This window comes from Myxococcus qinghaiensis (assembly GCF_024198215.1).
In the GTDB taxonomy this organism is placed as follows: Bacteria; Myxococcota; Myxococcia; order Myxococcales; family Myxococcaceae; genus Myxococcus; species Myxococcus qinghaiensis.
This window is the reverse complement of sequence record NZ_JAKCFA010000020.1, coordinates 57,672-112,313: the sequence shown is the minus strand read 5'-3', so window position 1 is coordinate 112,313 and position 54,642 is coordinate 57,672. Positions and strand designations below refer to the sequence as shown.

Annotated in this window: 56 protein-coding genes and 6 tRNA genes (2 of these 62 running past the window's edge); 21 read left to right on the top strand and 41 right to left on the bottom strand. The window is 69.2% G+C overall.

Features of this window, described 5'->3' with window-relative positions; all coding sequences use genetic code 11:
- The 7 genes from lon to LZ199_RS32420 form a co-directional block, all read right to left on the bottom strand.
- Positions 1-207: the 5' end (the start) of an endopeptidase La gene (lon, locus tag LZ199_RS32450; RefSeq protein ID WP_163866821.1), read on the bottom strand. 2,244 nt of this gene lie to the left of the window's left edge; only the first 207 of its 2,451 coding nucleotides appear in the window; the start codon lies at positions 205-207; its stop codon lies off the left edge, out of view.
- Positions 208-405: 198 nt separating this feature from the next.
- The gene (locus LZ199_RS32445) at positions 406-2,475 is read right to left on the bottom strand and encodes a prolyl oligopeptidase family serine peptidase (RefSeq protein WP_253997620.1); all 2,070 of its coding nucleotides are present in this window, start codon (positions 2,473-2,475) and stop codon (positions 406-408) included.
- Between the two features lie 292 nt (positions 2,476-2,767).
- On the bottom strand, positions 2,768-4,051 hold the full coding sequence (gene clpX, locus LZ199_RS32440; protein WP_253997619.1) for an ATP-dependent Clp protease ATP-binding subunit ClpX: 1,284 nt from the start codon (positions 4,049-4,051) through the stop codon (positions 2,768-2,770).
- Positions 4,052-4,266: 215 nt separating this feature from the next.
- Positions 4,267-4,887, bottom strand: a complete 621-nt coding sequence (gene clpP / locus LZ199_RS32435) for an ATP-dependent Clp endopeptidase proteolytic subunit ClpP (RefSeq protein WP_253997618.1) — start codon at positions 4,885-4,887, stop codon at positions 4,267-4,269.
- A gap of 58 nt (positions 4,888-4,945) precedes the next feature.
- Positions 4,946-6,223, bottom strand: a complete 1,278-nt coding sequence (gene tig, locus LZ199_RS32430) for a trigger factor (protein ID WP_253997617.1) — start codon at positions 6,221-6,223, stop codon at positions 4,946-4,948.
- Positions 6,224-6,324: 101 nt separating this feature from the next.
- Positions 6,325-6,406 (bottom strand) — tRNA-Leu (locus LZ199_RS32425).
- 117 nt (positions 6,407-6,523) lie between these two features.
- Positions 6,524-6,596, bottom strand: a tRNA-Lys gene (locus LZ199_RS32420).
- Between the two features lie 396 nt (positions 6,597-6,992).
- On the opposite strand from LZ199_RS32420, the gene bet reads away from it, so the two are divergent.
- Positions 6,993-8,078 carry a phage recombination protein Bet gene (gene bet / locus LZ199_RS32415; protein ID WP_253997710.1) on the top strand — a complete coding sequence of 362 codons (1,086 nt, stop codon included), beginning with the start codon at positions 6,993-6,995 and terminating at the stop codon, positions 8,076-8,078.
- 144 nt (positions 8,079-8,222) lie between these two features.
- Here the strand turns inward: bet and LZ199_RS32410 are convergent.
- The 13 genes from LZ199_RS32410 to LZ199_RS32350 form a co-directional block, all read right to left on the bottom strand.
- Positions 8,223-8,296, bottom strand: a tRNA-Arg gene (locus LZ199_RS32410).
- A 22-nt stretch (positions 8,297-8,318) separates the two neighbouring features.
- Positions 8,319-8,392, bottom strand: a tRNA-His gene (locus LZ199_RS32405).
- A gap of 84 nt (positions 8,393-8,476) precedes the next feature.
- Positions 8,477-8,553, bottom strand: a tRNA-Arg gene (locus LZ199_RS32400).
- A 36-nt stretch (positions 8,554-8,589) separates the two neighbouring features.
- A tRNA-Pro gene (locus LZ199_RS32395) sits at positions 8,590-8,663 on the bottom strand.
- 70 nt (positions 8,664-8,733) lie between these two features.
- Positions 8,734-9,339, bottom strand: coding sequence for an XTP/dITP diphosphatase (locus tag LZ199_RS32390; RefSeq protein ID WP_253997616.1), 606 nt, complete (start codon positions 9,337-9,339; stop codon positions 8,734-8,736).
- Positions 9,336-10,049, bottom strand: coding sequence for a ribonuclease PH (rph, locus tag LZ199_RS32385; protein WP_253997615.1), 714 nt, complete (start codon positions 10,047-10,049; stop codon positions 9,336-9,338). The genes LZ199_RS32390 and rph overlap by 4 nt, the downstream gene beginning before the upstream one ends.
- Before the next feature lie 99 nt (positions 10,050-10,148).
- A complete protein-coding gene (locus tag LZ199_RS32380) occupies positions 10,149-10,958 on the bottom strand; it encodes an N-acetylmuramoyl-L-alanine amidase family protein (protein ID WP_253997614.1) in 810 nt (269 codons plus the stop codon).
- A 68-nt stretch (positions 10,959-11,026) separates the two neighbouring features.
- Positions 11,027-12,067, bottom strand: coding sequence for a selenide, water dikinase SelD (selD, locus tag LZ199_RS32375; RefSeq protein WP_253997709.1), 1,041 nt, complete (start codon positions 12,065-12,067; stop codon positions 11,027-11,029).
- 72 nt (positions 12,068-12,139) lie between these two features.
- A complete protein-coding gene (locus LZ199_RS32370) occupies positions 12,140-13,075 on the bottom strand; it encodes an FHA domain-containing protein (RefSeq protein ID WP_253997708.1) in 936 nt (311 codons plus the stop codon).
- A 5-nt stretch (positions 13,076-13,080) separates the two neighbouring features.
- Positions 13,081-13,803: a tetratricopeptide repeat protein gene (locus LZ199_RS32365; RefSeq protein WP_253997613.1), complete on the bottom strand. Its 723-nt coding sequence runs from the start codon at positions 13,801-13,803 to the stop codon at positions 13,081-13,083.
- 41 nt (positions 13,804-13,844) lie between these two features.
- Positions 13,845-14,549 carry a hypothetical protein gene (locus LZ199_RS32360; RefSeq protein WP_253997612.1) on the bottom strand — a complete coding sequence of 235 codons (705 nt, stop codon included), beginning with the start codon at positions 14,547-14,549 and terminating at the stop codon, positions 13,845-13,847.
- Positions 14,546-15,322, bottom strand: coding sequence for an outer membrane protein assembly factor BamD (locus LZ199_RS32355; protein WP_253997611.1), 777 nt, complete (start codon positions 15,320-15,322; stop codon positions 14,546-14,548). The genes LZ199_RS32360 and LZ199_RS32355 overlap by 4 nt, the downstream gene beginning before the upstream one ends.
- Before the next feature lie 10 nt (positions 15,323-15,332).
- Positions 15,333-15,836, bottom strand: coding sequence for a regulatory protein RecX (locus LZ199_RS32350; protein ID WP_253997610.1), 504 nt, complete (start codon positions 15,834-15,836; stop codon positions 15,333-15,335).
- A gap of 35 nt (positions 15,837-15,871) precedes the next feature.
- Here LZ199_RS32350 and LZ199_RS32345 point away from each other — a divergent pair, with 35 nt between their 5' ends.
- On the top strand, positions 15,872-16,609 hold the full coding sequence (locus tag LZ199_RS32345) for a hypothetical protein (protein ID WP_253997609.1): 738 nt from the start codon (positions 15,872-15,874) through the stop codon (positions 16,607-16,609).
- A gap of 311 nt (positions 16,610-16,920) precedes the next feature.
- Here the strand turns inward: LZ199_RS32345 and LZ199_RS32340 are convergent, their stop codons facing one another.
- The 4 genes from LZ199_RS32340 to LZ199_RS32325 all read right to left on the bottom strand — a co-directional run bounded on the left by LZ199_RS32340 (position 16,921) and on the right by LZ199_RS32325 (position 21,564).
- The gene (locus LZ199_RS32340) at positions 16,921-18,306 is read right to left on the bottom strand and encodes a type IV pilus twitching motility protein PilT (protein ID WP_253997608.1); all 1,386 of its coding nucleotides are present in this window, start codon (positions 18,304-18,306) and stop codon (positions 16,921-16,923) included.
- Positions 18,307-18,442: 136 nt separating this feature from the next.
- The gene (gene rpsI / locus LZ199_RS32335; RefSeq protein ID WP_163866807.1) at positions 18,443-18,844 is read right to left on the bottom strand and encodes a 30S ribosomal protein S9; all 402 of its coding nucleotides are present in this window, start codon (positions 18,842-18,844) and stop codon (positions 18,443-18,445) included.
- A gap of 14 nt (positions 18,845-18,858) precedes the next feature.
- Positions 18,859-19,305 carry a 50S ribosomal protein L13 gene (rplM, locus tag LZ199_RS32330; RefSeq protein ID WP_253997607.1) on the bottom strand — a complete coding sequence of 149 codons (447 nt, stop codon included), beginning with the start codon at positions 19,303-19,305 and terminating at the stop codon, positions 18,859-18,861.
- A 195-nt stretch (positions 19,306-19,500) separates the two neighbouring features.
- The gene (locus tag LZ199_RS32325; protein WP_253997606.1) at positions 19,501-21,564 is read right to left on the bottom strand and encodes an ATP-dependent helicase; all 2,064 of its coding nucleotides are present in this window, start codon (positions 21,562-21,564) and stop codon (positions 19,501-19,503) included.
- 34 nt (positions 21,565-21,598) lie between these two features.
- Between LZ199_RS32325 and LZ199_RS32320 the strand changes: the two genes are divergently transcribed.
- Both LZ199_RS32320 and LZ199_RS32315 read left to right on the top strand, forming a co-directional pair.
- Positions 21,599-22,162, top strand: coding sequence for a hypothetical protein (locus LZ199_RS32320; protein ID WP_253997605.1), 564 nt, complete (start codon positions 21,599-21,601; stop codon positions 22,160-22,162).
- Positions 22,163-22,215: 53 nt separating this feature from the next.
- On the top strand, positions 22,216-22,713 hold the full coding sequence (locus LZ199_RS32315; RefSeq protein WP_253997604.1) for a caib/baif family protein: 498 nt from the start codon (positions 22,216-22,218) through the stop codon (positions 22,711-22,713).
- Between the two features lie 27 nt (positions 22,714-22,740).
- Here the strand turns inward: LZ199_RS32315 and LZ199_RS32310 are convergent, their stop codons facing one another.
- Positions 22,741-23,928, bottom strand: coding sequence for a class I SAM-dependent rRNA methyltransferase (locus LZ199_RS32310; protein ID WP_163866803.1), 1,188 nt, complete (start codon positions 23,926-23,928; stop codon positions 22,741-22,743).
- Between the two features lie 5 nt (positions 23,929-23,933).
- Positions 23,934-25,151, bottom strand: coding sequence for a metallopeptidase family protein (locus LZ199_RS32305; protein WP_253997603.1), 1,218 nt, complete (start codon positions 25,149-25,151; stop codon positions 23,934-23,936).
- Between the two features lie 342 nt (positions 25,152-25,493).
- Here LZ199_RS32305 and LZ199_RS32300 point away from each other — a divergent pair, with 342 nt between their 5' ends.
- Complete coding sequence (locus LZ199_RS32300) at positions 25,494-26,075, top strand: Maf family protein (protein ID WP_253997602.1); 582 nt, start codon at positions 25,494-25,496, stop codon at positions 26,073-26,075.
- A 13-nt stretch (positions 26,076-26,088) separates the two neighbouring features.
- Here LZ199_RS32300 and LZ199_RS32295 read toward each other — a convergent pair whose 3' ends face one another.
- Both LZ199_RS32295 and LZ199_RS32290 read right to left on the bottom strand, forming a co-directional pair.
- Positions 26,089-27,051, bottom strand: a complete 963-nt coding sequence (locus LZ199_RS32295; protein ID WP_253997601.1) for a DHH family phosphoesterase — start codon at positions 27,049-27,051, stop codon at positions 26,089-26,091.
- A 13-nt stretch (positions 27,052-27,064) separates the two neighbouring features.
- Positions 27,065-28,147 (bottom strand): zinc ribbon domain-containing protein, encoded by a 1,083-nt coding sequence (locus LZ199_RS32290; protein ID WP_253997600.1) that lies wholly within the window; start codon positions 28,145-28,147, stop codon positions 27,065-27,067.
- 407 nt (positions 28,148-28,554) lie between these two features.
- Here LZ199_RS32290 and LZ199_RS32285 point away from each other — a divergent pair, with 407 nt between their 5' ends.
- Positions 28,555-28,797 carry a hypothetical protein gene (locus tag LZ199_RS32285; RefSeq protein ID WP_253997599.1) on the top strand — a complete coding sequence of 81 codons (243 nt, stop codon included), beginning with the start codon at positions 28,555-28,557 and terminating at the stop codon, positions 28,795-28,797.
- A gap of 69 nt (positions 28,798-28,866) precedes the next feature.
- On the opposite strand, the gene LZ199_RS32280 is transcribed toward LZ199_RS32285, so the two are convergent.
- Positions 28,867-29,118 (bottom strand): hypothetical protein, encoded by a 252-nt coding sequence (locus LZ199_RS32280; RefSeq protein WP_253997598.1) that lies wholly within the window; start codon positions 29,116-29,118, stop codon positions 28,867-28,869.
- A 276-nt stretch (positions 29,119-29,394) separates the two neighbouring features.
- Complete coding sequence (locus LZ199_RS32275) at positions 29,395-30,912, bottom strand: TolB family protein (protein WP_253997597.1); 1,518 nt, start codon at positions 30,910-30,912, stop codon at positions 29,395-29,397.
- Positions 30,913-31,031: 119 nt separating this feature from the next.
- On the opposite strand from LZ199_RS32275, the gene LZ199_RS32270 reads away from it, so the two are divergent.
- Positions 31,032-31,829: a TatD family hydrolase gene (locus tag LZ199_RS32270; protein WP_253997596.1), complete on the top strand. Its 798-nt coding sequence runs from the start codon at positions 31,032-31,034 to the stop codon at positions 31,827-31,829.
- A 28-nt stretch (positions 31,830-31,857) separates the two neighbouring features.
- Complete coding sequence (locus tag LZ199_RS32265; protein WP_253997595.1) at positions 31,858-32,745, top strand: tRNA threonylcarbamoyladenosine dehydratase; 888 nt, start codon at positions 31,858-31,860, stop codon at positions 32,743-32,745.
- Positions 32,746-32,749: 4 nt separating this feature from the next.
- Here the strand turns inward: LZ199_RS32265 and LZ199_RS32260 are convergent, their stop codons facing one another.
- Entirely contained in the window at positions 32,750-33,724 is a 975-nt protein-coding gene (locus LZ199_RS32260; RefSeq protein WP_253997594.1) for a PD-(D/E)XK nuclease family protein, read from the bottom strand.
- 109 nt (positions 33,725-33,833) lie between these two features.
- Here LZ199_RS32260 and LZ199_RS32255 point away from each other — a divergent pair, with 109 nt between their 5' ends.
- From LZ199_RS32255 to LZ199_RS32245, 3 genes are all read left to right on the top strand, one after another.
- On the top strand, positions 33,834-34,658 hold the full coding sequence (locus LZ199_RS32255) for an SDR family oxidoreductase (protein ID WP_323390014.1): 825 nt from the start codon (positions 33,834-33,836) through the stop codon (positions 34,656-34,658).
- Positions 34,659-34,942: 284 nt separating this feature from the next.
- A complete protein-coding gene (mutY, locus tag LZ199_RS32250; protein WP_407667275.1) occupies positions 34,943-36,025 on the top strand; it encodes an A/G-specific adenine glycosylase in 1,083 nt (360 codons plus the stop codon).
- 182 nt (positions 36,026-36,207) lie between these two features.
- Complete coding sequence (locus LZ199_RS32245) at positions 36,208-36,420, top strand: DUF2934 domain-containing protein (RefSeq protein WP_253997591.1); 213 nt, start codon at positions 36,208-36,210, stop codon at positions 36,418-36,420.
- 11 nt (positions 36,421-36,431) lie between these two features.
- Here LZ199_RS32245 and LZ199_RS32240 read toward each other — a convergent pair whose 3' ends face one another.
- A complete protein-coding gene (locus LZ199_RS32240) occupies positions 36,432-37,523 on the bottom strand; it encodes a uroporphyrinogen decarboxylase/cobalamine-independent methonine synthase family protein (protein WP_253997590.1) in 1,092 nt (363 codons plus the stop codon).
- Positions 37,524-37,656: 133 nt separating this feature from the next.
- On the opposite strand from LZ199_RS32240, the gene LZ199_RS32235 reads away from it, so the two are divergent.
- Positions 37,657-38,259, top strand: coding sequence for an outer membrane beta-barrel protein (locus LZ199_RS32235; protein WP_253997589.1), 603 nt, complete (start codon positions 37,657-37,659; stop codon positions 38,257-38,259).
- A 31-nt stretch (positions 38,260-38,290) separates the two neighbouring features.
- On the opposite strand, the gene metH is transcribed toward LZ199_RS32235, so the two are convergent.
- Complete coding sequence (metH, locus tag LZ199_RS32230) at positions 38,291-41,800, bottom strand: methionine synthase (protein WP_253997588.1); 3,510 nt, start codon at positions 41,798-41,800, stop codon at positions 38,291-38,293.
- The gene (locus LZ199_RS32225; RefSeq protein ID WP_253997587.1) at positions 41,797-42,693 is read right to left on the bottom strand and encodes an ArsR/SmtB family transcription factor; all 897 of its coding nucleotides are present in this window, start codon (positions 42,691-42,693) and stop codon (positions 41,797-41,799) included. The genes metH and LZ199_RS32225 overlap by 4 nt, the downstream gene beginning before the upstream one ends.
- 84 nt (positions 42,694-42,777) lie before the next feature.
- On the opposite strand from LZ199_RS32225, the gene LZ199_RS32220 reads away from it, so the two are divergent.
- Complete coding sequence (locus tag LZ199_RS32220) at positions 42,778-43,665, top strand: patatin-like phospholipase family protein (RefSeq protein WP_407667272.1); 888 nt, start codon at positions 42,778-42,780, stop codon at positions 43,663-43,665.
- 27 nt (positions 43,666-43,692) lie between these two features.
- Here the strand turns inward: LZ199_RS32220 and LZ199_RS32215 are convergent, their stop codons facing one another.
- The 3 genes from LZ199_RS32215 to LZ199_RS32205 all read right to left on the bottom strand — a co-directional run bounded on the left by LZ199_RS32215 (position 43,693) and on the right by LZ199_RS32205 (position 45,417).
- Positions 43,693-44,136, bottom strand: coding sequence for a CoA-binding protein (locus LZ199_RS32215; RefSeq protein WP_253997585.1), 444 nt, complete (start codon positions 44,134-44,136; stop codon positions 43,693-43,695).
- Entirely contained in the window at positions 44,133-45,032 is a 900-nt protein-coding gene (locus LZ199_RS32210) for a hypothetical protein (RefSeq protein ID WP_253997584.1), read from the bottom strand. Before LZ199_RS32210 ends, LZ199_RS32215 begins: the two co-directional genes overlap by 4 nt.
- 67 nt (positions 45,033-45,099) lie before the next feature.
- Positions 45,100-45,417, bottom strand: coding sequence for a DUF2795 domain-containing protein (locus LZ199_RS32205; protein ID WP_253997583.1), 318 nt, complete (start codon positions 45,415-45,417; stop codon positions 45,100-45,102).
- A 194-nt stretch (positions 45,418-45,611) separates the two neighbouring features.
- Here LZ199_RS32205 and LZ199_RS32200 point away from each other — a divergent pair, with 194 nt between their 5' ends.
- The 4 genes from LZ199_RS32200 (at position 45,612) to LZ199_RS32185 (ending at position 48,992) form a co-directional block, all read left to right on the top strand.
- Positions 45,612-47,186: a YiiX/YebB-like N1pC/P60 family cysteine hydrolase gene (locus LZ199_RS32200; protein ID WP_253997582.1), complete on the top strand. Its 1,575-nt coding sequence runs from the start codon at positions 45,612-45,614 to the stop codon at positions 47,184-47,186.
- 8 nt (positions 47,187-47,194) lie between these two features.
- Positions 47,195-47,470 (top strand): hypothetical protein, encoded by a 276-nt coding sequence (locus LZ199_RS32195; RefSeq protein ID WP_141649139.1) that lies wholly within the window; start codon positions 47,195-47,197, stop codon positions 47,468-47,470.
- Between the two features lie 84 nt (positions 47,471-47,554).
- A complete protein-coding gene (locus LZ199_RS32190) occupies positions 47,555-48,379 on the top strand; it encodes a SirB1 family protein (RefSeq protein ID WP_253997707.1) in 825 nt (274 codons plus the stop codon).
- A 49-nt stretch (positions 48,380-48,428) separates the two neighbouring features.
- A complete protein-coding gene (locus tag LZ199_RS32185; RefSeq protein WP_253997581.1) occupies positions 48,429-48,992 on the top strand; it encodes an NUDIX hydrolase in 564 nt (187 codons plus the stop codon).
- 7 nt (positions 48,993-48,999) lie between these two features.
- Here LZ199_RS32185 and LZ199_RS32180 read toward each other — a convergent pair whose 3' ends face one another.
- From LZ199_RS32180 to trxB, 4 genes are all read right to left on the bottom strand, one after another.
- The gene (locus LZ199_RS32180) at positions 49,000-49,266 is read right to left on the bottom strand and encodes a hypothetical protein (protein ID WP_253997580.1); all 267 of its coding nucleotides are present in this window, start codon (positions 49,264-49,266) and stop codon (positions 49,000-49,002) included.
- 329 nt (positions 49,267-49,595) lie between these two features.
- Entirely contained in the window at positions 49,596-50,084 is a 489-nt protein-coding gene (gene moaC / locus LZ199_RS32175; RefSeq protein WP_253997579.1) for a cyclic pyranopterin monophosphate synthase MoaC, read from the bottom strand.
- Positions 50,081-51,265 (bottom strand): trans-sulfuration enzyme family protein, encoded by a 1,185-nt coding sequence (locus tag LZ199_RS32170; protein ID WP_253997578.1) that lies wholly within the window; start codon positions 51,263-51,265, stop codon positions 50,081-50,083. Before LZ199_RS32170 ends, moaC begins: the two co-directional genes overlap by 4 nt.
- A gap of 109 nt (positions 51,266-51,374) precedes the next feature.
- Complete coding sequence (gene trxB / locus LZ199_RS32165) at positions 51,375-52,340, bottom strand: thioredoxin-disulfide reductase (RefSeq protein WP_253997577.1); 966 nt, start codon at positions 52,338-52,340, stop codon at positions 51,375-51,377.
- Positions 52,341-52,417: 77 nt separating this feature from the next.
- Here trxB and LZ199_RS32160 point away from each other — a divergent pair, with 77 nt between their 5' ends.
- The 4 genes from LZ199_RS32160 to LZ199_RS32145 form a co-directional block, all read left to right on the top strand.
- On the top strand, positions 52,418-52,876 hold the full coding sequence (locus tag LZ199_RS32160) for a cyclic nucleotide-binding domain-containing protein (protein WP_253997576.1): 459 nt from the start codon (positions 52,418-52,420) through the stop codon (positions 52,874-52,876).
- Positions 52,877-53,061: 185 nt separating this feature from the next.
- Entirely contained in the window at positions 53,062-53,832 is a 771-nt protein-coding gene (radC, locus tag LZ199_RS32155; RefSeq protein ID WP_407667270.1) for a RadC family protein, read from the top strand.
- Positions 53,832-54,077, top strand: coding sequence for a DUF3006 domain-containing protein (locus LZ199_RS32150; RefSeq protein WP_253997574.1), 246 nt, complete (start codon positions 53,832-53,834; stop codon positions 54,075-54,077). Before radC ends, LZ199_RS32150 begins: the two co-directional genes overlap by 1 nt.
- 40 nt (positions 54,078-54,117) lie before the next feature.
- Positions 54,118-54,642 carry the 5' portion of a RecQ family ATP-dependent DNA helicase gene (locus LZ199_RS32145; RefSeq protein ID WP_253997573.1) on the top strand. 1,563 nt of this gene lie beyond the right edge of the window, so 525 of the gene's 2,088 nt are visible here — the first part of the coding sequence; its start codon is at positions 54,118-54,120; the stop codon falls past the right edge of the window.

Genomic DNA, 54,642 nt, shown 5'->3' with positions numbered 1-54,642 from the left:
CTTCTTCTGGGCGGCCAGCAGGATGACGGCCTTGTCGTCCGGCCCCTTGTGAGCCATCGCGTCCTTCAACGCGGCGATGGACTTCTCCCGGCCGACGAACAGCGGAACCACCATGTGCGGGAACACGATGATGTCCCGAAGGGGCAAGAGCGGGACGGTGAGTCCCCGCTTCTGGGCTTCCTTCTTGTCGTCACGTCCGAAGAACATGTATCCGCCACCTGCTGGCCTACCGGGAGGGTAGGCCCCTGAAGAGTTGCCCGGTTGCTCTCCCGACGAGCGCTTACCCGGGGTGAAGCATGTCTATAACACGTCGGTTTCAGGCGCCGTTCCCCGCCTCAAGATTGGGGAACCACTTGCTGCCTTCAAGGGAACACCCGGAGCCGACTCGGATGTCCGCCTGGGGTGTCAGCGGCCCTGCGCTGCCTGCCCACCCTGGAGCCCTCCCACCTCCAACGCCTGGAACAAGAACGCGTACTGGTCCGCGCTGGATTCAATGCTCTTGGCCACCTGGTCGGCGCCACCATGTCCCGCATTCATTTCGATGCGCAGCAGGGCGGGTGACAGGCCGCCAGGTGCGTTCTGCACCGCCGCCACGAACTTGCGAGCGTGCATGGGGTCCACCCGGTCATCGTGGTCCGCGGACATCATCAAAAGCGCGGGGTAGCGCACGTCCGGACGGACATGGTGGTAGGGCGAGTAGGCGTGCAGCGTCCGGAACTCCTCGGCCTTCTCCGCCGTCCCGTACTCCGGAATCCACGTCCGCCCGCTTCCGAAGAGGTGGTAGCGCACCATGTCCAGCAGGGGCACCTGGCACACCACCGCGCCGTACAGTTCCGGGCGCTGAGTCATGGCCGCCCCCACCAGCAGGCCGCCGTTGCTGCCGCCCTGGATGGCCAGCTTCCGGGGCTGGGTGTACTGCTCGCGGATGAGGTACTCGGCGGCGGCGTGGAAGTCGTCGAAGACGTTCTGCTTGTTCGCCTGGCGGCCAGCCTCGTGCCAGGCCGTCCCGTACTCGCCGCCCCCACGCAGGTTGGCCACCGCATACACCCCTCCCGCGTCCAGCCAGGGCAGGATGCTGGCTCGGAAGTTGGCCTCCATGTTGACGTTGAAACCGCCATACCCGTACAGCAGCGTGGGGGCGTTCCCGTCCCGCTTCAGGCCTTTTCGGTACACCAGGAACATGGGCACGCGGGTGCCATCCTTGGAGGGGTAGAAGACCTGGTCCACGGTGTAGGCCGACGGGTCCATGGGCAGCTCCACCTGGGCCCACAGCTCAGACTTCCCGCTCTGGACGGACGTCTTGTAGACGCGCCGGGGCGTGGTGAAGGACGTGAAGACGAAGTACGCCTCGTCCTCGTCCTCCAGGCCGGACAGGTTGGAGGCCGCGCCCACCCCGGGCAGCTCCACCTCGCGCACCCGCTTGCCCCGCAGCGTCGCCACGCGGATGACGGTGGTGGCGTCCTTCATGTACTCCAGCGCCAGGTGCTCCCCGACGACGTTCATGTTCTGGAGCGAGGCCACCGGGTCCTCGGGGACGATCTCCTTCCACGCCGAGCGCTCGGAGTGCGCCGGGTCCACCTCGAACACGCGCTGGCGCGGGGCGCCCTCGTCGGTGTTGACGTAGAAGCGGCCCTTCCAGGCCACGACGTTGTAGCGGGCGCCCTGCCCCTTCACGAGCAGACGGAAGTCCTTCTCCCCGGGCCGCTTCCAGTAGACGTCGTTCTCGTTCCAGCCGCGGAGGATGTAGACGAAGAGGAACTGGCCGTCGCGGCTCAAGTCACCTTGAAGGAAGGTGGACGGGTCACCCGTGTGCGGGTGAACCAGCGCGTCCTTCTTCGGGTCCTCGCCCAGCGCGTGGAAGCGCAGCGTGGTGTAGCCCGGCCGCGCGTCCACGGGGATGGAGGCGTCCGAGGGCAGCCACTCGTAATAGAAGCCCTTGCCGTCCGGCGTCCACCGGGGCTGCGCGTACTTGGCACCCTCGATGACATCCCCCTTCGACCACTGGCCCGAGTCCACGTCCACCACGTGCAGCACGGCCTCGTCGGCCGCGTTGGGCTTCTGCGCGAAGACGAGCTTCTTGCCGTCCCACGAGGGCGCCCACGTGCCCAGCGACACGGAGCCGTCCTGGCTCCAGCCGTTGGGGTCCAGGAGGACTTTCTCCGCGCCCTTCTCGCCGTCACGCCAGTAGAGGACCGCCTTCTCCTTGTCCTTGTGGGTGCGGATGTAGAAGTAGCGGCCCGCGCGCCGGGCGGGGATGGAGATGGAGTCCACGTAGAACAGCTCGCGGAAGCGACGCACCAGCGCGTCCCGGCCAGGCATCTTCGCCAGGGCCTCGCGCGCGACGGCGTCCTGCGCCTTCATCCACGCCTGGACTTCGGGAGCCTTCTCGTCTTCCAGCCAGCGGTAGGCGTCCGGCACCGTCACGCCGTGCACCGTGTCCACCACCGCGTCCACCCGTGTCGCCGGGTATGCCATGCGCGAGTGTTCCTCCTGGGCCCGCGTCCCCTCCGGGGGCGCCTCCCGTTCCGCTGGCTTCGAGCCAGCGCAGGCAGAGAGCATCAACAACAAGGCGGGCAAGGGCAGCCGTGTCATGGAGCCAGCACATACAGAAAGCCCCAGGCCCGTCCCACAAAAACCGTGGGCCGCCTGGCAGGCCGGCCCTCCCGACAGAATGCGTGGGGCGCGTCGGGCCTGCTTCCTGGCCCTTGACGCGCCCCGTCACATCTCAAGGGACCGCCCCTGGAAGAGGCGGCCCCGTCGTCCCGCGCTAGGCGGATTCCTTCTTCGGCTCCGCGGGCTCTTTCTCCGCCGCGGAATGGAGGATGACGGGCTCGCTCTTCTTGAGGATGACCTCCTCGGAGATGAGCACCTCGCGCACCGTCTTGCGGGACGGGATTTCGTACATCACGTCCAGCATGGCCGACTCCAGGATGGAGCGCAGGCCACGGGCACCGGCCTTGCGGCGGATGGCCTCGCTGGCGATGGCCTTGAGCGCGCCGTCGGTGAACTTCAGCGCCACGCCGTCCAGCTCGAAGAGCTTCTTGTACTGCTTGGTGAGCGCGTTCTTCGGCTGGTTGAGGATGTTGATGAGCGCGGGCTCATCCAGCTCCTCCAGCGCGGTGATGATGGGCAGACGGCCGATGAACTCCGGAATCATGCCGAACTTGAGCAGGTCCTCCGGCTCCACGTGCTTGAGCAGCTCCGTGAGGTTGCGCTGCTTCTTCGACTGGATGTCCGCGCCGAAGCCCAGGTTGCGGCCACCCAGGCGCCGCTCAATCACCTGGTCCAACCCGCCGAAGGCGCCGCCGCAGATGAAGAGGATGTTGGTGGTGTCCACCTGCAGGAACTCCTGCTGGGGGTGCTTGCGGCCACCCTTGGGCGGAACGTTGGCCACCGTACCTTCGATGATCTTCAGCAGCGCCTGCTGCACGCCCTCGCCGCTGACGTCGCGAGTGATGGAGGGGTTCTCCGACTTGCGGGCAATCTTGTCGATTTCGTCGATGTAGACGATGCCGCGCTGCGCCCGCTCGATGTCGTGGTCGGCCGCCTGGAGCAGGTTGACGATGATGTTCTCCACGTCCTCGCCCACGTAGCCGGCCTCGGTGAGGCACGTGGCGTCCGCAATCGTGAAGGGGACGTTGAGGATGCGCGCCAGCGTCTGCGCCAGGAGCGTCTTGCCGCTGCCCGTGGGGCCCAAGAGGAGGATGTTGCTCTTCTGGAGCTCCACGTCCTCGAGCGCGACCTTGGACTCGATGCGCTTGTAGTGGTTGTGCACCGCCACCGACAGCGTCTTCTTCGCCCGCTCCTGACCGATGACGTACTCATCCAGCACGGCCTTGATTTCAGAGGGCCGGGGGATGCGCAGCTTGGTGTCCTTGGTCTCCTCGCGGTCAATCTCCTCCGCGATGATGTCGTTGCACAGCCCGATGCACTCGTCGCAGATGTAGACCGTTGGCCCCGCGATGAGCTTCTTCACTTCCTTCTGCGACTTGCCGCAGAAAGAGCAGCAGAGGGTCTGGTTGTCTCGCTTCTCCACGTTCTTGCCCGCCATGAAATCCCTCGCTGCGCCTGTAAAGCCGCCACCCTGCCTCGCGCCACCCGACCCGGCCTCAAAGCAATCTAGTCAGCCCCCATCAGGGACGTCCACGCGCCTTCCCGGTACTTAACAGGGAGAGTGGGTCGGCGCAGAAAGCAGAAAGCCGGAGGCGCGGGGACGAATTCCCGCGGCTCCGGCCACCGGCCGAGGCGTCAAGCCCCGGCGAACCGTTACTTCTTCTCGTCCTTGCCCAGCCCGACGACCTTCCTCGGGTTCTGGATTTCATCCACGATTCCGTAGGCTTTCGCCTCCGTGGCGCCCATGAAGTAGTCGCGATCCGTGTCCTTCTCGACTCGCTCGATGGTCTGCCCGGTGTGCTTGACGATGATCTCGTTGAGCTTCGCCTTCATCCGGAGGATTTCCCGGGCCTGGATTTCGATATCCGTGGCCTGGCCCCGCACCCCGCCCAGGGGCTGGTGGATCATGATGCGGCTGGAGGGCAGCGTGTAGCGCTTGCCCTTCGTCCCGGCGAGCAGGAGCACGGCCCCCATCGACGCCGCCTGGCCCACGCAGATGGTGGACACCGGCGGCTTGACGTACTGCATCGTGTCGTAGATGGCCATGCCCGCCGTCACGGAGCCGCCCGGCGAGTTGATGTAGATGTTGATGTCCTTGTCCGGGTCTTCGGACTCGAGGAACAGCAGCTGGGCGACGATGACGTTGGCCACGTCATCGTCGATTTCGGTGCCCAGCATGATGATGCGGTCCTTCAGGAGCCGACTGTAGATGTCGTACGAGCGCTCACCGCGGTGCGTCTGCTCGATGACGTAGGGAACGGGCATGAAGGGCATGTCGACCTCGAGTAGCGGGCTCTGAAGCTCTTAAGACGGGACGGCTCGGAAGAGAACCTCAGGAATACTTCGCCCGGCCCTTCAGGAATTCAATCGTCTTTTCCTCGCGCAGTCGCAGAGACAACCCGAGGCGCTCGTCCGGACCCTTGAAGTACTTCTTCACGGCGGCCACGGGCTGGCCCGCCTCCACGGCGAGCTGCTCGATGCGCGCGTCCACGTCCGCGTCAGACGCCTGCACGCCCTCCTTGAGGGCGATGGACTCCAAGAGCAGCGTGCCCTTCACTTCCTGGAGGGCCTTCTCGCGCATCTCCTCGCGCAGCCGGTTGAAGTCCAGGTTCAGGCGGCTGGGGTCCACGCCCGAGCGCTGCAGCTGCTGCAGGGCACCCCGCAGCATGGAGTCCATGGCGCGCTCCACCATGGCGCGGGGGACCTCGAACGGGTTGCGCTCCACGAGCACCTTCACCAGGGCCTCGCGCTCGTCGTTGTCCGCTTGCGAACGGCGCGCCTTCTCCATGTCGGTGCGCAGCTTGCCGCGCAGGTCCTCCATGGTCTGGGCGATTCCCGTCTCCTTGGCGAAGTCGTCGTTCAGCTCGGGGCTGATCTCCTTCTTCAGCGCCTTGAGGGTGACGTGGAAGCGGCCCGTCTTCCCCTTCACCTCTTCCACGCGGTAGTCGGCGGGGAAGGCGTAGTCGATGTCCTTGGACTCGCCCACCTTCAGGCCTTCCAGGGCGGCGATCTTCGACTCGACCAGCTCACCGGGCTGCACCTGGACGGTGATGCCCTCGGCCTTGCTGCCGGTGAACGGCTGGCCGTCCACGGTGGCGTCGTAGTCCACGGTGGCGTAGTCGCCGGAGGCCGCCGAGTCGCGGTCCGTCACGGGCTCCAGCCGGCTCAGCGACTGGCGCATGCGGTCCAGCTGCTCGTTGACCTGCTCGTCGGTGACGGACACCTCCGCCTTGGTCAGGGGCAGCTCCGCGTACTCCTTCGCCTCGACCTTGGGCTTGACCTCCACCCGGGCCTCGAAGCTGAAGGGGGCGTCCGCCTTCAGGCCCTGGTTGGTCACCTGCGGGCTGGCGACGACCTCCACGTTGTGCTCGCGCACGGCATCCAGGTAGGCGCTCTGCACCACGCGCTGGATGACCTCGTCCTCGATTTGATCCTTGAAGCGCTGCTCCAGGATGCGGCGGGGAACCTTGCCCTGACGGAAGCCGGGCAGCTTCACCTGCTTGCTCAGCGCGGAATAAGCGCGGTTCAGCTCTTCCGCCACGCGGGCGGACTCGACCTCGATGGAGAGCTTCTTCTCGACGGGAGAGAGCTCTTCGACCTGGACCTTCATACGGGCCTCGCTCGCCGCCGCCTCGGACAGTCGTCCCGAGCGGCGCCGGAAAAGTGGGACGTGCGCGTTTAGGGGATAGGCACGAACGGGTCAACGCGAAATGGGCGAGGAGGGACTCGAACCCTCACACCTTGCGGTACCAGATCCTAAGTCTGGCGCGTCTACCAGTTTCGCCACCCGCCCGGATGCGCCGCGTGCCGTGTTCCGTACATACCGCGAAACGTCCGGTGGACGTCAGCATGCGGCGGCGCCGTGCGGAAAAAGAAACGGGGTCTCTCCATTTCTGGAGAGACCCCGTGATGAGAGCGGAGGGAATCGAACCCACAACCTATGGATTAAGAGTCCATTGCTCTGCCAATTGAGCTACGCTCCCGGCACTGCGCTTGGCCCGTCGGCTGCGTGACGTCCAAGTGGCGGCGGTAACTACAGAAGGCCGCCCGCGCTGTCAAAAAGTATTTTCGTCCCCCCTGCATTCCCGCGCTGAGCGATCACCTCTCGGAGACGCCGAGTCCGGGTGACGCCGCGCCGCCCGCCCCACGGGCTGGCGCCACCGCGGGGTCGCGCGCGGATGAAACAGGCTCCCAGCATCGCTGTTGAACGAGGCCACGTCGGGCCTTTTCGCGACCCGGTCCACCGGAGCGAACAGGCACGCACGGCCCCTTATTCGGGCTTCGCACAGGTGCACCGCCGCGGCACAGGCGGGCGGACGGAGGTCGTCCGCCCTTTTCGCGCAGGACGTATGCAGGAGACGACAGTGAGTGAAGCCAACATGTCCCCCAAGGTGGAAGAAGCGGGTTCGGCGCTCGGCAACTGGAGCCGGGAGCGGATGGAACTCATCCGACGCACCATCTGCCCGCGGGGAATCAGCGAGGACGAGTTCGCCCTCTTCATCGAGCAGTGCAAGCGCAGCGGGTTGGACCCCCTCCTCAAGGAGGCCTTCTGCGTGGCCCGGCGGCAGAACATCGGCAACCGCGAGCGGCCCAACTGGGTGAACAAGTACGAGTTCCAGCCCTCCGAGGCCGGCATGCTCGCCCGGGCCGAGCGCTTCCCGGACTTCAAGGGCATCCAGGCGAGCGCGGTGTTCGCCGAGGACGACATCGTCGTGGACCAGGGGAAGGGCGAAGTCGTTCATCGCTTCAACCCGGCCAAGCGCAAGGGCGCGCTGGTGGGCGCCTGGTCCCGCGTGGTGCGCGACGGGAAGCTGCCCGTGGTGGTGTGGCTGGACTTCAGCGGCTACGTCCAGCAGACGCCGCTGTGGGCCAAGATTCCCACGACGATGATTGAGAAGTGCGCCCGCGTGGCGGTGCTGCGCAAGGCGTATCCGGAGTCCTTCGGCGGCCTGTACGTCCGCGAGGAGATGCCGGCGGACGACTTCGAGCCGGCGGCCGCGAGCCACGTGGAGCCCACGGGCGCCTACGAGGTGTTGGGCGCGCGTCCCGGCCCCGTGAAGGCGTCCTTCCCCACCCTGCCCGCCGCGCCCGCCAAGGAGGAGAAGCAGGCGAGGCTCGACGTCGACGTGCCGCTGGCGCCCCTTCCTCCGAAAGAGTCGGCGAAGGCCGTGGAGGTGGAGGCGAGCGAAGCGCCCCGCCCTGCCCCGTCGCAACCCGCGCCAGGACTGAAGGCCAGCGCGGTGGTGGTCGCCTTCGGCCCGTACAAGGGGAAGACGGCCTCCGAGCTCTCCGACGAGGAGCTGAGCGAGAGCATCGAGCTGGCGAACGAGAAGCTGATGGAGCAGCCCCGCGCGCGCTGGGCCAAGGCGATGCGGGAGAACCTGCTCGCGCTGGAGGCGGAGACGGAGCTGCGCTGCCGCGTGCCCACCGCGGACAAGGGAAACGGCGCCGCGCACGGCGTCTGAATCACGCCCGCACGACGACGTGAAGTCCTCCTCCGCCGGAAGGGCCTCGGCGGAGGACGGGCGACACACGGTGAGGAGTATCGGGAGTCGCTTCGGAGGCGCCGTTGCTCGGGCGCGGCTCATCGGAGTGACGGGGTACTGGAGCGCGCTCGGAGGGACTTGAACCCCCAACCCCTGGGTTCGAAGCCCAGTGCTCTATCCAGTTGAGCTACGAGCGCAGAGTACGGAGGGAAAAACGTGGGCGGCCAACCGGGGTCGAACCGGCAACCTCTGGAGTCACAGTCCAGCGCTCTAACCAGTTGAGCTATGGCCGCCGTTCCGCAACGGCGTTTGAAGCGTGGCTTCCCTACCGTGGAAAGCCGGGCCAGTACAAGGCCCAAATGTCACGGCAGCCAGGTTGGCGCCCCAAGCAGGACTCGAACCTGCGACCCCCGACTTAGAAGGTCGGTGCTCTATCCAGCTGAGCTATTGGAGCTGGCCGGGCCGCCTGCTTCCACTGCGCTACTTAAAATCGGGGCGAGAGGATTCGAACCTCCGACCCCCTGCGCCCAAGGCAGGTGCGCTACCAGGCTGCGCTACGCCCCGAAAAGTAGAGTGCGGCATTGTTGAACCATCGCGGACGGACGCGCAAGGGCAACGTGCCTGACCAGCGCGCTCAAGTGCTGGTGGCGAGCAGCAGCAGCTTCGACTTCATCTTCCGGAAGGCCGCGCCCCGGTGTGACACGGCGGACTTCTCCTCCGGGGTCAGCTCCGCCATCGTCCGGCCACTGTCCGGAAACATGAAGATGGGGTCATAACCGAAGCCACGCGTCCCGCTCGGCGCGTGGCCGATGCGGCCCTCGCACCGCCCCTCCTCCACGTGCGTCCGGCCATCCGGCCACGCCAGGGCCAGCGCGCAGCGGAACGACGCCGTGCGCTTCGCGTCGGGCACCCCGGTCAGCTCCGCGAGCAGCTTCTGGTACCGGGCCTTGTCGTCCCCCGGCGCATACCGGGCGGACAGCACGCCGGGCCGTCCCTCCAGCGCGTCCACGCACAGCCCGGAGTCGTCCGCCAGCGCGGGCAGTCCGGTGGCCCGGGCGTACTCCAGCGCCTTCTTCACGGCGTTGGCCTCGAAGGTGTCGCCGTCCTCCTCGGGCTCGGGGATGGGCGCCAGGTCCGCCAGCGACACCACCTCCACCGAGTCCCCCACCAGCTCGCGCAACTCGCGCAGCTTGCCCTTGTTGGTGGTGGCGAAGAGGAGCCTGGCCGTGCCCGTCGTCATTCGAGCGCCTTGGCCTGCGCGGCGACGAGCTGCTGGATGGCGGCCAGGCCCCCGTCGAGCATCGCGTCCATCGCCTTGCGGTCGAAGAGCTGGTGCTCGGCGGTGCCCTGCACCTCCACCATGCGCCCGTCCCCCGTGGCCACGATGTTCAGGTCCACGTCCGCCTTCGAGTCCTCCTCGTAGTCCAGGTCCACGCGCACCTCGCCGCCCACCACGCCCACGGACACCGCGGCCATGGGCGTCAGCTTGGGCGTCTTGGTGAGCGTGCCCGCCTTCTGCAGCGAGCGCAGCGCGAGCACCAGCGCCACATAGGCCCCGGTAATCGAAGCGGTGCGCGTGCCGCCGTCCGCCTGAATCACGTCGCAGTCCAGCGTGAGGGTGCGCACGCCCAGCGTGGACAGGTCCACCGCGGCGCGCAGGGAGCGGCCGATGAGCCGCTGAATCTCCATGGTGCGGCCGGTCTGCTTTCCCTTGGCCGCCTCGCGGTGGCTGCGCGTGTGCGTGGCCCGGGGCAGCATGCCGTACTCGGCCGTCACCCAACCGGTGCCCTTGCCCATGAGGTGCGGGGGAACGCGCTCCTCGGTGGAGCACGTGACGAGCACCTTGGTGTGGCCGAACTCCACCTGCACGGAGCCCTCCGCATAGCGGGACACTCCGGGGGTGATGATGACGGGGCGAAGGTCCAGCGCACCACGTTGGAAGGAACGCACGGCGAGCTCCTGGGGAAGTGAGGCGAGCGTCCCTTCTCTACCAGAGCCACGACACGCGCGTGGCGTCCGCGTCGCCCGCCTGTCCAATCGCCTGTCCGCTCAGGGGGAGACGGGGCCCGCCACCTGGGCGGGCCTGGCGGCGTCCCGCCGACGCGTCTCTCGCAGGAAGGCGAGCACGCCCTCGCTGATGGCCTCGGCCAGCTTCTCCTGGTAGTCGTCCCGCCCCAGCCGCACGCCCTCCTCTGGATGGGAGATGTAGCCCACCTCGACGAGCACGGCGGGGCACTCCACGCCGGACAACACGAAGAAGGGCGCCTGTTGCACGCCCCGGTCCGCCGCGCGAGTGCGCGCCACCAGCCGGGGGTGGATGGCATAGGCCAGCCGCGAGGAGTCCGAGTGCGCCTCCGTGCGGACCAGGTCGTGGAGGATGAGCGCCAGCGTCGAGTCTCCGCGCGATACGCGGGACATGGGCGCCTCCGCGTTCTCCCGGTCCGCCACCGCCAGGGCCGCCTCGCCCGAGGCACTCGCGGACAGGAAGTAGGTCTCCACGCCCTCGGTGCGCGCGCGCATGCGGGGCGTGGGCATGGAGTTGGCGTGGATGGAGATGAAGAGGTCCGCGCCGTGGTCGTTGGTCATCTCCACGCGCTCGGTGAGCGTCACCAGCGCGTCGCGCTCCCGCGTCAGGTAGACCTCGCCCCCCGCGGCCTCCAGCTTCGAGCGCAGCCGGTGGGCAATCTGCAGCGCCACTTCCTTCTCGCGCAGCGCGCCCGGCCCCTTCGCGCCCTCCTTGATTCCGCCGTGCCCCGGGTCGATGACGATGCGCGCGGGGCGCTCGCCGGCACCCGAGGTGACGGGAACGAGGCAGAGAAAGGCAACGAGGGCCAGGAGGGGGCGGGGGGACAGCGGCATGCCGGGGTGGAATGCTAGCGGAGCCCCACCCCGGGAGCGAAATCCCAGCCCATTCCGGGGTGGGCCGTTCAGCCGATGACTTCGATGGCGGGCCGCCCTGCCCGCACTTCACCGATGAGGGCCGCGTCCACGCCCGCCTTGTCCAGGGCCTTGAGGGCCTTGAGCGCGTCGCTCGCGGGCACGCTGGCCAACAGGCCTCCGTTGGTCTGCGCGTCGGCGAGCACCCACTGAATCGCCTCCGGCAGTCCCTTGGGGAAGCGGACCTTCTTCTGGACGTGGGCCAGGTTGGAGCGGGTGCCACCCGGAACCACCCCCGCCTCGGCCAGCGAGGGCACCTCCGCGATGAGGGGGATGCGCTCCAGGTCGATGGCCGCGCGCGTCTTCGCGCCCGTCATCATCTCCAGCAGGTGGCCCAACAGCCCGTAGCCCGTCACGTCCGTGAGCGCGTTCACCTTGAACTTGCCCGACGCGAAGACCTCGCCCGCGGCGCGGTTGAGCGTCGTCATGACGGCGATGACGCGCTTCTGGAGCTGCTTCGAGGCGAGCCCCCGCTTGATGGCCGTGGTGGCGATGCCCGTGCCCAGCGGCTTGGTGAGCAGCAGCACGTCACCCGGCTTCGCGCCCGCGTTGGTGAGCACCTTCTTCGGGTGCACCACGCCAGTGACGGCCAGGCCGTACTTGGGCTCCGGGTCCCTGATGCTGTGGCCGCCGAGGATGGGGATGCCCGCCTCCTCCGCCTTGGACTGCCCCCCCGCCAGAATCTTGGAGAGCACGGACAGCGGCAGGCCGTCGGGGAAGCCCACGAGGTTGAGCGCGAACAGCGGCTTCGCCCCCATCGCGTAGATGTCCGACAGCGCGTTCGCCGCGGCGATGGCGCCGAACTGGAACGGGTCGTCGACCACGGGCGGAAAGAAGTCCACCGTCTCCACCACGGCGAGACCGGGCGCGAGGCGGTACACCGCCGCGTCGTCATTCGTGTTGAAGCCCACCAGGGCCTGGGGGCCACGGGTGGACTTCAGTCCCCCCAGGATTTTCGACAGGTCCCCGGCCTTGAGCTTCGCCGCGCAACCCGCGCAGTGACTCAGCTCGGTGAGGCGCAGGCGCTTCACCGACTTCGCGTCCGCCACGGCGTGTTCCCCTTTTCGGACCCGCCCGGATGAGGGGCGGGCCCTGTGTACGACTCAGATGATGCGCACGTACTCGCGCTTGAGGAGCTGGACCAGCCCTTCGGCCGTGACGACGTCGTCCGCGTCCGCGCGGTCCAACACACCCACCAGGGTCCCCTGGTTGATGACGAGCTGGAGCACGTCCAACAGCTCCGGCGTCAGCTCCTTGAGCGGCGACGCCAGCGGGACGACCAGCTGGAGCATCGCCTCCGGAGGCGGCAGGCTCGGCTGGAGGCGCTTGAGCTCGTCGAGCTGACGGAGCGCGTCCATCAGCAGCGCCTCCGTGGACGAGTCCAGCTCCACCATGAACTCCTGGCTGTCCGCCGGACGCAGCTCGAAGTCGCCCTGCTCCCAGGTGATGATGCGGTTGAAGCTCTTCTGCGGCCCCAGGTTGTGGTTGTCGCCGATGACCGCGTAGTAGACGCGACCCTGGCGCAGGTAGATCTTCCCCTCCTGGGCGCTGTTGACCACCAGCACGCCGTTCTTCTTGGAGGTGTGGAAGAGCTGGAGCAGGTCCGGCAGGGGGATTTCCTCAATCTTCCCTGTCATGGAGCTGCCCTTGGTGGTGGTCCGCGCGGCCTGGGCGGCGGCGGCCTCCTCCAACTTCAGCTTGGCCATGCCCTCGTCCACGTTGGCGCCGTCAACGCCCTGGTGCACGAGCTTGAGGATGGAGGTCCCGATGAGGATGCGGTCCCCCTCCTTGAGCCCGGCCTGCTTCACCTTCTCGCCGTTGACGAAGGTGCCGTTGGTGGAGCCGAGGTCCTCGATGGTGATCTTCCCACCCGAGAAGCTGATCTTCGCGTGCTTGCGCGAGACCATGTCCTCGACGAGCACCATGTCCAGCTCGCTGGAGCGGCCGATGACGATCTGCTTCTCCGCCTTCAGCGGGAACTCTCCGCCCTGGTACTTCCCGGAGATGAACTTCAGGGCATAGGTCTTCGCGATATCCATGGTCATCAACCCGCCTGCTCCACCTTGCCGGGGTCCTTCACCAGGTTGAGATACATCTGCGCGCTCTTGTTGTCGGGGCTGCGCGCCAGCACGTCTTCCCACACCTGCACCGCCTCCGCCCTGCGTCCAGCGGAGTACAGCGCCACGCCGTACTGGATACGGCCCGGGATGAAGGCCGGGTTCTGCGCGATGACCTGCTCGTACTCGGAGATGGCCGCCACGTTGTCACCCGCGTCGCGCAGGGCGTTGCCCAGCTTGAGGCGGATGTCCACGAACTGGGGACACAGGCCCAGCGCGCGGCGGTACTCCTCAATCGCCTTCTGCCACGCGCCACTGGACGCGTACACGTCGCCAATCTCGCCGTACATGTTGGCGATCTTCTTCTCGACGTAGGGGTCCAGCTCGCCGGGGCCGGTCTTCTGTCGGGACAAGGCGGCCTGGTAGACCTCCTTCGCCTCGGCGTACTTCCCCATGTCGTTGTAGATGACCGCCAGGTTCAGCGCCGCTTCGGTGTACGCCGGATTCAGGTTCAGCGCGGACTCGAACGCCCGCTGCGCCCGGGCGAACTGGCCCTGGTCGTGGTAGATGATGCCGAGCATGTTGAATACGTCCGCGAACGTCGGATTCTGCTCGACGATTTTCGCGAGGTACTGCTCGGCCTGGGCGTACTGCTTCTTCTCGAAGTAGCCGCGCCCGAGGGTCAGTAGCTGCTTGAGGGGCTCTTCCATGACTCGGCCCGTCCTCGGGCCCTGCCTCCGACGCAGGTAGCCTACATGAGCCCGGGCGAAAACAAGAATTCATCACCGTGAAGTGTGAGCGACAGAGACCGTTGGCCCCGGGTGTCCACCGGCCTCGACGGGAGAGAGCCCTGCAGCCGCCAGTGCTCCGTGACGACCGCTTCTTCCCGCTCCAGGCGGATGTACCACGCCTCCGCCCGATAGACGCGTCCTCGCAGCATCTTCAGCTCGTCCCATTCGGGTCCCGCCACTCCGGGATTTCCAGGCGCCAACAGTCGGGACAAGGCCTCCGCGTCCGCCGTCTCGAGCGCGCGGCGCCGGGCCTCCAGCGCGGCGACGACGGCCACCAGCCGAGGCGCGGCGGAGGGCTCCGGCGTCCAGTCACCGTCCTTCAAGACGAAGGGCACCCGCTCCACCCCGGCGGTGCCCACCTGGGTAGCGCCCAGGCTTCCCTCGAAGTCGAGGGTGGCGAAGGCCTCCGCCCGCTTCGCTCCGGGCTCCACCGTCACCGTGATTCGGGCGAAGTGGAGCTCCTGGGAGGTGAGCGGAACGGCCGAGTGGGGGATGGGCAGGGAAAGCCCGTAGGCCTCGGTGCGCTTCAGGGCGGTGATGACCTCCGCCTCGGGCCCGGCGGCGAAACCCAGGAGCCGGGGGATGAGCACCGCGCAGGCGGCGAGCACCGCCAGTCCGGCGATGACCAGGCCGCCCAGGCGGCTCCACTCCTCCGTCGTCCTCACGTGCCCAGCATGCGCTGGGCCTTCTCCGCGGCGGGAGTCCCGGGCAGGCGGCGCAGCACCTGGCGCAGCGTCTCCTCCGCGCGCTTCGGGTCATTCAGCTTCACGTAGGCCGCGTGGAGGTCGAAGAGGGCCTCCTCCTCGACGGGCGTGCCCGGGTACTTGACGAGCAGCCCCTCCAGGCGCTGGGCGACGGCCTTCCAGCGCTCGCGCTTCGTGTAGAAGCGGGCCACGTACAGCTCGTGCTCGGCCAGCCGCTTGCGCGCCTCGTCCGCGTGCTTCTTGGCCTCCGGGGCGTACTGCGAATCCGGATACTGGCGGAGGAACTCCTCCATGGTGGACAGCCCCGCGCGAATCTCGGCCTGGTCCTTCTCCTCCGAGGGCGGGAGGGCGAAGAAGTCGGAGGGGTAGTCCTCCACGTGGGTGAGGGCGGAGCGGAAGGCCGCGTAGTCCACCTTGGGGTGGGTGGGGTGGAGCTTGATGAAGGACTGGTACTGGTCCCGGGCCTCCGGGAAGGCCTCGCGGGCGAAGTCCAGGTCCGCCAGCCGCAGCTCCGCCTCGCGCGCGGCTTCCTGGTAGGGGAACTTGGCGCGGACGTACTCGAAGTACTTCTGGGCCTTGAGGAAGTCCTTGTTCTCCAGGGCATCGCTGCCGAGCAGGAGGTTCTCCTCGGCGGTGACGGCGTAGTCGGGGTCTCCGCCCTGGCTGCCGGAGAGGGCGGCGCAGCCGGAGGTGAACAGCAGGACGGTGGTCAGGAAGGCGACGGCGGAACGCATCGACGCCACGCTATTCGTCCGGCCCCGAGGGGTCCAGCGAAGGTTCGCCCAGGAGCTGATGGATGACGTCCTGGGAGAATCCACGACCCGACAGGAACCGGGCCGCGCGGGCCCACGCCTTCCCGTCGGGCGGGCGAGCCGACAGCCCGCGCTTCTCCAGGGCGGTGCGCGCCGCGGCGACGGCGTCGAACGCCACCGTGGCGCGGGCGGCGTCGAGCGCGCTTCGGGCCTCGTCCTCCGAAAGCCCATGCGCGTGGAGGCGCTGGAGGACGGCGGCGGGGCCCTTGCCACCGCTCAGGAGGGAGGCGGCGCGCTCACGGCCGAAGCGAACGTCGTCGAGATAACCCCAGCCCTGGAGCCGGGCGAGCGCGGCATCGCACACGGAGGCGGGGAAGCCCTTGCGCTCCAGGGCCTGGAGCAGCTCGTGGCGGGTGCGGGCACGGGCGGCCAGCAGCTTGAGGCCCGCATCCGTGGCGCGCTGGACGGCCTCCGGTCCTTCATCCTCCGAGAGCATGGCGGGATACGTAGCATGTGGTAACAGGCGCGGGCATGCACCCTGTCCTCGCCCGCTTCCTCACCGCCGATGTCGCGAAGGAGACGCTCCGCAAGCAGCAGGCTGGAGAAGCCCTCTCCCCGGAGGAGCAGTCCTTCACCGAGACCGCCAAGGCACACCCGCACGAGGCCTCCATCCTGATGGATGTGGGAGGCCGCATCCTGTCCTCGGATGCCCAGGCCGCGCTCGTGCTGCTGGCGGCCCATGCGTCCGCGCGCGCGCTGCTGGACGACGCGGAGCTGGGGGAGCCGGCCCGCAAGGCCCGCGAGGCGCTGGCCGAGGAAGGCGCCAGCGAGGAGGAGACGGATGCGTTCATCGCCTCCATCCTCCTGGAGGAGGCCTTCGGCTACGCGCAGGACGTGGACTCGTTCGACCGTGACTACGTGAAGGAGTCCCTGAGCGAGGTACCCGCGCTGGCGGCGCTCACCAAGGAGGCGGTGGATGCCCTCCGCCTCGGGTTCGTGAAGAGCGCGACGGACGAGGGTGAGCGCAAGGTGCGGGAGACCATGGCGCGCGCGCTGTTCGACATCGCCTGGGAGGAAGGGCCCGCGCCCATCAACCCCGAGCACATCGAGGCGGTCATCGACGCGGAGATCGCCAACAAGCCCGAGGAGGAGCAGGAGGCCAAGGTGCACGCCACCGCGCAGTTGCTCCAGGTGCTCGCTCGCGAGGGCCTCATGGGACCGCTGCGCCTGTCACGCCTGCGCGCCATGCTGGGCGAGGAAGACGCGTAGGCGCTTGCGTCGAGGCCAGGCCCGTTCGCGGGCCCGGAGCGACTCGAAGTGGCGGGTACCCTGCCCTGCCTCCGCGGATCCGCCAGGCCGGAGTGCTCGAACGGCCCGCTCGTCCGCTGATACGGGCGACTCGGGCTCTCGATGCGCCTACTCAGGCGTGCCGGCCCATCTGGTGAAACGGAGCAGTTCCTGCTCAGAGCGACTCACCCAGGCGCACCGTCCAATCAGGCAGTGCGGAATGGCGCCCACGCAAAGCGATTCGCTCAGGCCAAGGCGGCCCATCCGTTGAAGCAGATGGGCCCGGCCATCCCTCAGAAACGTTCGATCTGGAAGTCGTCGTCCCCACCCGCCGCTGGCGCGGGAGCCGGGGCTGGCGCGGGCGCCGGACGCGGGGGCACGGGCGCCGGAGGCCTCGCGGCCTGAGCGGGCGCGGGCGGACGCGCGGCGGCGGGCGCCATGGGCGGCCCCGGACGCTGGGCCTGGGCGGGCACCGGCGTGGGCGGAGCAGCCGGCGGCGGAGCGGCGGCCCCCGTGGGCGCGCCCTTCTGCGCGAAGGCGGCCGAGCCGGGAATCGGGCGGGCATCGCCGGGCTTCGCGTCGAAGTTGTCCCACTTCGAGTCGGACGTGCCGCTGATGCCGGAGAAGCGCAGCGCGAAGTCGTCCGGGTTGGACGCCTGGCGGTGGGCCTCCTCGTACGTCACCAGTCCCTGTCGCACCAGGCTCATCAACGACTGGTCGAAGGTCTGCATGCCGTAGGAGTCGGTGCCCTGGGCGATGGCGTCGTGAATCTCCTTCGTCCGGTCCTTGTCCTCGATGAGCTCGCGCACGCGCGCGGTGACTCGCAGCACTTCGACGGCGGCCACGCGGCCCTTGCCATCCGCGCGCGGCACCAGTCGCTGGCTGACCACGCCCTTGAGCACGCTCGCGAGCTGGATGCGCACCTGCTTCTGCTGGTGCGGAGGGAAGGCGGAGACGATGCGGTTGACCGTCTCCGTCGCGTCCAGCGTGTGCAGCGTCGACATGACGAGGTGGCCCGTCTCCGCCGCGTGCAGCGCCGTTTCGATGGTCTCGTGGTCTCGCATTTCGCCCACGAGGATGACGTCCGGGTCCTGGCGCAGCGCGCTCTTGAGCGCCTGCGCGAAGCTCATCGTGTCCACGCCCACTTCGCGCTGGTTCACGATGGAGCGCTTGTCCCGGATGAGGAACTCGATGGGGTCCTCAATCGTCATGATGTGGCTGGTCTCGTTGGCGTTGATGTGGTCGATCATCGCCGCCAGCGTCGTGGACTTGCCCGAGCCCGTCGTCCCCGTCACCAGCACGAGGCCGCGCTCCTCTCCGCAAATCTTCGCCAGCACCTGCGGCAGCAGCAGGTCCTGCATGGTCATCACCTTGAACGGGATGACTCGCAGCACCGCGCCCACCGTGCCACGCTGCTGGAAGACGTTCACGCGGAAGCGGCCCAGGCCCGGAACGCCGTACGCCAGGTCCACCTCGTTGCTCGACTTGAACTTCTCCTTCTGGAACTCGTTCATGATGCCGAAGGCCATGCGCGCCACCTCCTCCGGAGGGAGGCGACGGCCGTCCTTCAACGGCACCAGCGAGCCATCCACCCGGAACATGGGCGGCAGACCTGCCTTGAGATGAATGTCGGAGGCACCGCCGCGCAGGGCGATCTGGAGAATCTCATTCAGTTCCATGGGCGCCTGGAATCGTAGCAGACGCCCCCGCGCCGAAGCGACCGAGGGAAACAGTGAGTCCCGGAAAACACCACGGCGGAGACCCTCGTGAGAGAGCCCCCGCCGCGGGAGACAACCGAGCAACCAACCTGAGCGGTTAGCGCTTGGAGAACTGGAACCGGCGACGCGCGCCCGGCTGACCGTACTTCTTGCGCTCGACCGCGCGAGCATCGCGGGTGAGGAAGCCGGCCTTCTTCAGCGCCGGACGGAACTCCGGGTTGAAGGCGCACAGGGCGCGGGCGATGCCGTGACGGATGGCACCGGCCTGACCGGAGAGACCGCCGCCGCGAACGTTCACGGTGACGTCGAGCTTCCCCTTCTGCTCGAGGATCTCGAGGGGCTGATTGAGCACCATCTTCGAGGTCTCACGACCGAAGTAGTCGTTGATCTCCCGACCGTTGACGGTGACCTGACCCGTGCCGGGACGGAGCCACACGCGGGCGGTGGCCTCCTTGCGGCGGCCGGTGGCGTAGAAACCGAGCTCTTGGTGAATGGGCATGGACGTTGTCTCCCTTACGCCTCGACCGCGAACGCGGCCGGCTTCTGGGCGGCGTGCGGGTGGGTGTCACCTGCGTAGACCTTCAGCTTCGTCATCATCTGCCGACCGAGCGCGTTGCGGGGCAACATGCGACGCACGGCGTTGAGGATGACGTCCTCGGGGTGACGCTGACGGAGCTTCTCCAGGTTGGTGATCTTCAAGCCACCCGGGAAACCCGCACGAGAGTGCCGGTAGTAGAGCTTGTCCTGCTCCTTGGTCCCCGTCACCTTCACCTTTTCGGCGTTGATGACGATGACGTGGTCGCCCGTGTCGATGGACGGCGTGTAGATGGCCTTGTGCTTGCCCTTGAGGAGGGTGGCAATCTGGCTCGCCGCGCGGCCCAGCACCTTGTCGGACACGTCAACGACGTGCCACTGGCGCTTGATGTCCCCAGCCTTCGCGCTGTAGGTCTTCTGCGACATTTCTTGCACTCCAAACTTCTCGCGGCCGCCAGGTGCATGCCGGGGGACCGCTGAACGTGCCTAACCAACCGCAGGTCCGCCGTCGAAACTCCACGGAGGCCTGGAAAGGCCGACCCTCCTAGTCGGCATGGAGGATCAAGTCAAGGTTGGCGGGGCCTCGGCCCTGGAATGCTCGCCTGCCGCCCCCACCCCACCCTACCGCCCGGGCACCCCACCGCCCCCCGGGGCCCCGGGCGCCGGCTTCTTGAAGCGCTCCTTCAGGTTCGCGAAGAAGTTCTTCTCCTCCGGCGTGGGGTCGCCCTGACGCGGCGCGTCCATGGAGACGTGCTCGGCGACCTCGGGGGGCAGGTCCTCCAGGAAGCGGGAGGGCGTCCGAGGCACCTCCTTGCCGCGCTTCACCCGGGTGACGGCGCGGGTGAGGTACAGCAGCTCCTTGGCGCGGGTGATGCCCACGTAGCAGAGGCGGCGCTCCTCCTCGAGGTTCTGCGCCTCGCCCTGCATGCCTCCGTGGGGCATCAGGTCCTCCTCCATGCCGATGAAGAAGACGAGCCGGTACTCCAGGCCCTTGGAGGCGTGCACCGTCATCAGCGTGACGCGGCGGTTGGCGCCGGGCACGTCGTCTTCCTCCTCCTGCTTGGTGTCCAGGCTGAGGCGGTTGAGGTACGTCAGGAGGCTGGCCTTGGGGCCCTCGCGCTTCTCGAAGCGCTCCAGCGAGCCGAGCACCCCGTCCACGCCCTTGAGCTTCTTGTCCGCGCTGGTGGCGCTGGGAGCGTGGGCGCGCGTGGCCTCGCGGAAGCCAATCTCCTCCAGGAGCTTGCGCGTCACCGTGGCCAGCTGGCCGTGCTCGTACGCGGCACGGTAGCGCTCCACCAGCTCCACGAACTCGCGGACCTTCTCGCCGGCGCCGGGGGGCAGGTCTTCGTATTCGGTGGCCTTGCGCATCACCGTCCACAGGGTGACGCCCTCGGAGCGCGAGTGCCCGTGCAGCCGCTCCATCGTCACGTCGCCAATGCCCCGGGACGGGACGTTGACGATGCGCATGAGGGAGATTTCGTCCAGCCGGTTCACGATGACCTTGAAGTACGCGATGACGTCCTTCACCTCGCGCCGGTCGAAGAACTCGCTGCCTCCGACGACTTCGTAGGGGATGCCCTTCTCGCGCAGCATCTCCTCCACCGGGTGGGACTGGCCGTTGGTCCGGTAGAGCACCGCGATGTCGTCCTCGGGGACGCCCAGCGACACGTGCTTCTGGATTTCGTGCGCGACGAAGCGGGCCTCCTCCTCGTCATTGGGGCACGCCACGATTTTCACCTTGGGGCCGCCCTTGCGGTCGGTCCACATCTGCTTGGCCTTGCGCTCGGGGTTCTTCGCGATGACGGCGTTGGCCGCGTCCAGCACCATCTGCACGGAGCGATAGTTCTGCTCCAGCCGCACTTCCTTGCCGCCCGGGAAGAAGTGGTCGAAGTGGAGGATGTTGCGCACCTCCGCGCCGCGCCACGAGTAGATGCACTGGTCGTCGTCACCCACCGCGCACACGTTGCGCGACTCGCCAGCCATCAGCTTGAGCACGTCCAACTGGGCCAGGTTGGTGTCCTGGAATTCGTCCACCAACAGGTAGCGGAAGCGGCGCGTGTACTTGACGTAGAGGTCCGAGTGCTCGCGCAACAGGCGCGCGGGCAAGAGGAGCAAGTCGTCGAAGTCCACCGAGCCCTGCGCCTTCAGCGCGAGCTGGTAGTCCGGGTACACCATGTGGGTGATGAGGTCGTAGTCATCACCGATGCCCTCCGGCTTGGGCTCCGGGGACTTGCCGGAGTTCTTCGCCTTGGAGATGAGGTTGAGGACCTTGCGTGCGTCGAAGGCGCGGTCGTCGATGCGGTGCTCGCGCATGGCGCGGCGGATGATGGCCAGCTGGTCGCCCATGTCCGCGATGGCGAACTTCTTGGGCCACCCCAGGCGGTGGATGTCCTCGCGGAGCATCTCCGCGCCAAAGGCGTGGAAGGTGCACACCAGCACGCCCTGCGCACGCGGCCCGGCCATGTGGACCAGGCGCTCCTTCATCTCCGTGGCCGCCTTGTTGGTGAAGGTGACGGCGAGGATGTTGCGAGCCAGGATGTGGTCTGGTCGCTCGTTGAGCAGGTGGACGATGCGGTGGGTGATGACGCGGGTCTTCCCGCTGCCAGCGCCCGCGAGGACCAGCAAGGGCCCCTGGAGGGTAACCACGGCCTCGCGCTGAGGAGGGTTGAGCTTCGAGAGGTCCATTGCGCGCGGGCCGGGGATACCCTTTGATTCGCCCGTGCGCGACAACTTTCTCCTCCGCCTCTCCGCCGCCCTGCTCGCGCTCGCTCCGGGTGTCGGATGCCTGGAGCGTGACGCCGCCTTGAGCGAGGTGGAAATCTCCGTGCCGGCCGCGAGCGCGCCCTGCGTGTACTTCAAGTCGCTGGCCCCCTTCCTCCCAGAGGCGCTGGAGGGCTTCACCGTCGCGCGGACGCAGGGCTCCACCGGCAAGTACGGGGAAGTGTCCGTGTCCGAGGCCGAGCGCCTGTTCACCCGAGGTGAGGGGCGAGAGGTGAAGGTGCGCATCGTGGACACGACGATGGGCGAGAAGATTGGACAGGCCATCCGCGACGCGGCGGACCGGGCCAAGGGCCGGGCGCCCAGCGACCCGGCGGCGCCCATCCACTGGAAGGACGCGGTGGGCTTCGTGAGATACGACGCGGAGGAGGCGCTGGCGGAAGCCAATCTCCTGGTGGGGGACCGCTTCGTGGTGGCCGTCACCAGCCGAGGCTTCCCGGGGACGGTGGAGGTGCGGCGGGTGGCGCGAGGAATCGACCTGGCCGGGCTGGCCCGGCTTCAGTGAGCCCTGCAGAGAGCCCCAAAGAGAGCCCTGACGACGGGCAAGGAGTGTCCCGGGTGGTGAAGGAGAAAGGTACGCGGCCAGACACAGTGGATCCGCTCGCCGCGGAGAAGGCGGCGCGGGCGCTGGTGTCGACGCTGGGCAAGCGGGAGTTCCTGGAGCAGCTGCAGAAGCTCACCAAGAGCTACGCGTCGGACCCCGGCAACCCCGGCTCCTACGCGTGCGAGGGCTGTCAACGCTGCGCCAACTGCATGTTCTGCAAGGACTGCGACAGCTGCTTCCAGTGCACCCACTGCACGCGGTGCGAGCTGTGCAACAACTGCTCGCACTGCGTGGAGTGCAAGAGCTGTCACGCGTGCGCCTACTGTCTGCAGAGCGAGAACTGCACCACCAGCGCGTACCTGGTGCTCTGCCGCAACCTGCAGGACTGCAACTACTGCTTCGGCTGCGTGGGGCTGGCCAAGAAGGACTTCCACATCCTCAACGTCCCCTTCCCCCGGACCGAGTACTTCAAGGTCGTGGGCAAGCTGCGCAAGGAGCTGGGGCTGTCGTGAGCAGCCCCGTCGTCCCCGTGCGCGCTGCTAGAGGGCGCGCACGTAGAGGGCCTTGAGGTACTCCGTCTCCCCCAACCCACCGAGCACCGGGTGGTCCAGGCCCGCGCCCCGGCGCTCCAGAATCTGGATCGGGCGCTTGGCGTCCGCCGCGGCGCCGAGCAGCATCTCCTCGAAGCCCGCGCGGTCCAGCTTGCCGGAGCACGAGCAGGTGACGAGCAGGCCGTCCGGCTTCAGGCACCGCAGCGCGCGCAGGTTCAGCTCGTGGTAGGCGCGCAGCGCGGTCTCCAGGCCCTCGCGGCGCTTGGCGAGCCCCGGCGGGTCCAACACGATGGTGTCGAAGCGCCGGCTCTGTGAGTCGAAGCGCTTGAGCACATCGAAGGCGTTGGCGTTCTCCACGCTGACGTTCGTCCGGTTGTTGGCGCGGGCGTTGTCGCCGATGCGCGCCGCGGCCTTCTCGTCCTGCTCCACCGCGAGCACCGACTCGCTGTTACGGGCCAGGGCCAGCGCGAAGCCGCCGTGGTAGCTGAAGAGGTCCAGCGCCTCGCCCCGCGCGAGCTCTCCGGCGCGCAGGTGGTTGTCCACCTGGTCCAGGAAGGCGCCCGTCTTCATATCGCCGAGCAGGTCCACTTCGAAGCGGTTGTCGCCCTCGTGGTACGTGAAGCGCGACTCGCCCTCGCCGTGCAGGAAGCGCGACTCGCGCGGGAGGCCCTCGAAGTCGCGGCCGGAGGCGTCGTCGCGGCACACCACGTGGGTGGCGCCGGTGAGCTCCACCAGCATCTTCGCCAGGGACTCCTTGCGGGCGTCCATGCCCTCGGAGAGCGTCTGGAGCGTCAGGCCCTTGCCGTAGCGGTCCACGAAGAGGCCGGGCAGCTGGTCCGACTCACCGTGCACCAGCCGCAGGCCGTCACGCCCGGACAGCGAGGCCCTGCGCGCGAGCGCGGCCTCCAGGCGACGGCGGAAGAAGAGGTCGTTCACCGGCTGCTCGCGCGGAGGCTTGCGCGTCAGGAGCCGCAGCGCCAGCGGGGAGCGCCGCGCATAGAGGGCCTGGCCAATGGGGTTGCCCTGCGAGTCCACCACCAGCACCACCGCGCCAGGGCCCGTCACGTCGGGCGGGGCGGCGAGCTCGGTGCGGTACAGCCAGGGGTTTCCGGTGCGCAGGGACTTCGCGCCCTTGGGAGTCGTACGTGCCACAGGAAGCGTTACGGGGATGGCCATTCGCGTCACTCCAGGCCGCGCGCGGCCAGTTCTTCATCGTCTTCCCCTCGCAGATGCCCGATTTCGTGCAGCAATGTCACGCGAATCTGCTCACGCAGCTCCGCCGGTGTGCGCACCGCCCTCGCCAGGTTGCGCCGGTAGAGCACCACGGAGCGGCACGGCGTCTCCGTTCCGTCGCACGGCGCGCCCAGCGGCGGCCCCCTGAACAATCCAAGGATGGTGGGAGACAGCGGCGGCTGGTTGGCCAGCAGGTCACTCTCGGCCGGCAGCTCCTCCGCGGTGACGGGCACGCCCTCCAGGTCGCTCCGCATGTCCACGGGCAGCTCGGACACGGCGCGCGCCACGTCCACACGGAAGGCGTCCTCACCAGGCAGGGGCGGCGTCGGGAAGTCCTCGGGCGCCAGGCTCCGGGCCTTTTCGAAGTGCACCTGCGCCTGCTTCCACTTGCCCTCGCGCTCCAGCAGGAGGCCCAGGTGCTGGTGCGCGTGCGCGGCGCGCTCCGTGTCGGAGACGAGCGACAGGAAGGCCGCCTTCGCCTCGGAGAAGCGACACAGCTCGAAGAGGGCCAGGGCCCGCTCGTACAGCGCTTCCCGGCTTCCCGGCTCCCGGGCCAGGACGATGGCGGCGCGCGCCAGGGCCTCTTCCGCCTGGCCCAAATCGTTGAAGGCCATGGCCGCCACCAGCGCCAGGTGGGGAATCAACTCCGGAGGCGTGCCGGGTTGGGACAGGCCTCGCTCGGCGTAGAGCGTGCCCAGTTCGTCCCGCTCGCGCGTGGAGGGCAGCTGCACCGCATACAGGTGCGCCGCGCCCAGGAGCGCGTCCGCGTCTCCAGGGTCGATGGCGAGCGCCCGCGAGAAGGCGAGCTGGGCCTCCGGCTCCCGGCCCAGCGCGGCCAGCGCCACGCCGCGCTCGGCATGGGCCGCCGCCAGGTCCGGCTCCAGCGCCGCCGCCTGCGCCGCGCAGGACAGCGCCTCCTCGAAGCGGCCTCCGTCGTAGTACCCGCGCGCCGCATCCAAGGGAGAGCTGCCTTGCGCGCGACACACCGCGAGCGGCTGCACCGGACGCGAGCCACCTTCGGCGCCGTCCACCGGAGCGGCATTGGCTGCCGGGGCCTTCACCGCGGACACCTCTGGCGGACCGGCGTCTCCCGTGTCCGGGGCCGAGGCGTTCCGCTTACACGCGGTGAGGAGGAGGCAGAGGGCGAGCAGACCGCGCCGCGACATGGGGCGTGAGGCTACGGCATCACCTCGTGGCCGGGAAGCGGGGACGTGCATGCTCGCTCGGCGGGCGGGGCCCCTCCCGCACGCGGGTGGACCACGCATCACCTCGTGGCCGGGAAGCGGGGACGTGCATGCCCTCTCGGCGGGCGGAGCCCCTCCCGCACGGGGGTCGACCACGCATCGCCTCGTGGCCGGGAAGCGGAAACGTGCGTGCTCACCCGGCGGGCGGAGCCCTCCCACACGCGGGTAGACCACGCATCGCCTCGTGGCCGGGAAGCGGAGATGTGCATGCTCACCCGGCGGGCGGCTCCCTTCCGCGCACGTGTGAACTAGGGTGGGAGCCCCATGAAAGATTTGATTCTGGCCTCCACGTCCAGCGCCCGCCGCGCGTTGATGGATGGCCTGGGCCTTCCCTATCGCACTCAGTCACCAGGCGTGGACGAGACGGTGGCCCCCCACCTGTCCGCCAAGGAAGCCGTGCGCGAGCTGGCGGCCCGCAAGGCCCGCGCGGTCCACGCGCGCCACGCGGATGCCTGGGTGCTGGGCGCCGACCAGCTCGTCGAAGTCGCGGGCGAGACGCTCACCAAGCCCGTGGACCGCGATGCCGCGCGCGTGCAGCTCGGCAAGCTGTTGGGCCACACCCACGACATCCACACCGGCGTCTGCCTCGTCGGCCCCGGAGGGCACATGGAGGAAGCCGTGGAGACGGCCCGCCTCACCTTCCACGCGGTGACGCCCGACGAGCTGGAGCGCTACCTGGACTTGAACGAGTGGGAGGGCTGCTGCGGCAGCTACCGCGTGGAAGGCGCGGGTCAGGCGCTGCTTGCGCGCCTGGAGGGAGATCGCACCAACGTGCAGGGCCTGCCCATGGTGACGGTGGTGCGACTGCTGCGGCACGCCAGCTTCTCGTTCTTCGAGCGCCGGTAGCGCCGCGCCTCCGTCAGCCCGCGGTGGACAGCTCCGCGAGAATCTCCTGGTACGCGGCGCGGGCCTTGTCGGCCTGGTCCGCCTTGAAGCTGGCCGCAGCCACCACCGGATGGCCTCCGCCGCCGAACCGGCCCGCAATCGCGGACAGGTCGTGCTTGCGCAGCTCCGGCCTCCACGGGTTCGAGCCGATGGACACCTTGGCACGCGACGCGCCCTTGCCCACCCACAGCGTGTAGCGCGCGTCCGGATAGAGCGCGTACGCGATGAACTTGTTGAGGCTGTCCACGCCCTCGTCCACCAGGTCGAAGAAGACGACGCCACGCTCGTAGCGGGCCTTGGCTCGCACCAGCTCGATGTTCCCCTGGTGTCGCGAGAGCAGCGGGGCCAGCGGCGCGGCGATGAGCGGCGAAGCGGCGAGCTCCGCGAGCGACTCCGTCTGCATGCGCCGGATGACCTCGGGGATGAGCGCCGGGTCCTTGTTCGCCTCCAGCACCGTCATGATGCGCAGCGCCGGCTCCTCCAGCGCCACCGCCATCTGCGGCGAGGGGAACTGGGCGCCGTCGATGATTTCGGCCCAGTGGATGAGGTCCGCGAGCGACGAAGCGTCCCAGCCGAAGCGCTCATGGGCCACGTCCGCCAGGTACTTCGTGCAGCTCTTGCGGTGCCCGTCGTGGAACTTGCGCCCGCTGGTGTCCGCGCGGAAGTGCGCCTCGTCTCCCGGCTGCTGGAAGGCGGAGGCATGGTGGTCGAACCACCACGTCAGCCGCGCGTCCTGGCTGTAGCGGAAGTCGACGATGACGTTCTCCTCGCCGGTGAACACCGCCGGGTCGATTCCCTCCGCGCCAGGCTTGTGATTCAGCCCCTGGTAGCCAAAGGCCGCGTCCGCGCGGACGCGCTCCCGGTAGAAGCGGGAGAACACCGCGGCGCTCGCGGCACCGTCGAAACAGTTGTCGTGGAAGAGGACCTGAACGTTCATGGCGGGCCGCCCTTTACTGCAATGCGAGTCCCTCGCCCACCGCCGCGAAGGCCGCAGCCCCCTGCGCCTCGCCCGTCTGTGCATCACCGGACCCGGCGGCGACGACGGCGAGCCCCACCAGTCGACCATCCGCCAGCAGCCCACAGCCCAGCGTGCCTCGCGCTCCCGCCGACGTGGTCAACGCGTAGAGCTGCGTGCGTCCGCCCAGCGCCGTCGGAGCAGGCCGCGTCAATGGCGCATCCGACGCTCCCCCCAGCGAGCGCAGCAGGCCCTGACACCCCGTCGCCAATGACACGCCCGGCGTGCGCTCCACCCACAGCAGGCCATAGCGCCCTCGCGCCGCGTCGCCGAAGCCCACGCCACTGCCGTGCAGCGTCGCAGTGGGCAGCCGCAGGTGCGTGGAGAGCTGCTCGCGCGTCAGCCGCTCCCAGCCCACGGGCAGCTCCAGCCGGTACCCCAGCTCACTGCCCACCAGCAGCTGCCGGACGCCACCGCCACCACCCGGCGTCAGCGTCCCCGGCATCGCGAGCAGCGCCGCCGACACCAGCGCCACGGCGAGCCCCAGGCCCAGGCCCGCGTACCGCCGCGCCACGCCCGGCTCGCCCACCACCAGCGTCAGCGCCACCACGCCCAGCACGAAGTAGGCCACGTGCACCGGAGCCGTCGGCGCCGCGCGAGCGAGCCACGCCGTGGCCAGCAGTTGAAGCACCAGCCCCGTCTGCGCGAGCCCCTTCGCGGGGCCCCGGTTGAGCACCAGCACCAGCGCGAGCACCAGGTCCAACGCCACCAGCCCGTACGTCCAGGACGGATCCTGGAGCGAGCCCACCACCCCACCCGCGCGCAGGAACCACGCCGCCGCGCTCGCGCCCAGCACACCCGCCGCGGGGCCCGGATGCGCGGACACCGCGCTCGTCACCAGGTCGCCACCGAACACCGTGGCGTCGTCGTCCACCGCGTCCCCCAGCCTGGCCAGCGGCGTGCGACCGGCCTTCTTGTACGACTGCAGATGGTCGAAGGGCTCGCCGCAGGAAGGACAGGCAGTGGCACCCCGGGGGATGGGGCTATGACCGCAGCTCGGGCAGAGGGTCTGAGGCATGCGCCGGCGTATACCGCACTGAACACTCCGCCCACGAGAGCGCGACTCGCGTGTCATCCCCTACCCCGCACTGCCAATTTTTCGACAAAAAGGGCGGGGTTCCGATGACACCTGAGTCATTCAAGACTGAGCACACTCACAGTCCTTGCGGCTTCTGGCCGACTCTCAACTCTTGAACGAAACGTCGAGATTACGGGGCTGGCTGAACGAAAAATCTCGACAGAACGAGGAATCGGTTTCGAACCCCGCAGTTTACCGTGGGGTCGTGAACCTGGAACCCTGCTTCAGCACAGGGAAAACCCGTAGTGCATGTTACCCACCAGGTGACCGGCCGACTGGCACCTCGTCTGCATATGTCAGACCCCAGGTGTACTCACCCGCGCTGAACCGCGTGGTGGGAGGAGCACATGGCCAAGAGGACGACACGCAAGAGCGTCACGGTCCGCAGGCAGGGTCGCCGGGTAATGCCGGCGCTCCGGCGGACGGCTCAACGGGCCCGGGTGGCCGCTGAGAAGGCCCAGCTCACCGTGGGGGAAGTCATCGCCGCCGCCTTCGACACGGCCGGTGGTGAGCTCGGTGAGGCGCTGGAGGTGATGACGTCGCCCCAGATGGCGCGAGCCCTGGGGCGCCGCATCGTCGTCGTGGGCTGAAGCACGACGGCCACGGGACTCGCCCGGGCCGCGCCCTCGACTTGGGGACGCGGCCGGGAGCCCTGGGCGTCAGTCCGCCGCCAGCAACTCGCTGGTGTAGTGCTGCTGGGTGGGTTCGCCCGCGAGCGCCCGCGAGAAGTCCTCGGCGTTGTTCGGATGCACCAGGAAGGTGCCCGCCCGCGTCTCCAGGCGCACAGGCTCCGCGTCCGGGTGCGGGTCAACGGCCACGCTGCCACCGCCGCCATCGTCCAGCCGCGCGGTCCGCACGGAAGCGCAGCCGGCGAACAGCAGGACACCGAGAATCACCAAGCCAGTCTTCATCCGAGTCCTCCGGGGCACGGCCCCCACGGGCGGCGGGCCATGGGCCCCTCCCTATTCCGGTGACACTCCGAGCCGCAAGGCCCGGCGCGTCGCACGCGGAGGACGCCAAGGCCCGCGCTCCGGACTCTTCACCGGAACGCGGGCCGAGCAGGACGTCGGACGACCGGGGCCGCCATCGCGCCCGGGCAAGCCCCGACACGTCGCACGCGGAAGACGCCAAGGCCCGCGCTCCGGACTCTTCACCGGAACGCGGGCCGAGGACCTCGAGGGACTGGACTACCGGGGCTGCCAGCGCGGACGGTGGTCGTCGCTGTCACTCGTCTGGAGGGTGTAGCCCCCCTTCGGGTGGACGATGGCCGCGTTCACCGGGGCGCCCGTGGCCGGGTCTATCTGCTGGACGTGGAGCTGGCCCGCCTTGATGAAGGCGATGAAGCGGCCGTCCGGGGAGAACGACGGGAGCGTGCCGTCATCCGCGAGCCGCACCTCGGCGCCGGTGGCGGTGCCATCCGCCGGGTTGATGGCGCGCAGGAAGATGACGTTGCCCGGGCGCGTCTCGCACGGCGAGGGGGCTCCGCCACACAGCACCGCGTCTCCCGTGGTGGGCTTGAAGTAGTACGCGCGCACGTACGCGGACCAGGTGCCGTCCGGGGACCAGATGGGGCTGGCGATGAACGTGTTGACGGTGCCGTCCGTGGCCGCCTCCGAGGACACGTCCGCGATGAGCTGGGGCTGGGCGCCGCCCGTCACGTTGACCGAGTGCAGCTTGAACAGCGGCACGGGGATGGGGTCTCCGGAGAAGACCACCGTCTCGTTGTTCGGGTTGGCGAGGAACAGGAGCTGCGCGTTGGTGTGGTTGTAGTGCGCCTGCTCCGCGGAGGTCCCCGCGCTCGTCAGCGGCGTCGGCGCGGCCCCCAGGGTGGAGGTCAACAGGCCCTCGCCCGAGATGTTGTAGACGAAGGTCGTGCCGTCGGGAGCCCAGTCGGGGAACGCGCCCGTCGTCGTGGCCTGCGTCACCACGCCACCGGCCGCATCCGTGCTCACCACGGAGATGCCGGAGCGGCTGCTGCCGTTCTGGCGCACCCAGGCGATGTAGCTGCTCGGCGCCCACTCCATGGAGCGGAAGCTCTCCGTGTTGCCCGAGCCCCCATCGGCGAGGACCTGGGCCTGCCCCGCGACGAGCGGGATGTCGCGCACCGTCAGGTCGCCCGCGACCTTCTCCGTGGCGGTGTCCACGGCGCCCTGCGCGAAGGAGACGCGCGTGCCGCCCGGCCCCCAGCGCGGGTAGCGGCTGTCGACGTCCCCGTCCGACAGCGCCGTCATGCCCGGCGTGTCGTAGCGCATGACCAGCGCCTTGGAGACGCCCGCGTCGTCACGCCCCGTCACCGCGACATGCTGCGCCTGACACGTCAGCGGCGCGCCTTCACAGCGCAGACCCGCCATGCAATCCCCCGAGCCCGCGCAGGTCTCGCCCTTGCCCGCCGTGCCCATGCCGCCACCGTCCACCGGGCCCGCATCCGGTTCACCGGCGTCAGGCTCGCCCGCATCGGGAACACCGGCATCAGGCACTCCCGCATCAGGAACACCCGCATCCGGCTCCGGCTCGCCCGCGTCGGGCTCCGGAGTCGTGGGAATGGGACGCTGCTTACACTTATTGTCTTCGCAGACCCACTCCTGCCCCTCGGCGGGTTGGCCATTGTCCGCGCGACAGTCGAACTGGTCGACGCACTCATCGGAACACCCCGACGAGAGTACCCACAGCGCGCAGCACAGCGCGCCAATGACTCGCTTGTCCATATTGCCCCTCCTGAAGATTGAAGGGCGTATAGCCTCATGGAGAATGACCGCGAGGGTTCCCAGAAGCAGGTTCCGCGAGCGTGTTTTTGATTGAACGGCCATTGCCCACGGCGTGATGAATGATCGACACCCACTGCCATCTCGACGCGACCCGATTCGATGAAGACCGGACCCTCGTACTGGAGCGCGCCTGGGCCGCGGGGCTCCAGGGCATCCTCATCCCCGGCGTGGGCACACACGACTGGGAACCCTTGCTGGAGCTGTCCCGACAGGAGGCTCGCCTCCAGGTGGGCCTGGGCATCCATCCCCAGCTCCTGCCGGAGATGACGCCAGCGGAGGACGACGCGGCGCTGGAGCTGCTCGACGCGCTCTTGTCGAAGGGCGGCGCGGTGGCCGTGGGCGAGTGTGGGCTCGACGGCCCTTCCCTCCCCGGCGCGCCCCTGGAGCGGCAGGTGTCGGTGCTGCGGCGCCACCTGGCGCTCGCGCGCAAGCACCAGCTTCCGGTGTTGATGCATTGTCACCGGCTCCATCCGGCGCTCATCGACCTGCTCAAGCAGGAGGAGATGCCGGAGGCGGGCGTGCTCATGCACAGCTACAGCGGCGGCGTGGAGCTGGCGAAGTTCTATCTCCAGAAGGGCTGCCATTTCTCCTTCGCGGGCCCGGTGACGTGGGCGGAGGCGCGCAAGCCTTTGGACGCGCTGCGCGCCATTCCCCTGGAGCGGCTGATGGCGGAGACGGACGCGCCGGACCAGGCGCCCACCCCCCACCGGGGAGGCCGCTCCGAGCCGGCCTACCTTCCCCACATCCTGGAGGGGATGGCGCGCGTGCGGGGGGAGCCCCTGGACGAGGTCGCCCAGCGGACGACCGAGAATGCCCGCCGCCTGTTCCGGGAAGGTTTTCCCCCCGCTTCGCGGTAGGCGAGCGGTCGCGTTATAGAGGACTCCCATGAACCCGCAGCCCCCACCGCCCGCCCCTCCTCAGCCAGAGACTCAGTCCACCCCCCCGCCGAATGTGGCGACAGGCTCGCTCGCCCGGCCCTTCAAGCTGTCCCGGCGCTTCGACCGCACGGGTCGACTGCTGGGCGACACGGCGATGGAGCGGCTGGCCAACGCGCGCGTGGTGGTGTTCGGCCTCGGCGGCGTGGGCAGCTACGCGGCCGAGGGCCTGGTGCGCAGCGGCATCGGCCACCTCACACTGGTGGACCACGATGACGTGTGCGTCACCAACACCAACCGCCAGCTCCACGCGACGGTGAAGGCCGTGGGCAAGCCGAAGGCGGATTTGATGGCGCAGCGCTGCCAGGAAATCAACCCGCAGGCCCGCATCGAAGCGGTGCGCGAGTTCTACCGCGAGGAAATCGCCGAGCAGATGCTCCAGGCCGGCCAGTACGACTTCGTCGTCGACGCCATCGACAACGTGAAGGCGAAGCTGCACCTGTTGCACCGCTGCGTGTCGCTGGGCATCCCGGTGGTCAGCTCCATGGGCGCCGCCGCGCGACTGGACCCCACGGCCATCCGCGTGGAGGACCTGTCCGAGACGCACATGGACCCGTTCGCCAAGGACATCCGCAAGCTGCTCAAGCGCAAGTACGGCGTGGAGACGGACCGGCACACCGGCATCACCGCCGTCTACTCCATCGAAGCGCGGCGCATGCCGGTGGCCCTCAATTACGACGACGCCACCGACGGCTTCCTCTGCGTGTGCCCGAACGACAACGACTTCCACACGTGCGACCACCGCACGCAGATTGATGGAAGCGTGTCCTTCGTCACGTCGTGCTTCGGGATGAACGCGGCCGGCGTCGTCGTGCGCCGGCTGGCCTCCACCCGCTAGCGCCTCACGCCACCTGCTGGGGCGCGGCCTGCTGCGCCACCACGGCGGCCTCGCGCCCGCAGGGACGGCGGAACACGCAGCGCACGCACGGCGACAGGGACTCCGACGTCGGGAAGGCGGACGCGTCCAGCGGCGTGTTCGTCGCCGGGTCCTTCAAGAGCGCGCGCATCTTCGCCACGCTCGTCTCGAAGTGCTGGTGGAAGGACTCCATGGCGCCCAGGTCCACCTGGACGTCCTGCTCCTTGCCCTCGTTGAGGTACACCAGCGACGCGCGCACCTTCTCCACCGGGAAGCGGTAGCGCTGCGACACGTAGAGCGCGTAGCCGAGCACCTGCTCGTCATAGCCGTCGCGCGACTTGCCCGTCTTCCAGTCCACGACGACGGGCGTGCCGTCCGCGTCGACGAAGGCGAAGTCGGGGATGGCGAACACCTTCAGCCCGTTCAGCGTGAAGTGGGCGAAGTCGAAGCCCGCGTCCACCTCCAGCCACTGCTCGGGCTTGAGGCCCTTGGCGATGACGGGCCAGCGCGACGTGAAGAACCACGCGAGCGCCGCGCGCACCGTCTCCCAGTTCTGCTTCCAGGCCTCGTCGGGCAGCGTCTCGCCGTACTCGTGCTCGACGAGCCCGGTGAAGGGCTTGCGGTACTTCTGCGTCCAGTAGAGCTTCCCGCGCGAGTGCCGGAAGTCGTCCTGCATCACCTTGCGAGCCCGTGCTTCCACCGCCACCGGGTCGACGGTGCGACCGGCGCGCCAGTCCAGCAGCACGTCCTTGATCTGCTCGTGCACGATGCTGCCGGCCCAACTGAAGCGGTTGGCCAGCTTCTTCAGCACGTACAACTCCCGCACGTCCCTCGGCGCGTCCGACTCCCAGCCGCCCCACGAGCGGTAGTAGTAGAAGTAGTAGGAGCGCAGGCATTCGGAGAACTTCTCGTGGCGGCTCTTGGACCAGGAGAAGTCGTTGCTGAGAGGGGGGCGCCGCATGGAAGCGGCGCATCCTAGGCGTTCGCTCGCTCCGCCAGAAGGGGAACAGGCGAGGAAACGAGCCCTCGGGGTAGGTTGAATGACAGTCCGGGTGGGTGACCCCGAGAGTATGGTCCCCGCCACCATGAAGAGCCAGCCCTTCAAGGAGCGAGTGGTCCTCATCACAGGAGCCTCCAGCGGCATCGGACGCGCGGCGGCCCGGGCGTACGCGGCGGCGGGGGCCCATGTCGTGCTCGCCGCGCGGCGCCTGGAGCGGCTGGAGGATGCGGCCCGTGAAGTGGAGTCACTCGGAGTCCGGGCACTGTGCGTGCGGTGTGACGTGACGCGCAGCGAGGACGTGGAGCACCTCATGCGTGAGACGCAGGCCGCCTTCGGTGGGCTGGACGTGCTGGTGAACAACGCGGGCCAGGGCCTGTACGGGCCGCTGGCGTCCATCAGCGAGGAGCAGCTCCGGCAGGTCTTCGAGCTGAACGTGTTCGCGCTGTGGCGGGTGACTCGCGCCGCGCTGCCTCTCTTGCGAGGACGACGCGGGGCGCAGGTGATGAATGTCAGCTCCGTGCTGGGACATCGCGGGTTGCCGCTGCTGGGTGGGTACTGCGCGTCGAAGGCCGCGGTGAACGCGATGACGGAGTCGCTGCGCACGGAGCTGGCGGCGGAGGGCATCCGCGTGCTGCTCGTGTCCCCAGGCCTCACCGAGAGCGAGTTTCGCGAGCACCGGTTGAACGCGGAGGGCTGGGCGCAGGAGGCCGTTCCGTTGAAGGCCATGTCGTCGGAGGAGGTCGCCGCTTCGATGGTGCGCGCGAGCGTGCGCGGACGGCGGGACACCATCCTCACCCTCCCCGGTCGCGTCATGGTACTGGCCAACCGGTTCGTCCCTGGCCTGTTCGACCGTGTCGCCCACCGCATGGCCAACCCCGTGAAGAAAGACGCATGAGTCCCCGCAGTCGCCCCGCGAAGCGCGCCGCCACGCCGGACAACCAGAAGCAGCTCGGGATGCTGGACCCGGTCGCGGTGACTCCGAAAGTCCCCGTGAAGGAGCTGGACCGGGACATGGCTCGTCCGCGTCGAGGTCGCCCTCCGCGCAAGACTGAAGCCGCGCTCGCCCAGGCCCCTGTCCTCGGCGTCGTCGTGGCGCCTGAAGAGAACGCGCCCGCAGAGGCTCCTCGTGCGAAGCGCGGTCGTCCGCCTCGCAGCGCCGTGTCGGCCCGTGTTCCCACGGTGACTCCGAGCGCCGCGCACCTCGCGTCAGTCCGCGGGCCGTTGCTGGACTGGTACGACCGGAACAAGCGCGACCTGCCCTGGCGCCGCACGAAGGACCCGTACGCCATCTGGCTGAGCGAGGTCATGCTCCAGCAGACGCAGGTGGCCACCGTGATTCCCTACTGGGAGCGCTTCCTCCAGCGCTTCCCCACCCTGCTCGCGCTCGCCTCCGCGCCACTGGCTGACGTGCTCTCCGGCTGGAAGGGCCTGGGCTACTACTCGCGCGCGCGCAACCTGCACCGCGCCGCGCAGGAGATGGTGTCGCGATTCGGAGGCAAGCTTCCCTCCACCGCGGCGGAGCTGCTCACCCTCCCCGGCTTCGGCCGCTACACCTCCGGCGCCGTGGCCTCCATCGCCTTCGGGGAAGAGGCACCGCTCGTCGATGGCAACGTCGCTCGCGTGCTGTCACGCCTCTTCGAAGTCGAGGGCCTCCCTGGAGACCGTGAGCGCGAGGCCACGCTCTGGGAGCTCGCCACCTTGCTGGTGAAGGGCGAGCGTCCCGGTGACTTCAACCAGGCCCTCATGGAGCACGGCGCCACGACGTGCCGTCCCGAGAACCCGCTGTGCCTGCTGTGCCCCGTGCGCACCGGCTGCATCGCCTTCCGCAAGGGCCGCGTGGATGAGCTGCCTCCCGCCAAGATTCGCGCCGCGCCGAAGAAGCTGACCCTCGCCCTCGCCGTCTGGGCCCACGCGGACACGTTGCTGTTCGCTCGGCGCGCGGACTCCGGCCTCTTCGGCGGGTTGTGGGAGCTTCCCGCCGCCGAGGTGGACGAGGACGCCACCGAGCCGGAGACCACGCTCCGCCTCACCGCCGCGCTCGGTGCGGGCGTGAAGCTGGAGGCCCTGCTCGGCACGGTGAAGCGTCAGCTCACCCACCGCGACCTCACACTGCGCCTCTACCGCGTGTCAGGCCCGCTGCGCCCCACTCGCTCGGCGGCGTTCCAGGAGCTGAGGTGGTGCACGCCGGCGGAAGCGGCGACGCTCGGCATGAGCACCGCGATGCAGCGCGCCCTCGACGCGGCGATGACCGCGCTGAAGTAGGTCCGTGCCTGCTCGCCCTGACTCGCGAGTCACGCCACCTCCGCGTCACGTGGCCCCGTTGTCCACCGCGTGACACGGTCCCCCGACGTCGTGTCGCGCCGCCAACCCCCGACGCACCAGGTCGCTTTCGCGAGCGCCCACGGGGGCTCAAGCTTCGCGCGCCCTTTCCCGGAGGCGCCTCGATGGCTCGCAACAGTACCCACAAGCCGACCCCGCAGACGGCGACGCAGCCCACGGAACACGCCCACGAGTCCAAGGCCTCACGCGGCCCCATTCCTCATGAGCAGATTGCCCGCCGCGCCTATGAAATCTATCTGGCACGCGGCGGCAACCACGGCAGTCACGAGCAGGACTGGCAGCAGGCCGAACGTGAGCTGAAGCTCGGCCGCCAGTAGTCGCGCCGCGCTCAGTGCGGAGGCGGCGAGTGCAGCACGGGGCGCTCGGCTTCGAGCGCTCCACGCAGCCTCCGCTGCGCCACCTTCAACTCGGAGAGGACGCGCTCCGCGTCCAGCACCGAGCGCATCGCCAATCCACACGCGGGCGTCAGCAACACCGTCGACACCGCTCGGGGGAACGTGAAGCCGCGAGGCAACGCGGCCTTCAGCGAGGCCTCCACCGAGTCCGCCAGCTCCGTCACCTCGTACGTCGACGCCAGGTCCGTGGGAATGATGCCCAGGCTCAGCGTCGCGCCAGCGTTCAGGTAGCGCTCCAGCGCGTCGCCTTCCTCCAGCATCGCGTCGAGCGACAGCCTCACATCCAGCGACAACAGGTCTGGCTGCACATCCAGCAGCGCGGCCCAGTCCGTGTTTCCGCAGCAGTGCAGCCCCACCAGCGCGCCTTCACGCTGGAGCGCCACCACCAGCAACTTCAGCTCCTGGAGCGCCAGCAGGTGGCGCGGGTTGATGCGCTGGAAGGCGTAGAGCCCCGGCTCGTCCAGGAAGAACAGCGGCGTGGTGCCCGCGCGTCGCAGCGCCTTCACCATCGCCAGCGAGCGCGCCAGCACCAGTCGGAAAATCACCTGGTCCAGCCCCGGCACCTCCAGCGCGGACAAGCCCGAGTCCGTGCGAGCCACCGAGCGCACCGTGAAGGGGCCCGCGAGCTGCGCCTTCGCGAACGCCAGCTTGCGATGCTCCACTTCCCACAGGAACGGGCGCCACGCGCGGCAGGCCTCGGGCGTGGGCTCGTATGCCTCCAGCGTCCCGGCGGCGAGGGCCGCGTCCAGCTTCGCCTCGAACTCGCCGCGCCCTTCCTCCCAGGCCTTCAGGTCCACCGTGCACAGGCCCTCTTCATCGAAGCGCAGGCCCGGCAGGCCCTCGAGCGCCGCTGGAATCATCAGCTCCGAGGGCTTTCCCACGGGGAGCTGCGGGAGGAATGGGATGTCCATCGACAGGGCGACCTGGAGCCCCAGCTCCACCTGCGTATGGGGCAGGCTTCCAATGCCCGTCGTCGCACAGGCGGGCAGTAGCTGGACGGCTCGGCGGATGTTCGGGGCGCTCATGGCGGGGGAGTCTACCCGCTCCCTCCGCCAGCGGGGCACCTCGGGCTTCCCCGGGCGCCGGGCCCTCTCCAAACGGGGCGACCTCATCCTTGCCAGAGGCCCCCAGGGGCGTCCGAAGGAGGAGGAAACCGACATGGTGCTTCCAATCTGGCGAGCAGGCGTCCTGCTGGCGACCCTGGGCTGGGCAGCTCCCTCCCTCGCGAAGGAGGACTCGCCGCGCAAGCAGCAACCGGCTCCATTCTTCGGCGCTTCCGGCCTCACCGTCCGAGGCGGTGTCACGGCCTACACCGGCGACCTGGGCACGGAGACGGACGTGGGCACGTTCCTGGGACTCCAGGCGGATGCGCAGTTGCTGCCCGCAGTGGGCCTGGAGCTGGGTTACGAGGGCTCCGCCAACGGCTTCGCCGACATCGACAACGCGACACTGTGGCGCCACAACCTGGGCGCGCTGGCCAAGGTGGGACCCACCGTGCGCGAGCGCTGGAAGCCCTTCCTCGGCGCGGGCGTGGGCGTCAGCTATCTGGACGCGACGTCGGAAGCCAACGCGCGCCAGTTCGACGACACCTTCCTGGCCGAGGTGCCGCTCACCGCCGGACTCGAGTACCGCTACAACGGGGTGACGGCGGGCGCGCGAGCCACCTATCGCGTGTTCGCCGGCGGCGGAGACTTCGCTCCTGGCGCCGAGGACAACGGCGACCTCTTCACCGCCGGGCTCAGCCTGGGCGGACGGTTCTGACAGTCCACCCGGGCATCACTGCGCCTTCCGCTCACGTCACGGAGAAGTACGACGCCTGCGGATGGTGGAAGACGAGGGCGGACACGGACGCCTCCGGCTCCATCATGCAGCCGTCGGTGAGCTGCACGCCGATGTCCTCCGGGCGCAGCGCCAGGAAGAGCTTGGACTGGTCCTCCAGCCGGGGACACGCGGGGTAGCCGAACGAGTAGCGCTTGCCCGCGTACTCCGCGCGGAAGCGCTCCAACATCGTCATGTCCTGCTTGTCGGGCGTGCCCCACATGCTGCGCAATTGCGTGTGCAAGAGCTCCGCGTAGCCCTCGGCCGTCTCCAGCGCGAGCGCCTGCACCGCGTGCATCTTCAGGAACTCACCCTTGGCCTTGAGGCTCTCGGACAGCTCGCGGATGCCCGAGCCCGCCGTCACCACGAACATCCCCACGTTGTCCGTGGGTACGCCGCGCTCCAGCGGACGCAGGTAGTCAGCCAGGCACAGCCCGCCCTCGCGGTCCTGCCGGGGGAAGTCGAAGCTCGCCGCCTCCTTGCCGGTAGTCCCGTCGAAGAGCACCACGCGGTTGCCGTCGCTGCCCGCCTTGAAGAACTGGAACACCGCGCGCGCCTGCATCAGCCCGCCGCGCAGCATGCCCTTGAGCTCCTCCACGGCCTCCTTCAGCGCCAGCGCCTTGCGCCCCTCCTCCGTCTTCGCCAGGTCCGCCTCCGCGGGCGTCCCCAGCGCGCGCGACGACGTGCGCAGCCCCAGGTGCCGGCCGTACAGCATGACGGGGTTGATGAACTTCCAGATGTGGTCCAGCGGCGTGTTCGTCAGCACGTGCCGCTCCCAGTCCGGCGCCGCGGGCACCGTGTCCAGGATGCGAATCTCCGCGCTGCGCGCACGCGACGTCGGAACCTCCACGCGCGGGCGCTCCTTCACCTCTTGCGCCAGCTTCACGCGGCGCTCGCTCAGCTCACCGCGCAGCTTCGCGTGCGAGGACGGGTCCACAATCTGCTTCGCCAGGTCCAGGCCGCTCATCGCGTCCTGCGCGTAGGCCACCGTGCCGCCGCCGTACGCCGGAGCGATGTTGCGGTCCACGAAGTTGCGGCTGAGCGCCGCGCCGCCCACCAGAATCGGCACGTCCACGCCCGCGCGCCGCAGGTCCTCCGCCGTGGCCACCATCTGGTGCGCGCTCTTCACCAGGAGCCCCGACAGGCCGACGATGTCCGGCTTGTGCTCGCGCACCGCCTGCACCAACTGCTCGGGCGGAACCTTGATGCCCAGGTTCACCACGTGGAAGCCGTTGTTGGCCAGGATGATCTCCACCAGGTTCTTCCCGATGTCGTGGACGTCCCCCTTCACCGTGGCCAGGACAATCTTGCCGCGCATCGCCGCCTGGGCGGAGCTCATGTGCGGCTCCAGGAAGCTCACCGCCGCCTTCATCGACTCGGCGCTCTGGAGCACCTCCGCGACAATCAGCTCGTTGGCGGCGAAGAGCCGGCCCACCTCGTCCATGCCCTTCATCAACGGCCCGTTGATGATTTCCAGCGGCGCGTACTTCGCCATCGCCGCTTCCAGGTCCGCGAAGAGCCCGTCGCGCGAGCCCTCGATGATGTAGCGCTGGAGCCGCTCCTCCAGCGGCAGCGTGCTCACCTGCGCCTTGGGGGGCTTGCGCTCACGGAAGTGCGCGGCGAACGGCGTCACCGGGTCCGTGCCCCGGTTGTAGAGCAGGTCCTCCGCGAGCTTCCGCTCCTCCTCGGGCAGGGACGCGTAGCGCTCCAGCTTCTCCGAGTTGACCAGCGCCATGTCCAGGCCCGCCTGGACGCAGTGGTACAGGAAGACGGAGTTGAGCACCTCGCGGCCCGCCGTCGGCAGACCGAAGGACACGTTGGAGATGCCCAGCACGGAGCGGCACTGCGGGAAGCGCTGCTTGATGAGCCGCACGCCCTCCACCGTCTCCACGCCGCTGCCCGTGTACTGCGCGTCGCCAGAGGCGCACGGGAAGACGAGCGGGTCGAAGTACAGGTCCTCCGCCTTCATCCCGTACTTCTTCGTCAAGAGCTCGAACGAGCGCTCCGCCACCTCCAGCTTGCGCTGGCGCGTCACGGCCATGCCAATCTCGTCGATGCAGCCCACCACCAGCGCCGCGCCGAAGCGGCGCGCCAGCGGCACCACCTTCTCGAAGCGCTCCTCCCCGTCCTCCAGGTTGACGGAGTTGATGATGGCCTTGCCCTGGCTGTACGTCAGGGCCATCTCGATGACGCGCTCATCGGTGGAGTCAATCATCAAGGGCACGCGCACCTTCTTGATGACCACCTCCAGGAACTCGCGCATGTCCTCCAGCTCTTCCCGGTCCGGGTTCGCCAGGCAGATGTCGATGACCTGCGCGCCCCGCTTCACCTGCGCGCGGGCAATCTCCGAGGCGTCCTCTATCTGCCCCGCGACGATGAGCTCCTTGAACTTCTTGCTGCCGATGACGTTGGTGCGCTCGCCGACGATGACCGGGCGCAGCTCGTCCGTCACTTCCAGGTAGTCCACGCCGGACAGCGTGGAGCGAGGCTTGGGCAGGGACGAGCGCGGCTTCAGGCCCTTCACCGCCTGGGCCAGCGCGCGGATGTGGCCCTCCTGCGTGCCGCAACACCCGCCCACCACGTTGAGCCAGCCCTGCTCACAGAAGCGCCTGAGCGAGCGCGCCAGCATCTCCGGCGTCTCCAGGTAGTGGCCGTTCTCGTCCGGCAGGCCCGCGTTGGGCACGCACGACACCGGGAACGAGCTCAGCGCCGCCAGCGAGCGCAGGTGGTCCGTCATGAAGTCCGGACCCGTGGCGCAGTTGAGCCCCAGGTACAGCAACTCCACGTGCTCCAGCGACGCGGCCAGGCTCTCCACGCTCTGCCCCGCGAGCATCGTCCCCATGGGTTCAATCGTCCCGGACACCGCCACCGGCAGCGAGTAGCCCAGCTTGCGGAACGCGCGTTCGATTCCCAGCAGCGCCGCCTTGATGTTGCGCGTGTCCTGCGCCGTCTCCACCAGGAGGTAGTCGGAGCCACCGAGCGCGAGGCCCTCGGCCTGCACCGCGAAGTTCTCCACCAGCTCCTCGAAGGTGATGCCGCCGGTGACGCTGATGGCCTTCGTCGTGGGGCCCACCGAGCCCGCAACCCAGCGAATCCGTCCGTCCTTCGCCTCGGCCTCGGCGGCGGCTTCCCGCGCCAGTCGCGCGGAGGCCTCGTTGATTTCGAGCGCCTTGTGCCCCAGGCCGAACTCGTTGAGGACTATCGGCGTGCCGCCGAAGCTGTCCGTCTCCGTCACGTCCGCGCCCGCCGCGAAGTAGCGCGCGTGGATGTCCCGGATGATGTCCGGCCGGGTGAGGACCAGGTTCTCGTTGCAGCCCTCGAACTCGGCGCCGCCGAAGTCCGCCGCCTTGAGGTCCAGCTGCTGCAGCAGCGTCCCCATGGCGCCGTCCAGCACCAGCACGCGCTCACGCATCGTGGTGCGCAGGGCCTCCACGCGGCGACCGTTCTCTCCGGAAGGGGGCGGAAGGGCAGTGGGACTCGTCATGATGGCTTCACTCCAGTCAGCAGAAAGACTCGAAAGGGGCTGGCACCGTCGCGGGCATGCGCCTCGCGGGTGAGCGACGCGAAGCCCCGCTCACGCAGCGCCGTCTCCAACTGCGCCGGCTCGAAGCCCAGGTGTCGGTGGCCCAGCCGCTCCACCACCCAGCGCTCCTCGTGCGGCATCAACTCCAGCAACACCAACCGGCCGCCCGGCTTGAGCAGCCGCGCCGCCTCCGCCAGCACGCTGGCGGGGTCCTCCACGTGGTGGAGGCTCTGCGAAATCACCACCAGGTCCATCCGCCCCGACTCCAGCGACAGCCGCTGCAGGTCCTCGCACAGGAAGGTGACGTTGGCGGCCTGCTCACGCCCGGCCCGCTCGCGCGCCTGCTCCAGCGCCTCCGCGTTCTGGTCGATGGCCCACACGTGCCGCGCCCAGCGGGCAATGGCCACGCTCAACACCCCCGTGCCGCAGCCGAAGTCCGCCACGTCCAGGGGCGGCAAGAGCGACGCCAGCGCGCCCGCCCACAGGAACCAGGACTGGCCCGGCTCCAGGAGCCGCTCGTTCAGCGCCTGCCGGTCCGCGCGCGCGCGCAGCAGGTCCATCAGCCGCGCCGAGTCCCCCGCCGCGTCCTCCGCCTCCCGCGCCAGCCGGATGAGCGGCCAGCGGGTGTCATCCCCCTCCAGCGCCAGCGAGTAGTAGCTGAAGCCCGCCTGCCGCTCCTCGCGGATGAGCCCCAACCCCTTGAGCTTCCCCAGGTGGTGCGACACCGACGACTGCGCCACGCCCACCAGCGACACCAGCTCCGTCACGTTCAGCGGCGCCTCCGACACCAGCCGGAGGATGCGCAGCCGCGTCGGGTCTCCGAGGGCCCGGAAGGATTGGGAGAGGGCTTCCATATCGCCGCATCAACATATGTCGATGCCCCGCTGGTGGCCAGCGGACTTTCGACGCACCGCGTGCTTCATGGCGGACAGTGGTAGATGTGGGACATGGCTTCTCCCTCCCTGCACCAGCTCCTCCAAGGCAAGCGGTTCGGCCTGGTCCTCTCCGCGGGCTACTTCGGCTTCTATGGGCACGCCGGCTTCCTCAAGGGGCTGGCGAGCTCGGGGCTCAAGCCGCATGCGTACGCGGGGACGAGCGCGGGCGGCATGGTGGCGGCCTACGCTGCGGCGGGCATGCCGGTGCACGCGATTGAGGAGCTGGTGCTGCGCCAGACGCGGGCCAACTTCTGGGACCCGGACCCGATTGGCGCGGTGATGAACGCGGACGCCAGCGGCCACGGCCTCACGGGCCTGCTCAAGGGCACGCGCTTTCGCAAGCTGCTCGAGGACACGCTGGGCGCCAGGACTTTCGAGGACCTGCCGCACCCGCTGCTCCTCGTCGGCGCGAACCTGACGCTGGGCAGCCACGAGGTGTTCACCACGGGCGAGCTGGCCCCGCGCGTCCATGCCACCTGTGCGTACCCGGGCCTGTTCCGCGCGGTGCCGCTGGAGGGCAACCTGTACTGGGACGGTGGACTGGTGGACAAGGCGCCCGCGCTGTCGCTGCATGACAGCGGCGTGGGGAAGGATTTGGACGCCATCCTCGTGCACTTCCTGCCGAGCAAGACGCGCAAGGTGGTGGGCGGGCCCATGGCGTACGCGCAGGGGCTGGCGGCGGGCTCGGCCGCGCTGCGCAGGGACCACTTCCGCCTCCAGCTCACCGTGCTGGAGGGCCGGCAGATTCCCGTCTACGTCGTCGTCTCCAACCTGCCTCCGGTGACGCCCACCACCATGGAGCGCGGCTTCGACGCGCTGGACCAGGCGCGCCTGTCCGCCGCGGTGTCCCTGGCCCGGCCTCCCGTGCCGTTCGCCCAGGCGCAGTGGTGAGCTGAAGCTCGCGGGCGCGCTCGGCCTTCAGCGCCCGCCGTAGCGGCGGTGGTCCACCATCAGGCAGCGGTCCTGCACCACCTGGATGCCCGCGCGCGCCAGCTTCTCCGCCGCCGCGTCGTTGCGGATGCCGGACTGGAACCACACCGCCTTCGGCTTCTTGGCGATGATGTCGTCCACGTGCGCGTCGATGTCCTGCGGCCGTCGGAAGACGTCCACCAGGTCCACCTCGCCCGGAACGTCCGCCACCCGGCGGAACACCGGCTTGCCGAGGATGTGCGTCACGTCCGGGTAGTAGACGGGCACGGGCACCACCTCCACGCCCGCGCTCGCCAGATAGTCCGGCACGTAGAAGGCGGGCTGCCCCGACTGCTGCTCCGTCTTGATGCCCAGCACCGCCACGCGCCGCGCGCTCTTCACCACGCGCTCCACGCCCGCTTCGTCCCTGATGAGGTTCTCTTCCCAGCTCATCGCGCCTCCTCTTGAAGCCCCTGTGCTCGCGATTCCATCGTCACCGTCCACGCCGCCCCGTCCACCCGCGCCTTCACCGTGAGCTCGCGGCTCACCGGCACGAAGCGGCCGTACGCCATCACCTGCTCACCCTGGCACGTCACGCCCGGCGTCAGCTCCGGCCGCCCCGCCGCCACCCACGCATCCGACAGCTCGTCCGGCGCATCCTCCGGCACCGCGTCCAAACACCGCAGGCTCAGCACCACCGCGTCACCGTACTCCGTGTCCCGCGTGCCCTGCACGGTGCGCTCCAGCACATAGGCCACCTGCGTGTCGCCCACCGGCAGCCAGTCCACCGCCCAGGTGCGTTGTCCCTCCGACAGATGGCGCTGGAACAGGCCGCCGAACTTCGCCTCCCACTCGCGCCGCGTGCGGCCCTCCAGCGCCTCCGCGCCGAAGAAGCGAAGGAGCGGCTTCGCGTCCACGCCCGCCGGCACCGACTGCCGCACCGCCTCCGCCGCGGCCTCGGGAGACACCAGCTTCACGAAGGTACCGTCCGCCGCCAGCTGCAGCCTCAGCGCGAAGCGCAGGAGCACGTCATCCACCCAGCCCTCCACCTCCACCCCGGCGCGCGACTGCTTCGCGTGCGACACCGACTGCGTGAGCAGCCAGCCGCCCTCGTTCGGGGTGAAGCGGGACTCGGTGGTCAGCTCCGCCTCCTCGCGCACCACGCCGCCCGCCTGCTCGACGACGCGGACGCCGCGCTGGGACTCGGTGAGGACCCGGTCGACCGGGGGTTGGAACGTCACGCGCACCCGGGGCGTCACCGTGGGCACGGGCACCCGCAGCGGGGACGGCTTCCGACAGGCGGATGTCAGCGACAGCACGAGACAGCTCAGCAGGAGTCCTGGACGCATGCGCCCGCGAACGCTGGCAGAAACGGCCAGCGCCCGCGAGCGCTTCCTCGATTCCAAGGTCCGGACCTCAGGGGTGCCGCGTGCTGCCGTCGGGCGCGTTCTCCACCAAATCCCGGCCGATGTTGCGCCTGTCTCTGCGCACGCCGTCATCGTCGGGGAGTCCGCCCTGGGAGAAGCGCCTCGCCGCCTCCGCCAGATCTCGCATCACGGCCTCGCGCGACGCGTACTCGGTGTTCGGCAGGCACTTGAGGACGTTGATGATGTCGACGGTGGCCCCGCCATCCTCGGCGGACTCCACGAGCTCCTCCCGCGTCGCCGGGTAGTCCACCGAGTCGATGTGAGGGGTGATGGAGAGCCCGGGGTCTTCCGCGGTTCCGAATGCCATCTGCGGCTGCCTTTCTGCCCGGCCCGTGAGGCCCGGGCGTGCATCACTGGGGTACGAGGAATCTGGGGACGGCGCCCGCGCCAGACCACCCGGCCGTCCCCCTCCCCTCCCCTGGCCGGCCAGGGGGCCAGCCGCCCTGGCACCTCCCGAGGTAGAGTCCCCGCCCGCCGCCCCTGTCGCCCGGAGCCCCGCCCATGTCCGCCGCCCCCTTGCTGCTCGCCTGGCTGGTGTTCGCCAGCACGCCGGCCACGCCGACCGCCGCCCCCAAGAGCGTCTATGCCCTCGACGATGACGCCTTCATCGACCAGGCCCAGGCTGACCTGGAGCAGCTGGAGCGCTACACCCGCGGCCTGCGCCGGCTCCAGGACGAGGTGAAGCAGTCGCGCGCCCTCTACCTCCAGAAGCAGAGCGTGCCGTACACGCCGGACCAGAAGCAGCAGCTGCTCACGACGTGGGCGACCTTCTTCGACTACTTCGTCTCCACGGAGGTCATCCGCCAGCGCTACTGGGACTTCGTGAAGGTGCCCTCCCTCACCCAGCCCAAGAAGCACGCCTGGGGCTTCCTGCTCACCCACGGCGCGCTCACCACGGAGCTGGCCCACGGCCTCACCTACGCGGAGCTCACCGGAGGCCGCAAGCAGCTGGAGACCCTCCTGGACGAGCCCTCCGCCGAGTACGGCGTGCCCCCGCGCGCCTTCGCCCGCTTCAAGGACAAGGTCATCCACGTGGCCACCACCACCCAGCTCTACACGGGGGACACGTACAAGGAGCAGCTCCGTCCGCTGCTGGTGAAGGCCGGCGCGCTGGACGCCCCGCGCGTGCCCTGGGTGATGCAGGAGATGAAGCTCAACAGCGAGGTGGCCAAGGGGCTGCTCGTCAAGCGTGGCCCCACCATGTTCGCCAAGGCCGCCGTCGACGTCACCCAGGACTCCACCCAGCGCGCCTTCTTCCCCGTGCAGCGCGCGGTGGCCGAGTGGATGGGCGACACCCGCGTGCACCGCACCGGCCAGCCGCTCATCTCCCGCGAGCAGGCGCTGGGCGTGCTCAAGCGGATGGAGCCGGGCGACATCATGGTGGCGCGGCAGAACTGGTACCTCTCCAACATCGGCCTGCCGGGCTTCTGGCCGCACGCGGAGCTCTTCGTGGGCACAGCCCAGGAGCTGGCCGCGTACTTCGACGAGGACACGGACGTGAAGGCCTGGGTGGCCACGCTCCCGGGCAAGCCCGCGTCGTTCAGCGCGCACCTGGCGAGCGCGTACCCCGCCAAGTGGGCCGAGTACTCCGGCAAGGACTCGCACGGCGACCCCATCCGCATCATCGAGTCCATCAGCGAGGGCGTCAGCTTCACCGGCCTGGAGCACGGCATGCGCGTGGACTACCTGGGCATCATGCGCCCCCGGCTGCCCCGCGTGGACAAGGCGCGCGCCATCCTCCGCGCCTTCGCATACCAGGGCCGCCCCTATGACTTCGACTTCGACTTCTTCTCCGACCAGACGCTGGTGTGCACGGAGCTGGTGTGGAAGTCCTACGCGCCCTCGAAGGAGATGCGCGGCCTGGCCGTGCCGCTGGTGGACGTCGTCGGCCGGCGCACCCTGCCCGCCAACGAGCTGGTGCGCCTCTTCGACGCCGAGCACGGCCGCGACAGCCGCCAGCTCGACTTCGTCGCCTTCCTGGACGGCCGGGAGGGCGAGGGGCTCGCGAAAGAGGCGGACGAGGCGGCTTTCCGTTACAGCTACCGCCGAGCCAAGTGGGACATCGCCCAGGAGTAGGCACGCACATGACGGAAGAAGTGGCCCAGGACATGCTGGAGCTGTCCGCCCAGCTCTTCGAGCGGATGATTTCGCAGCAACAGGCCAAGGTGCTTCGCCTGGCCCGCGAGGCCGTGCCCAACCTCACCCCCGAGGAGCTGCGCAATCCCCATGACTTCCCCGAACTCAAGGAACACCCGACTTTCGAGTACGAGGATGGAATCCTGGCGGGGTTGATTTCGGCCCAAATGGGGCTGCGCGCGGAAATCAAGGGGAGGCTGCCCTATGCACCGCCCACCTTCTGACGCTCGGTCGCCTGCCTTTGCCGTCCAGCCCGGTGTGGGTTAGTGGTTGCCGCCGTGAGCATCCCCACAGGATTCAGCCCGCCGCTGGCCCGGGAACGGTTGGTGTCGGCGCTGGCCGCGGAGCCTCCGCGTCTGGACCTGGCCGCATTGGCCATCGCCACGTTGGACAGGCCGGAGCTGGACGCGCCCGCGTGTCTGCATGTGCTGGACGTCCTGGCGTGTCGGGTCCAGGTGGAGTCGGAGCGGATGACGGACAAGGGCGAGGCGCTCGCGCCCCTTCGAGCGCTGCGCCACGTGCTGTCGGACATCGAGGGCTTTCGCGGCAACGAGGACGACTACCACTCGCCGGAGAACAGCTTCCTGGACCAGGTGCTGGAGCGGAAGCTGGGCCTGCCGATAACGCTGTCCGTCGTCTATCTGGAAGTCGCGCGCCGGGCGGGCATCCCCCTGTACGGAGTGCCGTTTCCCGGACACTTCCTCGTCGCGCACGACGCCGGGGACCACAAGCTGGTGATGGACCCGTTCCACCAGGGCGACATCCTCACCGAGCACGGCTGCGAGGAGCTGCTCAAGCGCGTGGCTCCGCAGCTCAAGTTCGACCGGGCCATGCTGGCGCCGGCGCCGGTGGAGCTGATTGCCTACCGCATGTTGTCCAACCTGCGGCGGGTGTACCTGGGCCGCGAGGACCGCGAGCGCGGGCTGGCGGTGGTGGACCTGCTGCTGCTCTTGGCGCCGGACCATCCGGGAGAGCTGCGCACGCGCGCGGCGCTCCTGGCCAACCTGGGTGCGTACCGCGCGGCGCTGCGCGACGTGGAGCGGTGCCTGGAGCTGTCTCCGGAGGCGCCGGACCGCGACCGCCTGGAGATGACGGCCCGCGAGCTGCGTGAGCGCGCCTCGCTGCTCAACTGAAAAACCCCTCGAGGCCCTCGCTCGTCTCGGGGGGCCCGGAGCGTCATCCATGTCCCAGACGGTGAAGCCCTGGCGGCGACTGCGCCTCGGGTTGGAGCACGACTATCAGGTGCTGACGGTCCGCGAGGACAAGTGGGCGGACCCGAGGACGGAGCAGGAGCATCCGCGCGTGCGGGTGGACTGCGCGGACTGGGTCAACGTCATCGCGGTGACGCCGGAGGACTCGCTGGTGTTGGTGCGCCAGTTCCGTTTCGGCGTGGCCGCCGACACGCTGGAGGTGCCCGGCGGCATGGTGGACGAGGGCGAGGACCCGGCCGTGGCGGCGGCGCGCGAGCTGGAGGAGGAGACGGGCTACGTGGCGGGCCGCGTGGTGCCGCTGGGTTGGGTGCATCCCAATCCCGCGCTGCAGGACAACAGGTGCTTCAGCTTCCTCGCGTTGGACTGCGTGAAGGCCCATGCGGGCCGGCAGGACGAGGCCGAGGACATCGCCGTGGAGCTGCACCCGCGCGCGGACGTGCCTCGGCTCATCTTGGAGGGACACATCACCCACTCGCTCGTGGTGGGGGCCTTCTTCCTGGAGAAGCTGCGCGAGGACGCGGGCGGGAAGCGCTAGCCGGCCATCATCTGCGCTCGCAGCCGCAGCCGCACGCGTCGAAGAAGGGCGTCTCGTCCGGGGCGCAGACGAACATGATTTGACGGCAGCCCTTCGCGTCCTTGGAGATGGAGCGGCGGCCCGAGTCCTCCAGGGAGCAGCGTGCGCGCACGCCCTCCGCGACGAGCGTGGGCGACTCCGGCCCGTCACCGTCTCCGGAGCCGGGACTGCAGCCCATGCTGACCACGACGGCGAGGAACCCCAGGGTGGAGTGGGTCATCCTGACGTTGAGCACCCTTGGACCTCCTCTGCGCCCTCGCGCCTGCCGGGCGCACGTGGCGAGTGCTCAATCTGGACGACGGCTCCGACAAGCGGGAGCCCCGGAGGGCACGAGTTCAGGGAGGGCCGTGCTCGGGAGCACACTGTCCACGTCCTGAAATGGACACCGGGCAGCCCGCACGTGCCGCGCTTCAACGGGCGGGCATTGCGCAGGGCGGAGGGAGGCGCTCGACGTCACGGCACGAAGCACCTCCCTCGCCACGCCTCCGAGGCACGGAACGGGGAGGCGGCGGGCTTCTGGCATGGGCCTCTCCGATCCATGCGCGCTCGCAAGAGCCGCCGCGCTCAACCCTTCGCGCGCTTGCGGGGACTCGACGGGGCCTTGGCGCCGTCCTTCTTTGACTCCCGCTCCCACGTCCCCGAGCGGCCTCCGGACTTGTGCTCGAGCTGCACGGCCTCCAGCACCATGCCCCGGTCCACGCTCTTGCACATGTCATAGACGGTGAGCGCCGCCGCGCACGCGGACGTCAGCGCCTCCATCTCCACGCCCGTGCGGTCCACCGTCCGCACCGTCACGCGGACGGACAGGCCCTCCTTCACGGGCTCGAGCGTCACCTCGACACCGGACAGCGCGATGGGATGGCACAGCGGGATGAAGTCCGGGGTGCGCTTGGCGGCCATGATGCCCGCGAGCCTCGCCGCGGCGAGCACGTCCCCCTTCTCCACCTTCCCCGCGAGGATGCGCTCCCGGGTTGCGGGCAACATGCGCAACAGCCCGGTGGCCACCGCCACGCGCTCCGTCTTCGGCTTCGCGCCGACATCCACCATCTTCACCGGCCCACCCCCTGCGCCACGGCCTGGAGCAGGTCCTCCACCACGTCGTCCGGGTCCTCCAGCCCCACGGACACGCGGATGAGGCTCTCGCGAATCCCCGCCGCCTCGCGCTCCTCGGGCGTCAGCCGGCGCGCGCTGGCGCTGGCCGCGTGCATCACCAGCGTGCACACGTCGCCGAGCGAAGGCCCCGGACGTCCCACCTTCAGCGCCTCCAGGAAGCGCATGGCCTCGGGACGACCCGCACCTCGGATTTCGAAGGACACCATGGGGCCGCCGTCCTTGAGCACCTCGCGAGCCACCGCGTGGTCCGGATGCGAGGGCAGCCCCGGGTAGATGACTCGCTCCAACAGTGGCGACTCCGCGAGCCGCCGCGCCACGTGCGCCGCGTGCTCGGAATGGGCCTTCATCCGCACCGGCAAGGTGCGCAGGCCGCGCAGGGTGAGCCACGCCTCGAACGGCCCCAGCACGTCGCCAGCCAGGATGCGCGCGGCGCGCAGCACGTCGATGCGCGAGCGAGCGCCGCTCACCGTCCCGCCCAAGGCGTCGCTGTGTCCGTTGAGCCACTTGCTGGTGGACTGCACCGCGTAGTCCGCGCCCAGCTCCAGCACGCGCTGCCCCATGGGCGAGGGGAACGTCGCGTCCACCGCGAAGGCCGCGCCCACGTCCCGGCACGCCTTCGCCAGTCCGCACAGGTCCGCCACGCGCAGGAGCGGATTGCTGATGCTCTCCGCCAGCACCAGGCGCGGCTTCAGCTCGCGGATGCGCGCCTGCGTCCCCGCGTCCGTCAGCTTCAGCGCATGCAGTTCTACTCCCAGCGCCGCGCACAGCTTCTTGTAGAGCGCGCGCGTGACGCCATAGCCGTCCGCCGGCATCACCAGCCTGTCGCCGGGCCGGAAGTCCTGGGCCTCGAAGAGCGAGCGCAGCGCGGCCATCCCACTGGCATAGGCCACGCACGACTCAGCGCCCTCCAGCGCGGCCACCGCCTCCTCGAGCAGCGTGGTGTTGGGAGCGCTGATGCGGGCATAGGCGTAGTCCTTGCCATCCAGCGCGCCGTCCAAATCGTCGCTGCTGTCGAACCAGCTCACCGCCGACACGGAGATGGGGGGCGAGACGGGCACCGCCTTGCTGCCCGTCAGCCGCGTCCCCGCGTGCACCGCCAGCGTCTTCTGCTTCGTGCTCATGAGAGTCCTGTTCCGTCCCTGCCCGGCGCTCGGGCCCGGCTCGAAAAAAAGGCCGGCCCGCCATGGAGACGGGCCGGCCTGGAGCATGCGTCACGCGGTGGCGGGTGGGCTACTCGCCCTGCTCAATCAACCAGCGCTCCGCGTCGATGGCCGCCATGCAGCCGGTGCCGGCGGCGGTGATGGCCTGACGGTAGTAGCTGTCCTGCACGTCACCACAAGCGAACACGCCGGGGATGTTGGTGCGGGTGCTGCCCGGCACCGTCTTGAGGTAGCCGCCCTGGTGCGTCTCCAGGATGCCCTGGAACAGCTCCGTGTTCGGCGTGTGGCCAATGGCCACGAACAGGCCGGTGGCGTTGAGCAGCTGGCTGTCGCCCGTCTTCAGATTGCGCACCACCGCGCCCGTCATTCCCTTCGCGTTGCCGGTGACTTCCTCCACCGCCGAGTTCCACAGGAAGGAAATCTTCGGGTTGTTGAGCGCGCGCTCCTGCATCACCTTGGACGCGCGCAGCGAGTCGCGACGGTGGACGAGGGTGACGTGCTTGACGATTTTCGCCAGGTACGTGGCCTCCTCCATCGCCGTGTCACCGCCGCCCACGACGAGCACTTCCTGATTCTTGAAGAACGCGCCGTCACAGGTGGCACACGCGGAGACACCCCGGTTCTTGTAGGTGTCCTCGCCCTTGACGCCCAGCCACTTGGCCGTGGCACCGGTGGAGACGATGACGGTCTCCGACAGGACACGACCAATGCTCTCCCCTTCGATGACGAAGGGGCGCTTGCTGAAGTCCACCTTCACCACGTTCTCCATGTGGATGACCGTGCCGAAGCGCTCCGCCTGCTTCTGGAAGCGGTCCATCAGCTCAGGGCCGGTGATGGCCTCCGGAAAGCCCGGGTAGTTCTCCACGTCCGTGGTCACCATGAGCTGGCCGCCCGGCACGCGCTGGGGATGCTCCAGCGTGGGCCCGCCGGCGAACACCACCGGCTCCAGGTTGGCGCGCGCGGCATAGATGGCCGCGGTGTAACCCGCAGGCCCCGAGCCGATGATGGTCACCTTGTTGATTTTCTCCTCCGCCACGGGTGGCTCCTCCCTCTATTCCGTTGAGGCCGCGAAGGTACCAGAGGCCCTCGGGCACGTGATACGAAGCTGGCCTCATGGATGCCGAGCTCCTCAAGAAGGTTGCGCTGTTCGAGGGTTTGACCCAGGGCCAGCTCGCCAAGGTGGCGCAACTCGGCCAGACCAGGGACTACCCGGCGGGCGCCTTCCTCTTCCGCGAGGGGGAGGCCGGCCATGAGATGTTCGTAGTGTCCCGGGGCAAGGTCCGCATCTCCAAATCCGTGCCGGGCATCGGCGAGGAGGCGCTCGCCATCCTGGAAGCCGGCCAGTACTTCGGCGAGATGGCGATTATCGAGGACTCTCCCCGCTCGGCGGACGCCATTGCCCACATCTCCTGCTCGGTGTGGGTCATGGAGAGGTCCAAGCTGGACCAGCTCATGTTCACCGACAAGGACCTGGCCTACGTCCTCCTCTGGACGCTCGTCCGGACGCTGAGCGAACGGCTCCGCGAGACGAACGACAAGATCAAATCGTTCTTCGCCATCTCCCGCTTCTGACCCCAGCCCGCACCGCCCGCCTCTCACCTGTCGAGAGGGGCCGTGGTGTGCCGGTGTCCGTCCGGAAGCCGGGCCGCTTTCGAGCAGTCCGGGATGGGTAGGCACACCGCGCCCCAGGTAGCGACAGCGGGCACACGCCTTGCTCAAGCACCGTCCCGGGGAAGGTGGGCGGGATGGAGTGGAGCATGGGCGGGGCGTGGACGGGGAGCGGTGAAGCGGTGGGCGAGGAGTCGGTGGGGGTGCACGCGTCCGGGGGCATGGAGCAGTCCCGGGAGCGGCTCTTCCGGTTGGGGGCGCAGGCTCTCACCGACTCGGAGCTTCTGTGTGTCGCGTGGGGCCTGGCGGCGCGCTCGCGAGGGCTGGAGGCGGCCGGGACGCTCCTGAGGCGCAGTGGCGGCCTCAAGGCGCTGCTGCAGGCGGAGCCGGTGGAGCTGAAGGGAATCCCGGGCCTGGGGCCGCGGCGGGCGGCGCAGGTGCTCGCGGCGCTGGAGCTGGGCCGTCGCGCCCAGCGCTCTCCGGAGCGGCGTCCCAAGCTGCGCACGCCCCGGGAGATTCACGCGTACCTCACGCCCGTCATGGGGGCGCTGCGGCGGGAGGTGTTCCACGTGCTGTGCTTCAACGCGCGCAACGTGCTGGTGCATGACGCGCGGGTGGCGGAGGGCACGCTGAACACGTGCCCGGTGGACCCCCGGGAGGTGTTCGCCGCGGCGCTCGTCTCGCGCGCGACGGCCATCGTCCTGGCGCACAACCACCCCTCGGGAGACCCGGAGCCCAGCGTCCAGGACGTGGGGCTGACGCGGCACCTCGTCGCGGGGGCGAAGCTGCTCAACCTCAAGGTGCTGGACCACCTGGTGGTGGGAGACGGGGCGTTCGTGTCGATGCTGGAGCGGGGGCTGCTCCCGGACGGGGAGTGGGAGCCGAAACGGGAATGGAACGTGGCGCGAGGAGGTGGGTGATGGCGGGGTGCCTTGTCGGGATGGTGCAGGTGGAGCTCCTGGAGGACACGCGGGCGCAGGTGGTGCGGCTGGAGACCGGGCGGGCCTGCACGGTGGAGCGCGCGGAGCTGCCGGTGGACGCTCGCGAGGGCGACGTGGTGGTGGATGGACGCAGGGAGCCGGACGCCACCGCGCTGCGAGTGCTGGAGGTGGCGCTGAAGCGAGCACGCCTGGCCGCCCCCGTACCGCCGGGGCTGGAGCTGTGAAGGGGGGCGGGGCGCCGTTTCCGTTGACGGCCGGTCCAGGATGGTGAACATGCGAGCGATGCCGTTGGCCCTGCCCTACTTCGAGGAAGCTCAGCAGGGCCTGGTGCGTCACTTCGGACTGACGCAGTTCCGTCCCGGGCAGGCGGAGGTCATCTCCACCGTGCTGAGCGGGCGCAACACGGTGGTGGTGATGCCCACGGGCGCGGGCAAGAGCCTGTGCTACCAGCTGCCGGCCACGCTGCTGCCAGGGCTGACGCTGGTGGTGTCGCCGCTCATCGCGTTGATGAAGGACCAGGTGGAGCAGCTCACCGCGCGCGGCATCAGCGCCACGTTCATCAACTCGTCGCTGTCGGACCTGGAGCGGGCGGAGCGGATGCGCCGGCTGCGCGCGGGCGAGTACAAGCTCCTGTACGTGGCGCCCGAGCGCTTCCGGAGCGCGAGCTTCGTGCAGACGCTCCTGGACGTGGGCGTGGACCTGCTCGCCGTGGACGAGGCGCACTGCATCTCCCAGTGGGGCCACGACTTCCGGCCGGAGTACGCGCAGCTGGGCCAGGTGCGCAAGAAG

Coding starts and splice junctions, on each gene's coding strand:
- LZ199_RS32445 (WP_253997620.1), bottom strand. CDS start 2,475: ATGGCATACCCGGCGACACGGGTGGACGCGGTGGTGGACACGGTGCAC.
- clpX (WP_253997619.1), bottom strand. CDS start 4,051: ATGGCGGGCAAGAACGTGGAGAAGCGAGACAACCAGACCCTCTGCTGC.
- clpP (WP_253997618.1), bottom strand. CDS start 4,887: ATGCCCTTCATGCCCGTTCCCTACGTCATCGAGCAGACGCACCGCGGT.
- tig (WP_253997617.1), bottom strand. CDS start 6,223: ATGAAGGTCCAGGTCGAAGAGCTCTCTCCCGTCGAGAAGAAGCTCTCC.
- bet (WP_253997710.1), top strand. CDS start 6,993: ATGTCCCCCAAGGTGGAAGAAGCGGGTTCGGCGCTCGGCAACTGGAGC.
- LZ199_RS32390 (WP_253997616.1), bottom strand. CDS start 9,339: ATGACGACGGGCACGGCCAGGCTCCTCTTCGCCACCACCAACAAGGGC.
- LZ199_RS32380 (WP_253997614.1), bottom strand. CDS start 10,958: ATGCCGCTGTCCCCCCGCCCCCTCCTGGCCCTCGTTGCCTTTCTCTGC.
- LZ199_RS32370 (WP_253997708.1), bottom strand. CDS start 13,075: ATGGATATCGCGAAGACCTATGCCCTGAAGTTCATCTCCGGGAAGTAC.
- LZ199_RS32365 (WP_253997613.1), bottom strand. CDS start 13,803: ATGGAAGAGCCCCTCAAGCAGCTACTGACCCTCGGGCGCGGCTACTTC.
- LZ199_RS32355 (WP_253997611.1), bottom strand. CDS start 15,322: ATGCGTTCCGCCGTCGCCTTCCTGACCACCGTCCTGCTGTTCACCTCC.
- LZ199_RS32350 (WP_253997610.1), bottom strand. CDS start 15,836: ATGCTCTCGGAGGATGAAGGACCGGAGGCCGTCCAGCGCGCCACGGAT.
- LZ199_RS32345 (WP_253997609.1), top strand. CDS start 15,872: ATGCACCCTGTCCTCGCCCGCTTCCTCACCGCCGATGTCGCGAAGGAG.
- LZ199_RS32340 (WP_253997608.1), bottom strand. CDS start 18,306: ATGGAACTGAATGAGATTCTCCAGATCGCCCTGCGCGGCGGTGCCTCC.
- rpsI (WP_163866807.1), bottom strand. CDS start 18,844: ATGCCCATTCACCAAGAGCTCGGTTTCTACGCCACCGGCCGCCGCAAG.
- rplM (WP_253997607.1), bottom strand. CDS start 19,305: ATGTCGCAGAAGACCTACAGCGCGAAGGCTGGGGACATCAAGCGCCAG.
- LZ199_RS32325 (WP_253997606.1), bottom strand. CDS start 21,564: ATGGACCTCTCGAAGCTCAACCCTCCTCAGCGCGAGGCCGTGGTTACC.
- LZ199_RS32310 (WP_163866803.1), bottom strand. CDS start 23,928: ATGGCCATCCCCGTAACGCTTCCTGTGGCACGTACGACTCCCAAGGGC.
- LZ199_RS32305 (WP_253997603.1), bottom strand. CDS start 25,151: ATGTCGCGGCGCGGTCTGCTCGCCCTCTGCCTCCTCCTCACCGCGTGT.
- LZ199_RS32300 (WP_253997602.1), top strand. CDS start 25,494: ATGAAAGATTTGATTCTGGCCTCCACGTCCAGCGCCCGCCGCGCGTTG.
- LZ199_RS32295 (WP_253997601.1), bottom strand. CDS start 27,051: ATGAACGTTCAGGTCCTCTTCCACGACAACTGTTTCGACGGTGCCGCG.
- LZ199_RS32290 (WP_253997600.1), bottom strand. CDS start 28,147: ATGCCTCAGACCCTCTGCCCGAGCTGCGGTCATAGCCCCATCCCCCGG.
- LZ199_RS32285 (WP_253997599.1), top strand. CDS start 28,555: ATGGCCAAGAGGACGACACGCAAGAGCGTCACGGTCCGCAGGCAGGGT.
- LZ199_RS32280 (WP_253997598.1), bottom strand. CDS start 29,118: ATGAAGACTGGCTTGGTGATTCTCGGTGTCCTGCTGTTCGCCGGCTGC.
- LZ199_RS32275 (WP_253997597.1), bottom strand. CDS start 30,912: ATGGACAAGCGAGTCATTGGCGCGCTGTGCTGCGCGCTGTGGGTACTC.
- LZ199_RS32270 (WP_253997596.1), top strand. CDS start 31,032: ATGATCGACACCCACTGCCATCTCGACGCGACCCGATTCGATGAAGAC.
- LZ199_RS32265 (WP_253997595.1), top strand. CDS start 31,858: ATGAACCCGCAGCCCCCACCGCCCGCCCCTCCTCAGCCAGAGACTCAG.
- LZ199_RS32260 (WP_253997594.1), bottom strand. CDS start 33,724: ATGCGGCGCCCCCCTCTCAGCAACGACTTCTCCTGGTCCAAGAGCCGC.
- LZ199_RS32255 (WP_323390014.1), top strand. CDS start 33,834: ATGGTCCCCGCCACCATGAAGAGCCAGCCCTTCAAGGAGCGAGTGGTC.
- LZ199_RS32245 (WP_253997591.1), top strand. CDS start 36,208: ATGGCTCGCAACAGTACCCACAAGCCGACCCCGCAGACGGCGACGCAG.
- LZ199_RS32240 (WP_253997590.1), bottom strand. CDS start 37,523: ATGAGCGCCCCGAACATCCGCCGAGCCGTCCAGCTACTGCCCGCCTGT.
- LZ199_RS32235 (WP_253997589.1), top strand. CDS start 37,657: ATGGTGCTTCCAATCTGGCGAGCAGGCGTCCTGCTGGCGACCCTGGGC.
- metH (WP_253997588.1), bottom strand. CDS start 41,800: ATGACGAGTCCCACTGCCCTTCCGCCCCCTTCCGGAGAGAACGGTCGC.
- LZ199_RS32225 (WP_253997587.1), bottom strand. CDS start 42,693: ATGGAAGCCCTCTCCCAATCCTTCCGGGCCCTCGGAGACCCGACGCGG.
- LZ199_RS32220 (WP_407667272.1), top strand. CDS start 42,778: ATGTGGGACATGGCTTCTCCCTCCCTGCACCAGCTCCTCCAAGGCAAG.
- LZ199_RS32215 (WP_253997585.1), bottom strand. CDS start 44,136: ATGAGCTGGGAAGAGAACCTCATCAGGGACGAAGCGGGCGTGGAGCGC.
- LZ199_RS32210 (WP_253997584.1), bottom strand. CDS start 45,032: ATGCGTCCAGGACTCCTGCTGAGCTGTCTCGTGCTGTCGCTGACATCC.
- LZ199_RS32205 (WP_253997583.1), bottom strand. CDS start 45,417: ATGGCATTCGGAACCGCGGAAGACCCCGGGCTCTCCATCACCCCTCAC.
- LZ199_RS32200 (WP_253997582.1), top strand. CDS start 45,612: ATGTCCGCCGCCCCCTTGCTGCTCGCCTGGCTGGTGTTCGCCAGCACG.
- LZ199_RS32195 (WP_141649139.1), top strand. CDS start 47,195: ATGACGGAAGAAGTGGCCCAGGACATGCTGGAGCTGTCCGCCCAGCTC.
- LZ199_RS32185 (WP_253997581.1), top strand. CDS start 48,429: ATGTCCCAGACGGTGAAGCCCTGGCGGCGACTGCGCCTCGGGTTGGAG.
- LZ199_RS32170 (WP_253997578.1), bottom strand. CDS start 51,265: ATGAGCACGAAGCAGAAGACGCTGGCGGTGCACGCGGGGACGCGGCTG.
- LZ199_RS32160 (WP_253997576.1), top strand. CDS start 52,418: ATGGATGCCGAGCTCCTCAAGAAGGTTGCGCTGTTCGAGGGTTTGACC.
- radC (WP_407667270.1), top strand. CDS start 53,062: ATGGGCGGGGCGTGGACGGGGAGCGGTGAAGCGGTGGGCGAGGAGTCG.
- LZ199_RS32150 (WP_253997574.1), top strand. CDS start 53,832: ATGGCGGGGTGCCTTGTCGGGATGGTGCAGGTGGAGCTCCTGGAGGAC.